This is a genomic window from Tritonibacter mobilis (assembly GCF_001681715.1).
GTDB classification, from domain to species: Bacteria; Pseudomonadota; Alphaproteobacteria; order Rhodobacterales; family Rhodobacteraceae; genus Epibacterium; species Epibacterium mobile.
On sequence record NZ_LNWY01000015.1, the window covers coordinates 1 to 56,689 of the forward strand.

A 56,689-nucleotide genomic window follows, 5' to 3' on the forward strand; every position below is an offset into this window, starting at 1 on the left:
TGCGCAGCGGAATATCGAGCTGGGGATGATCGTAGAGATCCTCGAACCAGATCGTGCCGGTCTTACCCTGACGCGTGACGGAAACCTGCGCAATCTCAGGTTCGATCGCAACACCACCCGCCTGTGCCAGCATCGTGGCGAGCGTCCGGGTGGGGCGCTCAATCGGGTAGACGCCTTGCGCGCCGACCGCACCGGTGAGGCTCACAGTGGCCCCATCGCCCGCCATACGGCGCACCTGTACTTGCGGATCGGGGGTCTGATCTTCGAGCTTTTTGGTGATGGCTTCACGCAGCTGCTCGGGCGTGTTGCCGGAGGCGCGCACGCGGCCCGCGTAGGGCACAAAGATATAGCCCGCACCATCGACCTGCACTTCTTCCAGCAGGGTGGCATTGGCCCCTGCGCTGGCCAGCAGCCCGTCATCGACGTTTTCCCAGATGGTCAGGCCGAGGATATCGCCGGGGCGGATGATGTCGGATGTCAGAACCGAGGCTTTGGTGAATTGGTCGGAAAAGCCAAGTGCGGGCACCACAGCGGTGGCGCGCGCAACGCGGTCATTCACGGATACCACAAAGGCGTCGCCCTGTTTCTGGACGGACCCTGCAAAGATCTGACGTTTATTCGGGCCCACCTTGGGCAGCCCGCATGATGCTGCGAGGGCGACCGCAGCCAGCAAGGCCACGGGGCGCGCCCATCGTAAAGTCATGGGTTTCACTGCTCGGTCTCCTCGACCTATGTTTATTTTGCCTCAAGTTTTGCGTCCAAATTAGCGAACTGTCACGTAAAAATCCAGTCGCGCTTGTATTTGGAGTCAGCTCACAACCCGCAAGTGTTGCCTTGGTGCTGCTGTCCCGCGCAGGAGCGCATCATAGGGATCATCGGCAGAGAGCATCATATCCACCACCTGCCGCAGCAATTGCCGCCGCCCGGAGCGGGAATAAAACCCGCCGGGAAACTGCGAGGTTTCCAACAGATAGCGGCGATATTGCTTGTAGGCGCGGCCATCGGGGCGGGCAGGGGTGGCAAAGAACTCTGCAAGGCTTTGAGTCGAGGAAAATTCAGGCTTGTCATAGACCGCGCGGCCAAAGACCTTGAGCGGCAAGCCGCGCCAGAGCACCTGTTGACCGGCGGTGGAGTTGACGGTGACGGCGGTGCGGGCCTCGTTCAGAAGGCCTGCGAGCTTGCCTCCGCGCACATAGTGGACCCGCCCCTCGACGCCATGTTCGGCCGCAAGCCGTTTGAGCGCGCGACGGATCGGGGCGCGGCCATCCTCAAGCGGATGCGCCTTGAACACCAGATGATGGTGGCGCGGCGCGCCCTCGGCAAAGCCAGCGACCACCACCTCAAGGAATTCGGTGATGGTCGAAAAGGGCGAATGGGCCTGAAAGGCGCTGTCATGCTCCAGCTGCAACAGCGCCAGATGATAGGGAAAACCACCGCGCTTGATGCGGGCGGTGGCAAGGCGGCGGTGCAGCGCATGCAGCGGCATCATCAGCAGGCGGTTGAGATAGAGCTGGAATTCCTTGGTCACCGGCAGCGCGCGGTGGGGGCGGAAATTGCGGTAGCCCTGGTTCCAGAACATGACGAACCAGTGATAGAGCGCGCCGTAAATCACATGCTGGCGGGTGTCGCCCCAATGCGCAGGTGGCATCGGCATTTCCAAATCACTCTGCGCCAGTGCTCGCTCCATCTCGGCAACGGGCATCTGCATCAGCCGAGAGTTGCCATTGGTGCCATCACGTTCATAAGTGACCCAATAGGGGCGCAGGTAGCCCTCTTCGAAGGTGTGAACCGTGACGCCCCGTGTGCGTGCAATTTCAACCGCATGGGCGTGAATGGGGCGGGTGTCGCCATAAAGCACGATATCGGTGACGGCGTGGTCCTCAAGCAAGGCCGAAAAGCGCGCAGGCCATGCCTCTAAGGTGTCGCGAAAGGCGATGTAGTTTGACTTATCCGGCCAAAACATCCGGTCGCCCGTGTTAAAGCCAACCCGGCGCACCTCGCAACCGGCAGCCCGGAGCATGCGCGCCAAGGCCCCAAAGAACGGCCCATGCGGGCCTTGCAAAAACAAGAAGCTACGGGTTTCAGTCGATCCGTGTGTCGATCTCTTTGGCATCTGTGCTCGATCCGATAGTCACATGGGTCGGGCGTGGCCATTCTGATGCGGCCTGTCGAGAGGGTGTTTGATCTCGCCCGTGTTCACGCGTTCTGGTTTGTTTTACGGTGTCTTTGCTGAAAACCTAATCTTGGTAAAGTCTGTTAAACCTAAACTAGAGCAAAAGTATGACCAATTGCCTTATGGGGCACAGAGAGCCTCTTGAGCCGGAGGCGGGCAGGGGCTAGCTCTGGTGGGAAGGCGTCCGCAAGACAGGGGCGCGGCACTCTCAAGCGGCACTATCAAGGAGTTCGCCCATGTTTACCGGGATCATCACCGATGTGGGAACCATCACCGAGCTGGAACAGACCGGCGACCTGCGCGCCCGCATCCAGACGGCCTATGACACCGGCAGCATCGACATGGGGGCGTCAATCGCCTCGGATGGGGTGTGCCTGACCGTGGTGGCGCTGGGGCCGGATTGGTATGACGTGCAGATCTCGGCTGAGACTATTTCAAAAACCAACATTGATGGACGTGGCAATCACAAGGGCTGGTTTGTCGGCAAGCGGGTCAATCTGGAACGCGCGCTGAAGGTCGGCGACGAGCTGGGCGGCCATATCGTGTCGGGTCATGTGGATGGCGTGGCCGAAGTGGTCGAGATGCGCGATGAGGGCGACAGCACCCGCGTCACGCTGCGCGCGCCCAAGGATCTGGCGCGCTTTATTGCGCCCAAAGGCTCGGTTGCGCTCAATGGCACCTCGCTGACGGTGAATGAGGTGGAGGGCTGTGATTTTGGTATCAATTTCATCCCACATACCAAAGAGGTCACCACTTGGGGGGATGTCAGCGTCGGGGATCTGATCAACCTCGAGATCGACACGCTGGCCCGTTATGTGGCGCGCCTGCAGGAGAGCCTGTGATGTCGCGGGGCTCAGAACAGGGCACAGGGTCGATGCCGGGGCTGGGGCACAACGGTGGCCCCAGCATGGAGCCGGGCGTGCTGTGGCGCACCCATGCGTGGCGCTCGGCGCAAAAGAAACTGATGCCCAACACCATCCCCAAGCTGGTGCTGCAAATGCGCCTGAAACGGGCCGCCGAGCTGGGTATGGACTATCAGACCTATGCAAAGGTGCGCCAGACCTCCGGTCAGGATGTGCTGGGGCTGTTGTTTTCTGCCAATGCGCTGCGTCTGTTGCGCGACCCGCACCTGCCGGACCTTGAGCGCGCCGCACTGGCGCGCGTCGAACACGCAGGGCGCCTGGCGCTGATCTATCGCCCGCTCGCTCCGGAGGTGGTGGAGGCGGCCAATCCGGAGATTGATATCGCAGGGTCGGCTCCTGTCTTTACCGAAGGCTGGGGCGCGATGCGCGACAAGGTACAGAGTGTGATGCGTCAGCGTGGCTTGTCCGGGGCATCGGTCGTGGTGATCGGGGATGCGCCGCTGGAACGGGAATGGACCACAGCAGGCCGCGCCGCCGCCTACCTGAGCGCGGCGGAGTATTTTAAGAACGGCGCACACAACTAAGACCGGGGCGACCTCGTCTTGGCGCTCCGTTTGGTGGGTCATTTCATAATGTGCGACCTGTTGGCAGGCGTTCAAAGTAAAAGGGACGGCGCCGCCACAAAGGCGGAAATGGCCGGGGGTATCCCCCCGCGTGCTCAACGTTATCTCTGCACTGCTCCCCCGAAAGGGAAGCCGGCTCCTGGTGATGCCGAAGGTTTTAAATCCGGCGGATGATCGCGATCCCCGCCAATATACTGTTGTTTCCCTTAAGGCTGATAACCACTGCGTGCGCTTGGGGCGCAACGGGGATGCGAGGCGCTGCCTCGCGCTCCGGGATATTTGGGGTTAGAAGAAAGATCCGGCCCTCATATTCTTCTAACGACAAATATCCTGGGGTGAATTGGCCAAAGGCCAAGAGGGGCAAAGCCCCTGTGAGTGGTGCCGGTTGCGCACCCGCATGTGCCGCTTGCAGGGCTGGTATTTGCGCCGCGTGTGAGCTATCCCGACGGGGACAATCGTGGCGCGGACAGGTCATCCGACCCTGCGCCCCATCAGTGAAAGGCCAGTTGCAGATGAGCTATGAGACGCCCGGCCCTGTCGAGTCTGAGTTGCGCGACGCCATCAGCCCCATCGAGGAGATCATCGCCGCCGCCCGTGCGGGGAAGATGTATATCCTGGTGGATCATGAGGACCGCGAAAACGAGGGTGATCTGATCATCGCGGCGGAGTTTGCCGATGCGGATGCGATCAACTTCATGGCCACCCACGGGCGCGGGCTTATTTGTCTGCCGATGACCGCCGAGCGGATCGACCGGCTGGGGTTGCCGATGATGGCGGTGAATAATTCCTCGCGCCATGAGACGGCATTCACCGTGTCGATCGAGGCGCGTGAGGGGGTGGATACCGGGATCTCGGCTGCGGATCGGGCGCTGACCGTGGCCACCGCCATTAATGAGCAAAATACCATGGCTGCGATTGCCACGCCGGGCCATGTGTTCCCCTTGCGGGCCAAGCGGGGCGGCGTGCTGGTCCGCGCTGGCCATACCGAAGCCTCGGTTGATATTTCGCGCATTGCGGGGCTGGATCCTTCGGCCGTGATCTGCGAGATCATGAAAGACGATGGCACCATGGCGCGGCTGCCGGATCTGGTGGAGTTTGCCAAAACCCACGACATGAAGATCGGCACGATTTCCGATCTGATCGCCTATCGTGCCAAGAATGACAATCTGGTGGATGAGACCGCGCGCAAGACCGTGACCTCGGAATATGGCGGCGCGTGGGAAATGCGGATCTTTACTGACCAGACCCATGATGTGGAACACGTCGTGCTGATCAAGGGCGACATCTCCACGCCCGAGCCTGTGCTCACACGGACCCATGCGCTGCATGAGGCCTCTGACCTGTTGGGGCTGGGGCCAAAACCGGCGGGCGAGTTGCCCAAGGCGATGCAGCTGGTGGCCGAAGAGGGGCGCGGGGTGGTGTGCCTGTTCCGCCAGCCGCGCAATGCGCTCTATGCCTCGGATGAGGACGGGGTGCGCACGATCAAGCAAACCGGTCTTGGCGCGCAAATTCTCAATAAACTCGGCATTGAAGAGCTGATCCTGCTCACCGACTCGCCGGAAACCAAATATGTTGGGCTGGATGCCTATGGGCTGTCGATCGTCGGCACCCGTCCCATCCTGTCCAGTGACAGCTAAAGGAGGCCTGCGTCATGGCCGGACAAGAAAGCCACTACATCCTGCCGCGCCCGGAATTCGACAAACCGGTGAAGCTGCTGATCGTGGTGTCGCCCTATTACAAGGACATCGCCGACAATATGGTTGCCGGTGCGGTGGCCGAGATCGAGGCCGTGGGCGGCTCTTATGAGGTGGTCGAGGTCCCCGGCGCGCTGGAAGTGCCCACAGCCATTGGCATTTCGGACCGGGCGTCGAACTTTGACGGCTATGTGGCGCTGGGCTGTGTGATCCGTGGCGAGACCACCCATTACGACACGGTTTGTAATGACAGCTCGCGCGCCTTGCAGCTCTTGGGTCTTCAGGGGCTGTGCATCGGCAATGGCATCCTGACGGTCGAGAACCGCCAGCAGGCTGAGGTGCGTGCCGATCCCAAGGATCAAAACAAGGGGGGCGGCGCGGCGGCTGCGGCCTTGCATCTGATCGCGCTCGCGCGTAAGTGGGGCGCCCAGACCAAGGGTGTAGGATTCAAACCTGCCTCCGACTCTTACCGGCTCGCCTGATTTTAACAACGGATCCCTCGCTCATGACCTCCAAAGACGCCCCGAAACCGGGCCAGAAACCGGGAAAAAACAAGACGCAGGCGCGCTCTGCTGCCCGTCTTTATGCGGTGCAGGCGCTGTTTCAGATGGAGCAGAGCGACCAGAGCACCAATAAGGTGATCGTGGAGTTTGAGGATCATCGTTTCGGCGCGACCTATGAGGGCGATGAATATGCCGAGGGCGACACCAAGCTGTTTCGCAAGCTGGTGAACGATGCGGTGAATTATCAGGCAAAGATCGACCAGATGACCGATCGCGCGCTGGTGGCGAAATGGCCGATTGCCCGCATCGACCCAACCCTGCGGGCGCTGTTTCGTGCAGCGGGCGCGGAGTTTGTCGAGAGCGATACGCCGGTCAAAGTGGTGATCAACGAATACGTCGATATTGCGCGCGCCTTCTTCCCGGAAGGGCGCGAGGCGAGCTTTGTCAACGCAGTGCTGGACCATATGGCACGCGAAGCAAAGCCCGAGGCGTTCTGACAGTCAGCCTGTCAGACAGGGCGAAGAAACGACGCAAAACAGTTCTAATGAGGCGCATGACGATGGGTCCTGCGCCTTTTTTCATTGAAACCTGAGAGCTTAGCGCCAGTTCATAGTCCGATTGGCGCGGATTGCATGCTTTTTAATCAGCAATTTGCGTTGGCAGCAAAAAGCTGCCAGCTTGCAAGTACTGGACACCTCTGCCCGTCACAGGGCTGAGGCGGTCCTGCCCGGAAACGAAAACGCCCCAAAAGGGCTGCCAGAAACAGGAGGGGACATGTTTCACAAAGTAGTCGTGCCAGTGGACCTGGCGCATGAAGCCGCATTGCAGAAAGCTCTGCAAGTGGCTGCAACAATGGCAAAAACCCATGCCGCAGAGGTGTGTTATGTGGGGGTGGCCTCGGCCAGTCCCAGTGCACTTGCCCGCAGCCCTGCGGAATACAAGGCAAAGCTGGAGAGTTTTGCCCAGAGCCAAGCAGCGCAATATGCGATCAAGGCCAGCGCCCATGCCATCATGAGCCACGACCCGGCAACCGATCTCAATAAGGCGCTGGAGGCTGCCATTGCGGATCTGCAGGCGGATCTGGTGGTGATGGCGACCCATGTGCCGAATATCTCGGATTACATCTGGGCCGGTCACGGCGCCCATGTTGCAGCGCACAGCACCGCATCGGTGCTCTTGGTGCGTGATTGACTGACATAGAATTGAAACTCCGAAACGAAAGGCGGTACCTATGACCGACCAAACGACGGAAACGTCCGACGGCATTCCAAGCCCGGACGGCGCAGCACATATCATTGATACGGAATATGAAATCGGGCAAGACAACCTTGAGGGGTCTGTCGGTCCTTTCGGGTTTGACATCCACAACCCGGTGTTTGCGATCTCTGGCCTCGCGATTGTGGCCTTTGTGTTCTACACGCTTGCCCTGCCCGAACAGGCGGGGTCGCTGTTCTCCTGGCTGTTCAGCACAGTCACCAAGGGCTTTGATTGGTTCTTCCTCGGTGCCGCGAATATCTTCGTGATCTTCTGTCTGTTCCTGATCGTGACGCCCTTTGGCAACGTCAGGCTGGGCGGCACTGAAGCAGAGCCCGACTATAGCTATATCGGCTGGTTTGCGATGCTTTTCGCGGCCGGTATGGGCATCGGTCTGATGTTCTACGGGGTCTCGGAACCGCTGAGCCACTTTGCCTCTTCTATGGGCGGCACCGCCGCTGAGAATGGCGCGCGCACCGACTGGGCCCCCTTGGGCGGCGCGGCTGGAAATGAAGCGGAAGCCGTGCGTCTGGGCATGGCCGCGACGATCTTTCACTGGGGTCTGCACCCTTGGGCGATCTATGCGGTGGTGGCGCTGGCGCTGGCTTTGTTCAGCTATAACAAGGGCTTGCCGCTGACCATCCGCTCTGCCTTCTATCCGATCTTTGGCGATGCGGTCTGGGGCTGGGTCGGTCATGTGATCGACATTCTGGCGGTATTTGCGACGCTCTTTGGTCTGGCGACCTCGCTCGGCTTTGGCGCAACGCAGGCCAATGCGGGCCTCAATGAGCTGTTCGGCATTGCGGTTGGTCCGACCACCGAGGTGATCCTGATTTCGGCGATTACCGCAGTGGCGCTGGTGTCGGTGATGCGTGGTCTTGATGGCGGGGTGAAAATCCTGTCGGAAATCAACATGGGTCTGGCGTTCCTGCTGCTGATTTTTGTGCTGCTGGTGGGGCCGACCGTGTTCCTGCTGTCGCTGTTTTGGGATTCGCTGGTGGCCTATGTGCAGTTCCTGCCCGCGCTGTCGAACCCGGTGGGGCGTGAGGACGTCAACTTCATGCAGGGCTGGACTTCGTTCTACTGGGCGTGGTGGATTTCCTGGTCGCCGTTTGTGGGCATGTTCATCGCCCGCGTGAGCCGGGGCCGCACCGTGCGCGAGTTCATCATCTGCGTGCTGTTGATCCCGTCGATGGTCTGCGTGTTGTGGATGAGCGTCTTTGGCGGCACCGCGATCTATCAGGTGATCACCGACGGCTACACCGTCGCCCAAGAGGCAACGCTGGAGCTGAAGCTCTTTAAGATGCTGGACGTGATGCCGCTTGCGGGGATCACTTCGCTGGTGGGCATCGTGCTGGTTATCGTGTTCTTCGTGACCTCCTCGGACTCCGGGTCGCTGGTGATCGATACCATCACCGCCGGGGGCAAGGTCGACGCGCCGGTGCCGCAGCGTGCCTTTTGGTGCATCTTTGAAGGGGCGGTTGCGATCGTGCTCTTGCTGAGTGCGGGCGGTCTGCAATCCTTGCAGTCGATGGTGATCTCCACCGGTCTGCCCTTCACGGTGGTGCTGCTGATCATGTGCTACGCGATCCTGCGCGGCCTAATGAGCGAGCGCAAAAACACCTGAGCGACCCTGCACTGACAGACATGAGAGACGGCGCCCTTTGCGGGGCGCCGTTTTTTTATGCGTCGCGTCGTGCGGTTTGGGGAAATAGTCAAACCCGACGCGGCCAAATCGTCGCATCATCTTCTGTGCGCTGGACCGGGGGGCCGCTGCGCCCTAGATTTAAAGGGTAGCCGCAAGGAGAGTGTCATGCCTGAACTGATTAAGCTCTATATCAGAAGCGCCCTTTGGGGGCTGGTGCTGGCCGCGATTTTTGTAGGCATCCTGTTGTGGTTCAACATCGCCAATCTTGGTGCGCTGGTCTTTGGATCTGACGCGGGCGTCGTCGCAGTGCTGGCGCTGTGGATTTCCAATGCGGTGGTCTTTGGCGGCGTTCAGTTCGGCTTTAAGATCATGGCCATGGCGGAACGTGAGGACCCCCCGCGCGGTGGCACCTGGGTTGGGCCAGAGTTGCAAGCGGTGCCGGTCCCGGCCAAAGCTGCACAGGCCGGTCGCCCCACCAAACGCTGAGGGCTGGCTCCTCTGGGATTGGCTGAACACAGGCCGCGCAATGTCTTGCGCGGCTTTTTGTTTGCAGGCGTTAGCGTGGGAAAAGCGGCGGGAACCACCAGTCAACCGTGCGGCGTTGATTCCCGAGGACCTGTATGTACAGGTGGGCGCCAGGTAAACGGACCAGGATCCGGACAGAGCCAGCTCCCTCGGAATTGCTTAAGGCCACTGGAATGCTGCCTGTCACGAGAAGGGGAGAACCCGCCTTCGCAATAGGTAGTGCGGCGCGCGCCCGTGCACAAGGGGGCGCGTGGGGATGTGGGGCTTGATTTTTGTTCATGAATTGTTCACTTTTGGCGCATGGCAAATCAGCACCTCGATCAAGATGAGTTCGACACCCCCACACGGGAGGCGGTCCCGCCTGAGGGCGATGAGGCGACACTGGCCCTGCTGCAGCCGGGACAGCGTCTGGCGCGTGGGGTCGGCCGCTATCTGCGCTCGATGGGATTTGCCTCGGTTGAGGAATTCGTCCCCGCGCGCGGGCTGCGGGTGGATGTGATGGCACTGGGGCCAAAGGGCGAATTATGGGTGATCGAGTGCAAATCCAGCCGCGCCGATTTTCAGAGCGATTGCAAATGGCAGGGCTATCTGGAGTGGTGCGACCGGTACTTCTGGGCGGTTGACGTGGATTTTCCCACCGACCTGCTGCCCGAGGGCACCGGGCTGATCCTCGCCGATGCCTATGATGGCGAAGTGGTGCGTATGGCCCCAGAGCAGAAACTGCCCCCGGCGCGGCGCAAAAAGATGATCCAGAAATTCGCCATGGATGCCGCCCGCCGCCTGCAGCGGCTCAGAGATCCAAGACCCGGACGGGATGGGCTGCTGTTGTCTCCAAGCGAGGGAGAATGACCTGAGGATGGCCCAAGAGACCCGAACACGGCCTACAGATCAGGCCGTGAGGTCGATGGCGGCTTTGGCCGGGGGGACGATGTAGATGATGTCATTGTGCCCATCGAGTTGCAGGGCGAGCATCTGCCGTTGTTCCTGCGCCTCGGCGGCCTCTCGCTGGGGATTGCGCTCATAAGGTTCTGCGGCTGCGATCAGCGGATCGCTGGGCGGCGTGCGCAGCTCCGCGCCCTGAGTGGGGGCAGCGTCCGCCGTCAACACCCGTGGCACAGGGGCGCGGTCCGGGCGATCCAGCGCGGCGGCGCTGCCCGGTGCCTCAGACAAGGCTCCGGTCAGGCCGACACCCTCATCCGAGATCAACTCTGCAGATTGCGATGTGCGCGATTGGGTCTGATAGGCGTAGGCCTTCTGGGCGAGGGCAATCAGATCCGCACTGGCCCGTCTTTGGTCTTCTGTCAGGGGGAGGCTGATCACGGTGTTGGAGGTCATGCTCTCTCCTGATTGCGAAGGTTGTGGGGCCTCGCTGGGGGCCGGGGGGACGGTACGATCCGCGGCGGCGTTGGGCTGTGGGGCATCGGCTGGGGGCAGGCCGATGATGAAGACCCCGTCATCCATCACATAGATCACCCGTGGAGGACGCGCGGCAGCGCTGGTTTCTGCTGTGGCATCCGTGGGCGCGGCCGCAGGTGTTGCGTTAAGGTCCGCCGGGGCTTCTGCCGCCGACGGGAGACCGTCCGGCATCCTGCCGGACTGCTGCATTGCGACGCCGGAAGGATACACCGCAAGGGCGTCCTTGTCCGTCACCGGGGTCGCAGGCAAGCGGGAAACCTGAGTGCGCAGAAAGTTCAGCACTTTCTCCATGTGATCGACCGTATCCGAGATCTGGTTCATCGCGGATTTCCAGCCCGGCTCGGGCGGTTTGGTCACCTGATCGATCATTTTCTCGCGGGCGCGCCGGGCCTGAGAGACCTGATTTTGCAATTGGTTGGCGGTCAGCTTGTCTGAATTCGAAATGGAAAACGCGGCGGCCCGCGGACCATTCGCAGAGGCGATGGCGCTCGGTAGGGTCACAGCTGGTCCCAACGGCGGGGTTGTAAAATGGTACATCACACACGCTCCAAGTAGAAACTTGACGTTCATTAATCATTTGGAGGTAGAGGTTAACACGGCCCTAACTTCCGTAAACGGAACCCGTCAAATTCGATGGATTTTGCCGCTCTGGCAGACCGTCGCGCGCAGTTAGGCACGCACTTGCGGTAATTTAATGGGCGATTGTTGGATGTTATGATGTCGACAGCGGTGTTTTGGGCACAAAAAAGCCGGGCGCAAAGCCCGGCGATCCTGTCGAAAAAAGACGCGCTATTCAGGAGCTGACAGCACGCGCGGCCTGTGCCGCTGCACGGATTTCATCAGCGATTTCTTCGGCTTCCTCGGGGTCGAAGTCCATCGGGATCTCAAGCCCATCGGCTTCGATGAAAATGCGCACCATCCCGGCATCGGTCGGGCCGATCTGCATGTTCGCCTCAATGTCGCGTTCGGTATTGATCCCCATGTGCAGCTCCTTCGGGTTGCGGATCGCGGTAGGAACTCCTGCTAGCCTGCAAGCCCTTAAAAAGCAAGATGTCGCCTCTTGCCCACGCACGGCGCGCCCTTTGATTGGGAAAACAGGGGGTGAGAGGGAATCACTGCGGCCTCAAACGGGCTATTTCCGGACATCTGAACGGGCGCAGATCTATGCGGACAGGGGGAGGACAGAAGAATTTGCCCTTGCGCAAAAAAGTGCAAAAAACTTGTGACATGAGCTCTTGCACTCTGATTTTCTGTGTTGTAAATCGCCCCCAGTGCCGCCTTAGCTCAGTTGGTTAGAGCGCTTGATTGTGGATCAAGAGGTCCCTGGTTCGAGACCAGGAGGTGGTACCATCCCCTTAACATCATGTCATGAAACGGTTTTGCGCCTGTTGGCGACCGATACGGCCATTCGTAGCGACGCGTGGCCGTGCAGCCTGTGGATAGGGCTGCGACTTGGCTAGTCGATCTGAATGCTCTGGCGCAGCGCACCGGTTTCGCTGTCGAGGATCAGGATTTGATCGTCGGTGGTCACCACCGCCAGCCAGCCGGTGCCAAAGGTTACGGCCCGCGCCGTTGCGCCATCTGGCAGGGTAATGTCTGCCGGAAGCCGGGGAGCGGAGGTGTCATCAGACAAACGGATGACAAGCAGCGCAATTACCACTAGAACCCCGCCCACCATGATCACCGTGAGCGTGGTCACGAGGCGGCGCAGGAAACGCAGCTGCGCCGGTTCGGTAATGTTTTCAGGTTCGGAAGGATGAGTCATGGCCAGCCGCCGCATTGAATTTGTGATCGCGGACAACCCGCCCAAGCGGCTTGATAAAGCGATTGCGCGCGATGTGCCAGAGGAAGCGAACCTGTCGCGCACCCGTCTGGCCCGTCTGATCGAAAGCGGTGGCGTTGAGGTGGACGGGGCAGTGGCCAGTGACGCCAAGGCCCGCGCCCCTGAGGGCGCGCAGATCATCATCACGGTCGAGGACGCCGAGGAGAGCCACATCGGCCCCGAGGATATCGCGCTCGATGTGATCTATGAGGACGCCGACCTTATCGTCATCAACAAACCGGCAGGCATGGTGGTGCATCCGGCCCCCGGCAGCCCGTCGGGGACGCTGGTCAATGCGCTTTTGCATCATTGCGGCGCGGATCTCTCCGGTGTGGGCGGGGTAAAGCGCCCCGGCATCGTGCACCGGATCGACAAGGAGACCTCGGGTCTCTTGGTGGTGGCGAAATCGGACGCCGCGCATCAGGGGCTGGCGGCGCAGTTTGAGCGTCACAGCGTCGAGCGCTATTATCAGGCGGTCTGCTACGGGGTGCCCGACGCCAATGACCCGCGTCTGCGCGGTGTGCGCGGTGCGAGTTTTGAGCCGGGCAATATCCTCAAGCTCACCACCCAGCTTGCACGCCACAAGACCGACCGCCAACGGCAAGCGGTGTTGTTTGAAGGCGGCCGCCACGCGGTGACCCGCGCCCGCATCATCGAGGCTTTTGGTGCCCCTGCGACAGCCTCCTTGGTGGAGTGCTGGCTGGAAACCGGGCGCACCCATCAGATCCGGGTGCATATGGCGCATGCGGGCCATGGTCTGCTGGGCGATCCCACCTATGGCGGCAAGCGCAAGATCTCTCCCAAGGCGCTGAGCGCGGCGGGGCTTGTGGCCATTAACAATTTTCAAAGGCAAGCCCTGCACGCCGCCGTTCTGGGCTTTAAGCACCCGGTGAGCGGCGAGATGATGCGCTTTGAGGCCCCGCTGCCCGAAGACATGCAGGCCTTGATCGCAGCCCTTCGGATGCCGGTTGCGATTTAGGGGGAGGGGTACCCACGCTCTGAAGTTTGGAGGTGTGCGGCGAATGTCTTAAGCGGGGCATCTGTAAACGATGCTGCAATCCAAACGAATGGCCGCATTGAGCCCGAACTTGTTTATTTCAACACGGCACACGAATGGCAATGATTACGGTTAGGCACAAAACCTATGAAGGCAATCGCGCTTTGAGCAACGCTTTGAGCAGTCTAAAAGCAGTATCGATAATTTTTGGTTTTGTGAAATGACCAAAGACGAAGAGGGACTTGCCTTTTCCACGGAAGAATTGTCGAAGGCTTTGGAAATCTGCACGCATTCAAGTAGGAGTTCATTGACCGCAAGCGGCCAAAATCCGGGATACTTGTTCTGGCGCTCCCAACGTTGGATTGATGTTAGTGAGCATTTCGGTGACAGAAAGTCTAAGATGCTATTGGAGGCACTCGAAGTCATCTCTGACGACTTTCGCAACCTAGAGAGAGCTTTTTTGCTGAAAGCGCAGAACAAGGGTGACACGCGGCCTGCGTTTGATTGGCGCAAGCAGATAGTAATGGCTTTTGGAAATAAGTTCCCCGATACGCCGTCAAAGGTTCTGTCGTGTCTGGAGGCAGACTTTGCACATAGGCACAGATAGCCCCCATCGAATATAAACTAAACAACCAAGCCAACGCTTGACTAAGTGACTACCTAAAGCAGTCGTCGGCGTAGCCGCAGCGAAATGGTGCTTTGTCCCGCATTCCACTACTCCACCACGACTGATGGCGCGCTCCGGTCCCCACTGTTCCCGGCGCTTCGCACCTCACCCCGGTGGCTTGCCGCGGTATTTCACGGTTAGCTCGGCGGGGACGTCTTCGGGTTCATAGACCCCGAGCAGAATGCCTTTGCCGCGGGAGGCGCCGCGTCCTGCAATGATCTGCGCGTCTGAGCGGGTGATGCGTTGTGACATGCGCCGACCCCATTGGCCGAGGCGCGCATACATCATGTCGATCACCTCGCGATGTGTGGCGCTGCGGCCAAGGTCGTTAAACTCTTGCGGGTCGTTCTCCAGATCAAACAGCATTGGCGGCAGGCCGCCCTCGGCGTGCATGAACTTCCAGCGCGTGTCTGTCACCATAAAGAGCCGCGCATCGCGGGGGGCGATGCCGAGCTTCACACTCATCGGTGTGCCGGAATAGTCGTATTCGCTGATTGCGTAATCCCGCCACGCCTCGGGCGTCTGGCCATGCAACCATGGTGTGAGCGCGCGACCCTCCAGGATGTGATCTGCGACCTCGCCGCCGGCGGCCTCCACAAAGGTCGGGAGCAGGTCGATGTTTTCCACCAGCGCGTCGCAGGTGGTGCCTCGGGTGGCGTTGGCCTCGGGGCGGGGATCATAGATGATCATCGGCACTTTGACGGAGGGCTCGTGAAAGAGATCCTTCTCGCCCAGCCAGTGATCGCCCAGATAGTCGCCGTGGTCAGAGGTGATCACGATCATCGTGTCATCCATCCGGCCGGTGTCCTCAAGGTATTGAAACAGCCGCCCCATCTGGTCGTCGCATTGCTTGATGAGGCCCATATAGGTGGGGATGGCGGCCTGCCGGACTTCTTCGCGCGAGAAGGCCTGACCGATGGCATTGCCCATGAAGGCACCGTAAACGGGGTGGGGATCGTCGCGCTCTGCGGGGTCTTTGACGGCGGGCAGCACATGGTCCGGCCCGTACATGTCGTGATAGGGCGCGGGCACGATATAGGGCCAATGGGGTTTGATGTAGCTCACATGCGCGCACCACGGCCCCTCGGCTTGCTCAATGAACTCGATGGTCTTGGTGGTGAGCCACGGGGTTTCGCTGTCTTCCTCGGCAATATTCGCGGCCTTCTGCGCATTGGCCATGAACCAGCCGGAGGCCATCTCGTCGCCCTCAAGCCCCGCATTGGCAAAGTCGTGCCAAGGGTTGTGTCCTGCGTAGCCCTTTGATTTGAGGTATTCATTATAGGGGCTGCGTTTTTGGTCATAAAACCCGTCCGGCCCCTCGGCCCAGAGGCCATCGTCGCGGATCCAGACGTCAAAGCCGCATTCGGCTTGTCGTGCGCCAATCACGCTGTCGGGGCTGAGACCGAGGCGGGCCATGCCTTCGCTGTCGGCATTCATGTGGGTCTTGCCAATGAGCCAGCAGCCCATGCCTGCCTTGCGCAGGTGATCCCCCATGGTCCATTCGCCCACTCGCAGCGGCGAGTTGTTCCATTGCGCCCCGTGGCTGGAGACATAGCGCCCGGTGTAGCAGCTCATCCTTGCGGCGCCGCAGATGGGCGATTGCACATAGGCGTTGGTGAACCGCACGCCGCGCTCGGCCAGCCGGTCGATATGGGGCGTTTTCAGATGCGGATGACCGGCGCAGCTTAGGTAGTCAAACCGCAGTTGGTCGAACATGATAAAGAGGATATTCATAGCGCAGGCCCCACTGGTGTTTCACCAAAGAGGATAGGCCAGTGAAAGATGCGCAAAAACCCTTTGTCAAAACATGCCGCTCAGTGGCATGACGGGACATGTTGAAAGAAAACCGCTCTCTTGATCGTGGCATCGAAATTCTGGAGACCCTTGCGCGCGAGGGGGCGATGTCGCTTGCGGATTTGCACCGCGCCACGGGGCTGCCCAAGAGCACCATCCGGCGGCTGTTGCAGACTTTGATCGCGCGTAAGATCGTGCGCCGCTCGCTGGCGGACCAGCTGTACCGAACTTTGGTGGTGTTTCCCGATATTTCCGGCGAGGTGATGCCCAAGGGGATGTTGCATATGGCCGATGCGGCGATCCCACGCGCACTGGCGCTCACGAAGGCCATTGGCTGGCCTTCGGATATCCATATCCGCGAGGCGCGCGCGATGCGGATTATCGACAATACCCGTCAGGCCAGCACGTTTCACGTTCAGCGGGGCCAGATCAATCAGCGGGTGAGCCTGTTTGGATCGGCGGCCGGGGTGGCCTGTCTGGCCGAGATGACAGATGCAGAAATTGCCAAGACCTATGAGGCGCTGAAGCCCGATTTGCATTGGGGACCGGTGCGGTTCGGTATGGATCTGGCGGCATTGATGAAGCGGATCGAGCGGGCGCGCCGGCTGGGATATGCGGAGCGGTCGACGGCGCAGATCAGCGATCATGACTGGGATACCGACCTGCGTGCCATTGCGGTCCCGATCAAGGCGGGCGGGCAGGTGCTGGGCGGGCTCTCGGTTCTGTGGCTCAGGACCTATAAACCGGTCGAGGAGTTTGCAGCGCTGCATCTGCCTGCGCTGCAAGAGGCGGCCGCCGGGATCAATGCGGCCCTTGATGAGGTCTGGGAGGGCGGGGCGCTCTGAGGCGCACCCGACGCATGTCACAGCAGGCTTTCGGCTGCCTGTTTGGCGAGAAAGGCGCTGCGGTACAGCTGGGTTTTCACCGCGCGCCCCCGGTCGGGTTTCAGGTCGGTGATCGGCAGCGGCAGGCTGTCCTCTGACGCGCCGGAGAACAGATCCGCCAGCGCCCGGCCAAACATCGTGCCGGTGGTGATGCCGCGTCCATTATAGCCCACCGGGGAATAGAGCCCTTCGTCCAGCCGGTGAATGCGGAACAGGTGATCGGGGGTGAAGGCGATCTGCCCGTGCCATGCGTCCGCGAACTCCAGCGCGCCGAGGTCGGGGAACAGGCGGCGCAGCTTGCGCTCTGCCCAGCGGCGGGTGAGGCCCTCGGTGCCGCCCACCACCGACCCCATGGAGCCGATAATCAGACGCCCCGCCTGATCGCGGCGCAGCGAGAACATGATCTTGCCGGTGTCCCACAGGCCCTGACCCTCGGGCAGGATTGAACCGGCCTCGGCACCAAGGGGCTGGGTGGCCATCTGGAAGAAATGGATCGGCGTGAAACTCTGCGCCAGCCCCGGCCACAGGTCATTGCTATAGGCGTTGGTGGCGATGACAACGCGCCCGGCGGTGATCACACCGCGGTCTGTCTCCACCTTCCAGTCTGCGCCGTCTTTCTTCAGCGCACGTACCTTGGTCCCGGTGGAAATGTCTGCCCCGGCAGCCCGTGCGGCACGGGCCAATCCGCGTGCATAGCCCATCGGATTGATGGTGCCTGCGCGCGCATCCAAGAGCCCGCCGTGAAATTTTGCGGTGCCGGTCTTTTCGGCGGTCTCGCCCGCGCTCAGCAGGCGCACCGGCGCACCAAGCGCTTGCCAGCCTGCGGCGCGGGCCTCAAGATCGCGCAGCCCCGATGCGGCATGTGCGGCGTGGATGGTGCCTGCGCGGGTGGCCTCGCAGCGGATCTGATATTGCTCGATCAGCGAGAAGACATAGTCGGGCATACCGCCCAGCTCGCGCACCAATGCACCGCCATGCACCTTGCCCAGCATCTGCTCCACCTGTTGCGGTGGCAGCCACAGACCGGCATTGACCAGCCCCACGTTGCGCCCGGAGCCACCATGGCCGATCTCGGCGGCCTCCAGCACGTGACACGACAGCCCCTTGAGCGCGCCGTGTAGCGCGGTCGACAGCCCCGTGTAGCCGCCGCCCACGATGGCCACATCGACGCGGGCGTCCTGTGTCAGGGGATTGGCATAGGTGGGTTCCTCGGATGAGCGGTCCCACAGAGAAATCGGTTCGGAACGCGGCTGACCGGCGGATTGGGAAAGGGACGTGTCTGTGGTCACGCTGATCTCCTCGCATGTTCGGGGGCAGGGTCGGCGCATCAATGTACCGGGCCTGCGGGCGACACTGGGGCAGGGCAGGGCGGCTGTCAATTGCTGTGATCACGCACCCCGCCGCCGGGGCTGGCGTGGGCGCAAAGCTGCCCCTAGAGTGTTGGAAACACACGCCGCAGGAGGTCCGGATGGCACAGCTCAAGACAACATCGGCGCAGATGGTCGCCGCAGCCCGCGCCCGCATCGAGGAAATCACTGCGGCAGAGGCGATTGCCCTGCATGGCACGCCGGAAGTGGTGTTTGTCGACCTGCGCGATGTACGGGAACGCCAGCGCGTGGGGTTTATCCCCGGCAGTTTTCATTGTCCGCGCGGCATGCTGGAATTCTGGGTCGATCCCGACAGCCCCTATTTCAAAGAGATCTTTGCCGAAGAAAAACGCTTTGTCTTTCATTGCGCCTCGGGATGGCGGTCGGCCCTGTCGGTGGCGATGTTGCAGGACATGGGGTTTGAGGCCGCGCACATCAGCGACGGGTTTTCCGGCTGGCTCAAGGCAGGCGGCCCGGTGGTGGCTCCGGTCGACGAGGGCTAGCGTCCCGCCCTGACAGCAGGCCAAGGGGTTCATATCGCGACAAAAACGCGGCATTTCCGGGGCGCGCGTGATGGTCTTTGCGGGGTGCTGTGGCCCGGCTGCACTAGTGGCGCGATTAAGTGTTGGTTAACCAGAGAGGGCCTAGAGACACCAATAACCCACCAGCAGGTATTCAGATGATCCGATCCTTCGCGCTGGCGCTTTGCGCCGCGATTGCGCTTCCTTTGGCCAGCACTGTGCAGGTGGCGGAGGCGGCCCCGTCAGAGGCGCTGAAACGTCACCGGATCGGCTATGGCCACCTGATCGACAATGATCTGATCGGCGATGGCAAGGATCGCTGGCGCACCGGGTCTGTCGCCTCGTCGCGGATTTACGGCTACGGCTGGGACGGGCAGGCCCCTGCGACCTTCGGAGAGCTGCTGGAGCTGCGCTTTCTGGGCCAGATCATCGCCCCAGACAATCTGCGCAATCCGGCTGCGGGTGATCGGCCTTGGGCGGGGGCCCTGTCGCTGGGGCTGCACACGCATATGCAGCGCGGGTCACTGGAGATCTCGCTTGGCGGCGATCTGGTCTTTATCGGCCCGCAAACCGGGCTCGACGGGTTTCAGGACGCGCTGCATGATCTGGCCAACACCACGCGCCCGTCGGATGCGGTGCGCGATGCGCAGATCCTCAACACGATACGCCCCACGTTCGTCGGCGAGCTGGGCAAAACCATCACGCTGGGCCCGCGCAGCCGTCTGCGCCCCTTTGTCGAGGCGCGCGCCGGGGATGAGACATTGGTGCGAATCGGCGCGGATCTGACCCTGGGCACAGCCGGGCAGGGCGAACTCCTGGTGCGCGATCCGGTGACGGGCCAGCGCTACCGGACGATGTATGATACCCGTGGCCTGAGTTTCACGCTGGGGGGCGATGTGGCGCATGTGGCACAGTCGGTCTACCTGCCGGAAGGGCGCGGATACGCGCTGAATTCACGTCGCGACCGCCTGCGCGCAGGGTTGCACTGGCAAGGCGACGGGCGCGATTTCTTTTATGGAATTACCTATCTGGGCAAGGAGTTCTCTGGTCAGGACACAGGCCAGATCGTCGGCTCCCTGCGACTGCGCTGGACATTTTGACGTGGTTTTTACGCCACGGTCTCCGGGTCAAAAGCAAACCGGCACCGGGGATTAAGTCTTCCACCTAGGGGCCTGATTTGTTAACGCTTCATTAATAATTGAGATGAACTCAACTGAGGCAGGCTAGAGCGGATGAAGACGGGCTTTTGCGGCACGTTTGTCATCTCTTGGACGCAAACGGAAATTGATGGTCTCGAGGCGGCACCTGTTGCCGCACTTGAGGTGGGCGCTGCGTGGTCATGGCATGGGGACGCCGTGCGCGTGGACGGGCCATCAGAGCTGTTGCGTCTGGATATGGCAGATGGGGAACAGGACCTTCGGCGTCGTGCGGCGCGCACGGTGCGCCGCCTCGTGGGCGCCGCCGTGCAGAACCGCAGTGATATTCATGCGATTGATATCGATGACCCGGTGACGGACAGCAGCTTCATCGTGACCAACGGCGTACAAAGCTATACCGTCACCGTGATCGAAGCGGGCCGTGGGCGGCCTGCGCTGTTGATGTTTGTGGATGAAATCCCGCCGCGCAACACCGATCTCTGGGTGGTGCATCATGCGCTGGGATATCTCGGTGCGGATCAGGCTCCACGCGACCCCGGCGTGATTTGCTTTACCCCGGGGACACGTATTGCCACGCCCGATGGGCCAAAACCCGTGGAAACCCTGCGTGAAGGCGATCGGGTGCAAACCCGCGACAACGGCGCACAGGTGGTGCAATGGATCGGCGCCCGCCGGATGAGCGGAGCGCGGTTGTTTGTCATGCCGGGGCTGCGTCCGATACGCATCCGTGCCGGAGCGCTGGGTATCGATCGCCCGGAACGCGAACTCTTGGTGTCACCAGAGCATCGCATGCTGGTGCGCGGCCGCGCGGCGCGGGCACTCTTTAATGAGCCGGAGGTGCTGGTGGCCGCACGCGACCTGATCAATGGTCGCACCATCGAGGTCGACAGCTCCGTGCGCGAAGTGACTTATGTTCACCTGCTGCTGGAACATCATCAGGTGATCTGGGCCAATGGGGTAGAGACCGAGAGCTTCCACCCTGCTCATGCCGCCCTCTCTGCGCTGGATGACAGTGACCGCAAGCGCCTGCTGCGCCGTTTACCGGGGATTGAGCATGACCCCGCCAGCTATGGCGCTTTTGCGCGGCGCAACCTCTCGGCGTCTGAGGCCGCTATCTTGATGCACAACGCGGCCTGAGCGTAACCTGGCGGAGCGCCTGCGGCGCACAGGTTTGTTGAGATGCGAGGCGTTGCCTCGCGCTCCGGGATATTTCGGGTTAGAAGAAGAAGCCCGGCCCCCAACTCTTCTAACGCCAAATATCCTGGGGTGAATTGGCCGCAGGCCAAGAGGGGCAACGCCCCTTTGGGTGGTTTCGGGCAAAGCTGCCGCTTCTCACTTGACACGGCCAAGCGATCCTGTAGAAGCGCGGCTTCATTGGTGTTGGTGGCCCCCGCAAGGGGATGCCTGTCAAGGTCGAGGATCATCAGATCCAAACCCAAGAGGACAACGCCCTTTATCGCCGTGGCGAGCCTGATCTGGTTCTGACGGTTGTGTGTCGCGCGCGTCCGCAACCTGAAAAGTGGGAACCGGTTTTCGGAGCGAGTTGCGGAGCCAAATGTAAAGGAGATCAGCCGTGACAAAACGCACGTCTGCCAAGTACAAAATTGACCGCCGCATGGGCGAAAACATCTGGGGCCGTCCGAAGTCCCCGGTGAACCGTCGTGAATATGGCCCCGGCCAGCACGGTCAGCGCCGTAAAGGCAAACTGTCCGACTTCGGTATTCAGCTGCGCGCCAAGCAGAAGCTGAAAGGCTACTACGGTGACCTGACCGAGAAACAATTCCGTCGCATCTACGGCGAAGCCGAGCGTGTGAAAGGCGACACCGGTGAAAACCTCATCGGTCTGCTGGAGCGTCGTCTGGACGCTGTTGTCTACCGCGCCAAATTCGTGCCGACCGTCTTTGCGGCCCGTCAGTTCGTGAACCACGGCCATGTGCTGGTGAACGGCAAGCGCGTCAACATCCCCTCCTACCGCGTCAAAGAAGGCGACGTGATCGAGGTGCGTGAAAAGTCCAAGCAGAACGTAGCTGTTCTGGAGGCCGTTCAGCTCGCAGAGCGTGACGTTCCGGATTACATCGAAGTTGACCACTCCAAGCTGACCGCCACTTTCGTGCGCGCGCCTGGTTTGGCCGATGTGCCGTACCCGGTGATGATGGAACCGAACCTCGTGGTCGAATTCTACGCCAAAAACTAATGCTGGTGCGCCCAATGGGGCGCGTCTGCTACCAGTTGGAAAAGCCGCTCCGTTTTGGGGCGGCTTTTTTCATGTCGTCGTTTTTGGAGAGGTGCAATATGAGGAAGGGCTTGGGTTTGAGAGGAATTGCCGGGTAGGGTGGAGATAAAACCGGGTCTTTGTGGTTGCACCTGCGGTCCGGATAAATTGGAGAGACCACCATGCCAAAGATTTCCGCCTTGTGTCGGGCGTTGACCTGCGGGGCTGCGCTGACAGTCGGTTTGACGGTTGCGGCGCTGGCTGCACCCGTAAAGCTCACCCCGGCCAACCCGCAGCCATCAGGGCTGAAGCCGGGGTTGTCTGTGCGCTATGCGTATCCTTCTGATGTGAAGAGCCTTGCTGCCGCGCGCAGTGCGCTCAAATACAAGGTTGAACAAGGGGCGCCGCTCAAGGGGCTGGATTACCGCGACACCGAGCTGGGGCAGAATGTGCTCACCGCCAAACGCGCTGAGCGGGTGGTGGCCGATATTCGCGGTTACGTGCGCTTTGATGCGCCGGGCATCTACACGATCGATTTTCTGACCAATGATGGCCTGCATGCGGTGGTCGGCGGTCAGGTGGTGGGCGAGTTTGATGGCCGCCAGCCCTGCGAGGAGACCTTTGCGGTTGAGGTCGAGGTGCCAGAGGCCGGATGGTATCCGCTCAAGGCGCTGTGGTTCCAGCGCACCAATACCGCCTGTTTGCACATGCGGGCGGGGCCTGCGGGCAAACGTCCCAAATGGATGCCGAATGCGGCGTTTGGGCACTGATATCGAAAGGGAGCAGGGCGGGTTTGCCGCGACCTGTGCCCCTCATTTTTCACGTAAACCATTGGAATACATATGATAGACATTCGTCCGGCCGTGTCAGCGGACGCCGAAGACATTGCCGTCGTGCTGGAGGCCCTGCGTCAGGCGGGCCGGCGCAAGACCGCAGGAGACGCGGCATTTGTGCGCGAGACTTACATTGAGAATGACAATCGCATCGCCTGTTCGGTCGCGGTTGATGCGGCGGGGCGGCTGTTGGGGTTTCAGTCCTTGCAGATCGCGCCGGAGGGCAATCCCTATGGCGCGCCGGTGGGCTGGGGCGTGATCGGCACGCATCTGCATCCCGATGCCAGCGGGCAGGGGATTGGGCGCGCCTTGTTTGCGGTGACGCGCGCGGCGGCTGAGGATGCGCGTTTGCCCGCGATCGAAGCCCTGATCGGTGCTGATAACGCACAAGGTTTGGGCTATTACAGTGCCATGGGATTTGTCGACTATCGCGAGACGCCCAAGGCGGTGGGCAAGAAGCTGGTTCTCACCACCTGAGGTCATGCGTTGTGATCCCGCGTTGTGATTACTTGGTGTCTGCCCATCAAACCGGCAGCGGGCGACCTTCGGCAATGGCTTCCATGGCGAAATAGGAGGTCACGCTGTCCAGTTCGACACCCGCGATCAGGCGTTGATAGACCTTGTCATAACTCGCCATGTCGCGGGTCACGACCTTGAGCTGATAGTCGTAATCGCCACCGATGCGGTGAAAATCCACCACCTCCGGGATCGTCAGCACATGGCGGCGAAACTGCGCCAGCCACTCGGCCGAGTGATGCCGGGTGCGCAGCATCACAAAGACCACCAGACCGAGATCGAGCTGGCTGCGATCCACTTCGGCGCGGGTGCCGCGCAGGATGCCCTTGTCCTGCAAGGCCCTGAGCCGCCGCCAGCAGGCGTTTTGCGACAGGCCGACTCGTTCGGCGAGATCGCGTTGCGACAGGCTGCCATCCCGTTGCAGGGCACGTAAAAGGTCGCGGTCAATTTGATCGATGTTTTTCGACATATGCGGATCATATGATATGCATATTAGGCTGTCACCTGTGTAAGTATGTGAAAATGACCAATCACTGGTGGTCTATCATTGCTGAAATGGCAATGAGGGCGCGACAATGATCCTTGAACAGTTCAAAACGGCGATCAAACACACAGCGGATGCGGGGGAGCTTGCTCAGGCGCTGATCGGCGAGGGGGTGATGATCCCCGGTCTCAACGGCGATGTGCCGCTGGTCTATGCGGATTACGTGGCCTCGGGGCGTGCGATGCGCCCGGTCGAAGCGTTCATTTCCGAAAAACTGCTGCCGTTTTATGCCAATTCCCACACCGAGGCCTCCTATTGCGGTCAGTATGTCACCCGCCTGCGCCGCGAAGCCCGGGCCGAGATTGCGCGGCTGACGGGTGCGGCGGACGACTGCGAGGTGATCTTTGCAGGCTCCGGTGCCACCGCGGGTTTGAACCGGTTGGTGAAGCTTTTGGGGATCGAGGAGGCGACGCGCCCGGTGGTGTTCATCGGCCCCTATGAGCATCACTCCAATATTCTGCCGTGGCGCGAGAGTCGCGCCGAGGTGGTGGAAATTCCCGAAGGCACCGAGGGCGGGGTCGATCTGGTGGCGCTTGAGGCGGCCTTGGTTGCGCATGCGGATGCAGATCTGAAAATCGGCAGTTTCTCGGCGGCCTCAAATGTGACCGGGATTATCACCGATCCCGATCCGGTGACCCGGCTGTTGCGCACGCACGGCGCACTTGCGGTTTGGGACTATGCCGGTGGCGGGCCTTATCTGCCCATCGACATGGGCGCGCATGGGGCGGAGCCAAAGGACGCCGTTGTGGTCTCGCCGCATAAGTTTCCGGGCGGGCCGGGGGCGTCGGGCGTGCTGGTGCTGCGCCGGGATGCGGTACGCGCGCGAAACCCTTCGTGGCCCGGGGGCGGCACGGTGAGTTTCGTGTCGCCGTGGTCGCATCGCTATGCGGACAGTCTGGCCGCGCGCGAGGAGGCGGGCACTCCGAATGTGGTGGGTGACATCCGCGCGGCGCTTGCGTTCCTGGTCAAGGAGGCCGTGGGGCAGGACCACATTGAGGCGCGCGAAGCCCGCTATGCGGCCAAGGCACGGGCGGCTTGGGCGAATGTGCCGGGGCTGACGCTTCTGGGGCATGAGAGCGCCCATCGCTTGCCGATCTTTTCCTTCACCGTGGACGGGGCATCCGGCGCGCCGGTGCATCAGCAGTTGTTTACGCGCATGTTGAGCGATGTCTACGGCATTCAGGCGCGCGGCGGTTGTGCTTGCGCGGGGCCTTATGCGCACCGCCTGCTGGAGATCGACCAGCCACAATCCGAGGCTCTGCTTGGCGATCTTCTGGCCGGGCGGGAGTTGCAAAAACCCGGTTGGGTGCGGCTCAACTTCTCTTATCTGATGGAGGAGGCGACCGTGGACTATGTGATCGAGAGCGTTGCAAAGCTGGTGGCAGAGGCCGAAGAAATCGCTGCCGCCTATGATGCCGACCCGAGCACCGCACGCTTCCAGCCGCGTGCGGCTTGATCCCTCAGTATAATCTATGAACGGACGTTGTGATTGAGGTGTTTCGCCTCGGGCTTTGCCCGAGGCGACCCGCGCCGCGTGCCCTTTGGGCACGCGGCGCGGCCCGGCCCAACGGGAGGATGTGCTCTGCTGCGGTGGATCTGCCAGATCCGGGACAGGCGCAAAAATGGGGGTCATGTGTGGCGTGGACGTGGCCAAAGGGGCACGGACGACGGGCGGGAGCCTCCCCGGGCGAGCGAGGTGTGCGTGCTCTGGCAGCGACAGGCGGCCCCATAGGTGTGTTGATGAAGCATTGAGGACAGTTGCGGCTTTTCCCATCGCGCCGAGGGCGCTATGACGAACAGGTTCGCGAAGGAGCTCAACGATATGACCCAAATCACACCGCAACCCGGTATCATGGACATCGCCCTCTATCAGGGTGGCGCAGCCCATGTGGACGGGGTGAGCAATGTGACCAAGCTCTCCTCCAATGAGAACCCGCTGGGCGCAAGCCCCAGGGCGGTGGAGGCGATGGCGCAGGCTGTCACCAGCATGCATCGGTATCCGAGCTCCGACCATATCGCCCTGCGCACCGCCATTGCCGAAACCCACGGGCTGGATGCTGAACGCATCATCTGCGGGGCGGGCAGCGATGAGATCATCGCTTTTCTGTGTCAGTGCTATGCCGGGCCGGGGGATGAGGTGCTTTATACCGAGCACGGGTTTGCCATGTATCGCATTTCCGCCCTTGCCGCCGGGGCCACCCCGGTCGAAGTGAAGGAGCGCGAGCGCGTCACCGATGTGGATGCGCTGCTGGCAGGCTGCACGCCGCAGACCAAGCTGGTGTTCATCGCCAACCCCAACAACCCCACTGGCACCATGATTTCCGAGGCCGAGGTGGCGCGCCTTGCCGATGGTATCCCGGAGGATGCGATCCTCGTGCTGGATGGGGCCTACGCTGAGTATGTCGAGGGCTTTGACGCCGGTGCAAGCCTCATCGAGGCGCGTGAAAACGTGGTGATGACCCGCACGTTCTCCAAGATCTACGGACTGGGGGGCGCGCGTGTGGGCTGGGGCTATGGGCCAAAGCCGATCATCGACGTACTCAATCGTGTACGCGGGCCGTTCAATGTCTCGGTGACGGCGCTTGCCGGGGCCGAGGCCGCGGTGCGGGATCGTGCGTATGTCGAAACCTGCCGCGTCGAGAACGCCAAATGGCGCGGCTGGCTGGCGGATCAACTGGCCGGGCTGGGCGTGCCGTCGGACACATCCTGTACCAACTTCATTCTGGCGCGCTTTGCCTCCCAAGCGGAAGCGGAAGCCTGTGACGATTTCCTGAAACAACGCGGCCTGATCGTGCGCCGGGTGGCGGGGTATAACCTGCCCACCGCCTTGCGGATCACTGTCGGAGACGAGACCGCATGCCGTGCGGTTGCAAGCGCGGTCAAGGACTTCAAGGCCGGGGCGGCACAATGAGCGAGATGTCAGTCAAACCCGTCTACAACCGCGTGGCATTGATCGGTCTTGGGCTGATTGCATCCTCGATGTTCTGGGCCATCAAACGCGCGGGGCTTGCGGGGGAAGTCACCGGCTATGCCCGCAGCCCGGAGACCCGCGACACCGCGCGCCGGATTGGTCTGTGTGATCGGGTCTGCGACACCGCAAGTGCGGCGGTTGAGGGCGCGGATCTCGTGGTGCTCTGCGTGCCGGTTGGGGCGATGGGCGCGGTTGCGGCCGAGATTGCACCGGCGTTGATGCCCGGCGCGACGGTCTCCGATGTGGGATCGGTCAAGCGCCATGTGATCGAGGATGTGGCGCCGCATATTCCAGATGGCGTGCATTTTGTGCCCTCACACCCGCTTGCGGGGACCGAGCATTCCGGTCCCGAGTCGGGCTTTGCAGAGCTGTTTGACAACCGCTGGTGCCTGTTGGTGCCAGTGGAGGGCAGCGCCCCGGAGGCGGTGGCGCAGCTGCGCGCCCTCTGGGAAGGGATGGGCGCGCATGTGGATGAGATGGACGCCGATCACCATGATCTGGTGCTGGCGGTGACCAGCCACACGCCGCATTTGATCGCCTATACAATGGTGGGGGTGGCAGATGATCTGCGCCGCGTGACCGATAGCGAAGTGATCAAATATTCTGCGGCGGGGTTTCGCGACTTCACCCGGATTGCGGCCTCGGACCCGACCATGTGGCGCGATGTGTTCCTGACCAACAAGGACGCCACGCTGGAAATCTTGGGCCGGTTCACCGAGGAGCTCTTTGCCCTGCAACGGGCGATCCGCACCGGGGATGGCGCGCATCTGCACGACTATTTCACCCGCACCCGCGCCATCCGGCGGGGCATTATCGAGGCTGGTCAGGACACTGCCGCGCCGGACTTTGGTCGCGGGCCGAAAAAATGAGGGCGCGCGCGGGGGCACGGCTGGCTGGCGTTGCCATGGTGCTGATCCATGCTGGCTGCGGGCTGGTTGCTGCCGCGCCTGAAACCACCCCGCGCCCGCCGCTGGAACGCGGGGCAGAGCTGGCGCTGACGGAGGTCACTGAGGTCTCTGCTGTGGCGGCGACACGGACGGTGCCAGCGCCACAGATGCGCCCACACATCCGACCAGTGTCTGCACAGATCATCGCAGCCGCCGCCCGTCCGGTGGATCTGGCTCCGGTGGCACCGGGGGAAACCCTGCGCCCGATGATGCGCACGCCGGAGTTCGAGCAGCAGGTGCTCTTTGGGCGTGCCAAACGGCGGCGCGGCTCTGTTTGCGGCGATATCGACATCCAGGGTGAAGAGGCGGGGGATATTCCCGGCAAGCTCCGTGGGTGCGGCGCGCGTGATGCGGTGCGGGTGCGGTCGGTGTCGGGGGTGACGCTGAGCAGGCCTGCGCTGATGACTTGCGAGACGGCAAAGGCGCTGAATAAATGGGTGTCGCGCGACGTGGAGACGGCGTTTGGTCGCTCTAACCGAGTGGTTCAGCTCAGGGTGGCAGCCGGGTATAGCTGCCGGACGCGCAACAACCGTCCGGGGGCGAAAATCTCTGAACACGGGCGGGGTCGGGCAATTGATATTTCCGGCTTTACGCTTGAGAGCGGGACCACAGTAAGCGTGTTGAAGGGCTGGCGTGATCGCTCGACGCGCAAAGCCCTGCAACGCCTGTGGAAAGCGGCCTGCGGGCCGTTTCGCACCGTGTTGGGGCCAGATGCGGATATCTATCACCGCGATCACTTTCACCTTGATGTGGCCCGCCATCGCAGCGGGCGTTACTGCCGTTAAGCGCCGCATTCGTGTTCCGGTGGCTCTCCCGCCCCCGCAGGGGCGCGACCGCGCAAGGCACACCCATATCAGCACGATCAGCGCGTGGGCCTAAGTCGCATATCATTTCACAGTTGCGCGCGCCCCTTGGCGGGGTTGAGCCGGGCAGCCAGTCCCGTACCGGGACTGGCTGCGGCGCCGGGCCGAATGGCCCGGCGCTATGCCCAACGCGGGGCGATGTGCCCTGCAAGGGCGCAGCGGCAAGGGGCGGGAGGGCCACCGGCGCGGGGCGCTAACGCAGGATCAGGCGCGGTGCGGGACCAAGCGGGATCGGGCCGATGGTGATATAGCCGCTGCGAAAGCCCAGCGTGATATCCAGATCCTCCGGGTTGCCACTGGCCCGCGCCAGCACCGCGATCACCCGGCTGGCCTGTTCGCGTGCGGTGGCGGACATCAGCCCGGTGTCTTCTGCCATTTCCAGAAACTCCGCCCAGGCCTCAACCTGCAAGGCCAGTTCTCCGGTGGGAATGCCTGTGGCATCCACCTCAAGCGTGCCTGCGCTTTTGATGCGCATATCCCCCCACTTTGCCTCCAGCAGGTCGATGTCGATCATGCGGGGTTGCGGGCGGCGTTGCTCCAGTGCGTTGCGATCCCATACGGTATCGAAGGTTACATCCGCCACCAGAGTGAGTGTCTCAAAGGTCTGTGGCAACTCAGGTGCGGCGCGCAGCAGGCGGCGCAGGTCCGTGCCGGGGCGAAAGGCATGTGCTTCTGCGGTGATCTGATAGTTTTCGGCCGGATCGCTTTGGACCACGCGCAGGTTCAGATCGCCGGCGCTGAGGACGCTGTTTTGCCCGTCGCCAATGCTCCACGCGCCGGAGGTCAGCCCCAACTCCTCCAACTCCAGCGCCAAGCCGGGTGCAAGAAACAGATCCGCCTGCAACCCTTCGGTCGTAATCACCGCTGTTTGATCATAATAGGACAGGCGCTGATCGCCGTCAGAGAAGCGCAGGCTCTGATGTCCGGGCCAAATCGCAGGGCTTTGCAACTCCAGCCAATCGGTGCGCCAGGCCGCTCCGGTGCCGGGATCGGCCAGTGTAGGTCTGTCGATGCGGGTCACATGCCGCCATGGAAAACCGCCCAGCGTGCCAGCGGGGGCAATCTCGCCCACCTCCACCTGCCAGCCGCGCGTCGCCTGCATTTGAAACCAGCCCTGAACGCTCTGGCGCAGACCCCAGGCGGCCACGGCCCAGTAGAGCCCCCAGATCACACAGAGCCCCAGAAGGATCTTCAGACCGCGTTTCATGCCGCACTGCCCCTTTTGTTTCCGCCCGTTTTGCTGTTTACAGGCGCTCGCAATAAAGGACCAGTAACATGACGATGTGGGTATTTGGATACGGCTCTCTTCTGTGGAACCCGGAGTTCCCGATCGCGCAAAGCGAAGTGGCAACGCTGCATGGTTTTGCCCGCTCGTTCTGCATGCGCTCGATCCACCACCGCGGCAGCGAAGAGATCCCCGGACTGGTGCTGGCGCTGGATGCGCAAGAAGATGCCCATTGCAAGGGGCTGGCCCTGCGGGTCGAACCCGGCCACGAGGAGGCAACGCTGGCTGCGCTGCGCGAACGTGAGTTGATTTCCTCGGCCTATGTGGAGCGCTTTCTCGATGTGGAACTGGCCAGCGGTGAGGTGGTGAATGCGGTGGTCTATGTAATCGACCCGCATCACGTCCAATATTGCCATCTGGAGCTGGAAGAGCAGGCGCGGATCATCGCCCATGCGGTAGGCGGACGGGGGCCGAACAGCGAATATCTGTTCAATACCGCAGGGCATCTGGATGAAATCGGCCTGAGCGATCCTGACCTCAGCTGGCTGACAGAGCGGGTCCGGCAGATTTTGTCATAAATCCTTGGCGACCATGGGACTTTCAGTCTAGGCTGCAGGCGCAGAACCAAGACAAAGCCTATCGGGAGCCGCAAGGAAATGGCGCATCACGAACGCGAAGGCCGGCCACAATTTTCACAGCCGGTGCGCCAGGTTGTCATGATGCTGATTGCATTGGGACTGGCAGGCGCGGGGGCCTTTATGGCGTTGCCTCGGGTGATGCCGGTCTTTGAGGCGAACCCCTATCTCAACGGGTTTATCGCCTTTGTGTTTGTGATCGGGGTGTTGGCGACCTTCTGGCAGGTGGTGCAGCTGATCAATTCGGTGCGCTGGATCGAACGCTTTGCCGCCGGGATCACCACGGATGATGATCGTGCGCCCTCGATGCTGGCGCCATTGGCGGCGCTGTTGCGCTCTCGGGGCGCGCGGATGCAACTTGGGTCTGCCTCGACACGCTCCATTCTGGATTCCGTGGCAGAACGCATTGACGAGGAGCGCGAGATCACGCGCTACATCGTCAACCTTTTGATTTTCCTTGGCCTTCTTGGCACGTTTTACGGGTTGGCGACCACGGTTCCGGCGGTGGTCGACACCATCCGCAGCCTAGCACCGCAGGATGGCGAAGAGGGGGTTGCGATCTTCAACCGGCTGATGACCGGCCTTGAATCGCAGTTGGGCGGCATGGGCGTGGCCTTTGCCTCCTCGCTTCTTGGTCTTGCGGGCTCATTGATCGTGGGCTTGCTGGAGCTGTTTGCGGGCCATGGTCAGAACCGGTTTTACCGCGAGCTCGAAGAATGGCTGTCGTCTTTCACCCGTGTCAGTTTTTCCTCGGGCGAGGAGGGCGGCACTGGCGACAGCAACCTTGTGGCTGGTGTGCTCGATACGATGGCCGAGCAGATGGACGCGCTGCAGGCGATGTTTGTTCAAACCGCCGAGGGGCGCGCGGAGGTTGAGGGCAAGCTCTCGCGTCTGATCGACACCATCGAAGAGATGAACCGTCGTCAGGATGATGTGGCGTCGATTTCCGGCGCATTGGAGCGCGTGGCCGTCGGCCAAGAGACCATTGCCGAGCTGATGCGCGCGCATGGGGATGTGGGCATTGATGCCGAAAGCCGCATGCGGCTGCGCTCGATTGATGTGCAGATGCTGCGCATTCTGGAAGAAATCTCCGCCGGGCGGCAGGAGAGCCTTGCGGAGTTGCGCAAGGATATCGACCTCTTGGTCAAAGCCTTTGCAGGCCCGCGTGGCATGGACCGTGCAGCGCGAATGGCGGCGCGGAAAGAGAGCTGATCCATGGCCCTGAAGCGCCGTACCGGTCAACGTTTCCAAGGGTCCATCTGGCCCGGCTTTGTGGATGCGATGACCGGGCTTTTGCTGGTTCTGATGTTTGTGCTGACCATTTTTATGGTGGTGCAATTTGTCCTGCGCGAGACGATCTCCGGTCAGGAAACCGAACTGGATGAGCTCTCGACCGAGGTGCGGGCGTTGGCGCGGGCGCTTGGCGTCAAAGAGCGCGAGGCCAGCCAGTTGCAGGCCCGTTTGGGGGCGCTTGGGGCGACACTGAATTCGGCCCGTTCCGATCTGGACGCAGCGCAGGATCAGATCACGGCCCAACAAGCCCGCATCAGCGCGCTGACGCAGGAACGGGACGCGGCGACCTCGGATCTTGCGGCGGCACGCACGCAGATTTCCGATTTTGAGGCACAGGTGACCGCATTGATTGCCGGGCGCGACAGTGCCGAGGCGCAGATCGCCGATCTCACGGCAGAGCGCGACGCGCTGGATGCCGCACGCGGTGAACTCTTGTCGGAACAAGAGGCGCTGAACCTCGCATTGGCGCAATTGCGCGATGAGGTCGACGCAGAGGCGGAGGCCGCACGTCTGGCGGCGGCACGCACCGAAGCTCTGCAAGCGCTGGTCGCGGATCTGCGCAAGGAGGGCGAGGCGCAATCCGCCCGCGTGGCAGAACTGGAAGAGACGCTCTCTGAAGAAGAGGCCAATCGTCTGACTGAGGCTGCAGCGGCTGAAGCCTTGCGCGCGCGGCTGGAGAATGCCGATGCTGAACTCACGGCGATGACGCTGTCGCTGGAGGCAGAGCGCAAGAAAGCCGAAGATACGCTGACATTGCTGGCCGCTGCCGAAAGCGCCCGAAATAAGCTGAATTCCGAACTGGAAGACGCGCTCTCGGCCATTGAAGAGGCCAAGGCGCAGGCAAATGACCGCGATGAGCTGGCAGAGCGCCTGACGCGGGTGCTGGCCCAGATGGAAGTCACCGAGAGCACTGCATCGGCGCGCGTTTTGGCCCTCGAGGCAGAGCTGGACCGGGTGCGGACCGAGAGTGCCGCGACCCGCGCCCGACTCACCGGCGAGTTGGAGACCGCCCGTCAACAGGCCGCAGACACCCGTGGGCAGCTTGAGGCTGAACTGACCCGGCAACAGGCGGCCACGGTCGAAACCGAGAGCCAATATCAGGCCCAGTTGCGCGATGTGCAGAGCGCTTTTGACAAGGAACGCCGCCTTCTGGAGGATCGCCTTGCCAGCCTGCAAGCGGAGGCGGAAACCACACGGCGCGACCTGCAGGATCAGCTTGCGACCCTGCGTGGTCAGGCCCAGGAAACCCGCAGCGGTCTGGAGACCCGTCTTGCGCGTGCCGAGGCAGATCTGGCTGCAGCACGCGCGGCGGCAAGCTCCACCGCAGAGGAACGGGCTTCGGTCGAGCAGCGCTTGTTGGTCGCGCTGGAGGCGCTGGAACGGGCGCAGGCGGCGGCCACGGATCAGGAGGTTTTGCAAAGCCGCCTTCTGGCCGCCCTCGCGGAGAAGGATGATTTTGCGCAAAACCTCACCGAGCAGAAAACCCTTGCGGAACAGCGCGCGGATCTGCTGGCACAGGCGCGCAGTGCCTTGGCCGAGGAAAAGCAGGTCTCGGAAGAGGCGCGCCGCGAGACGGCGCTTTTGAATCAGCAGGTGGCGGCGTTGCGCGAACAGCTTGGCGGTTTGCAGGCCCTCTTGGGTGATTTCAAGGAACGCGACGCTGCGCAGGGCATCCAGTTGCAAAGCCTCGGTCAGGATCTGAACACTGCGCTGGCACGCGCAGCCGCCGAAGAGCGCCGCCGCCGGATACTGGAAGAGCAGGAACGCAAGCGGCTGGAGGCGGAGCGGGAGCGGCTCGCCAATGAAGCCAAGGATCTGGAACAGTACCGTTCGGAGTTTTTTGGCCAGTTGCGCAGCCTTCTGGGCGATCAGGAAGGGGTGCGGATTGAGGGGGACCGGTTTGTCTTTGCCTCGGAGGTGTTGTTTGCACTGGGAAGCGCCGAACTCTCTGAGGCGGGAAAGACCGAAATCGCCAAAGTCGCGCGCATCTTGCAAAACGTGGCTGCCGCGATTCCCGATGACATCAACTGGATCATTCGCGTCGATGGGCACACGGACAATCAGCGGTTTTCGGGCACTGGCAAATACGCCGATAACTGGGAACTCAGTCAGGGCAGGGCGCTGTCGGTGGTGCGCTACATGATGGATGAGCTGGGCATTCCCCCCGGACGGCTGGCCGCAAATGGATTTGGCGAATTTCAGCCGGTTAATCCGGCCGACACCCCCGAAGCGCGGGCGCAAAACCGCCGAATCGAATTGAAGCTTACGGAACGCTGACAGCGCGTGGCGCGTATTTGGTAAAACTACAATTAAATAAGGCTCCGGCGGTGTTTCAACCGCCAGAGCCTGCGTTCTAAAATAGGACTTTTGAAAACAGGACGGCACCACCACTCACGGCTTATTGGATTCGTCCGGGTTCTTTTTATCATAGTTTGCCCGTTTTTCCAATAAATTATCACCCATGAGAGTTTTTTGTGCTATACTCTTCAGTACAAATTCGATTTACCGCCGCCATGTCTGTGAGCATCGTTTCAGGAGGGGCATTTTTGGACAGATTACGCGCCATATTCGAACTGCGTGACATGTTGCGTCAAATGGAGCGCGACATCGGTCTGGAGGATCTAAGCCCAGCCGAAAAAGACGTCTTTCAAGCCGCTCATCGTCTGACGGATGCGCCGGGGCAGTTGGTCTTGTCCGATCAGATCCGTCAGCACCCGCTGACCAGCGGCATCGCACAGGCCACATTTCACCGCGCGTTGCGGTCACTGCTGGAACTCGGCTTTCTGGAGCGGCCCGAGGGCGCGCGGGCCAAACATTACATGGTGCGTAAGGACCTGCTGCACGACTAAACCCCGCACCAGTTTCTGACAATTTATTGCATAACGTCACGTTGAGACCGGTTTCCGGCAGGTCTGGCGCGAGATGAATTGCCTTGTCGCTCTTTCGCGTCTAAAGCTTGCGTATGAGAGCAGCTGATAGTTTTTCACCCGGCGTGGGTGGCTTTGTGATGATCGCTCTGACGTATATCATATGTCATGGCATCACGATCTGGGTGATTGCCCCTGCGCAGCGTTTCTTTCTCGATGATGTTTCTGTCCTCGCCAGCTTGGCGTATCTGCCGCATGGGGTCCGGGTTCTCAGCATTTGGCTGGTAGGTTGGCGGGCGCTGCTGCCGCTGGTTGTCGGCGCGATACTTGCCAATCTGATTTTCACCAGCGCGGATATCCTAGACCTGATGCACGATAAGATGTGGCTGTCGCTCGCGATGAGTGTGCTTTCGGCCTATTTTGCTTTTGAACTGCTGCGTGCCTCTGGCATATCGGCCTATGCGGGGGGCGGGCGCAGGGTCAATTGGCGCAAGCTTCTGTTGGCCGGGCTGTTGGCGTCGGTGTTCAATTCCATCAGTCAGACTTTGATTTTCTCAGGTATACTCGCGCCGAGCGGTAAGCTGACAGAGCTCGCTTCCTTTGCAATCGGTGACCTGCTGGGTCAGGTCGTGTTGATGTTTGGCCTGATGATGATTTTCCGCGCCCTGCGTAGCCCCACGGCCAGCGCCTGATCTTCGGGCTGAGTGCCTTGATACGGGTGAGGATTGGGCTCGCGAACATCAGAACCGTTATCCGCAGGCCGTTAATTTCATGCGACGTTAAACTCATGCGACAGGGTTTAAGGTTCTGGACCCAGACACGCCAAAACGCCCGCCTCAGTTATCCGAGGCGGGCGTTTTTAATTTACATCAGGCGCTTGCACCTTTGGCGCGTTGCTTATTCAGCGGTGAGCAGGGGCGGCTTGTTGCCGCTAAGGCGCGGCTTGCCGGGGCCTTCGATGCGCAGATCAAGCTTGCCATCCTTGATGCCGACCTGAACCACGCCCCCTTTGGAAAGCTTGCCGAACAGCAACTCCTCCGCCAGCGGTTTCTTGATGTGTTCCTGGATCACGCGGCCAAGGGGACGGGCGCCCATCTTGTCGTCATAGCCTTTGTCGGCGAGCCATTCGGCGGCCTTGCGGGTCAGTTCGATGGAGACATTGCGGTCCATCAATTGAGCCTCAAGCTGCAGGACGAACTTCTCGACCACCTGCAGGATGACCTCCTTGGGCAGCGGGCCAAAGGAAATGGTGGCATCCAGACGGTTGCGGAACTCGGGGCTGAAGGTGCGCTCGATGGCGGCGGTGTCTTCACCCTCGCGACGGTCACGGCCAAAGCCGATGGCGGATTTCGCCAGCTCCGACGCGCCCGCGTTTGAGGTCATGATCAACACCACGTTGCGGAAGTTGACCGTGCGACCGTTGTGGTCGGTGAGCTGGCCGTTGTCCATCACCTGCAACAGGATGTTGAACACATCCGGATGCGCCTTCTCGATCTCGTCGAGCAGCAGCACACAGTGCGGATGCTGGTCGACACCGTCGGTCAGCAGGCCGCCCTGATCAAAACCCACATAGCCCGGAGGCGCACCGATCAGGCGAGAGACCGCGTGTTTCTCCATGTATTCCGACATGTCAAAGCGCAGCAGTTCTACACCAAGCGTGTCGGCGAGCTGTTTGGCCACCTCGGTTTTGCCGACGCCGGTGGGGCCTGCAAAGAGGTAATTGCCGATGGGTTTTTCCGGCTCGCGCAGGCCCGCACGGGCCAGTTTGATCGCCGAGGACAGCGCATCAATGGCGGCATCCTGACCAAAGACCACGCGTTTCAGCGAGGCTTCAAGGTCCTTCAGCACCTCGGCATCGTCCTTGGAGACGTTTTTCGGCGGGATACGGGCGATCTTGGCCACCACGGCCTCGATCTCCTTAACGCCGATGGTCTTGCGCCGCTTGCTCTCGACGACCAGATGCTGCGCGGCCCCGGCCTCATCGATTACGTCGATGGCCTTGTCGGGGAGCTTGCGGTCATTGATGTAGCGCGCCGAGAGTTCGACCGCGGATTTGATGGCATCCGAGGTGAACTTGATCGAGTGATGCTCCTCGAAATAGGGTTTCAGCCCTTTGAGAATCTCGATGGAATCCTCGACCGAAGGCTCGCTGACGTCGATTTTCTGGAACCGACGCGACAGCGCGCGGTCTTTCTCGAAATGCTGACGGAACTCCTTATAGGTGGTGGAGCCCATGGTGCGCAGCTTGCCGCCCTGCAAGGCAGGTTTCAGCAGGTTGGAGGCATCCATCGCGCCGCCAGAGGTGGCGCCCGCGCCGATCACGGTGTGGATCTCGTCAATGAACAGCACCGCGTCGGGGTGTTCTTCGAGTTCGGTGACCACGGCTTTGAGGCGTTCCTCAAAATCACCGCGATAGCGGGTGCCCGCCAAAAGCGCGCCCATATCGAGCGAGTAGATGGTGGTTTCCGACAGTACCTCAGGCACTTCGTTTTGTACAACCTTGCGGGCCAGACCCTCCGCGATGGCGGTTTTACCGACACCGGGATCGCCGACCAGCAGCGGGTTGTTCTTGCGGCGGCGGCACAGCACCTGAATGCAGCGCTCTACCTCGCTGTCGCGACCGATAAGGGGATCGATATCGCCTTCGCGGGATTTGGCGTTGAGATCGACACAGTATTTCGACAGCGCCGATTCTTTCTGTTCGCCTTCCGCGCCTCCGACGGTGGGGCCACCCCCGATTTCATCCTCGGCGTCCGTCGCGCCGGTCACGGGACGGTTTTCGCCGTAAGCAGGGTCTTTGGCCACGCCATGGGCGATGAAATTCACCGCATCATAGCGCGTCATATCCTGATCCTGCAGGAAGAAGGCGGCATCGCTTTCGCGTTCGGCAAAGATCGCAACCAGCACATTGGCGCCGGTAACTTCAGTGCGACCAGAGGACTGTACGTGGATGGCAGCGCGCTGGATCACGCGCTGGAATGCAGCGGTTGGCACCGCTTCAGAGCCGTCGATGTCGGTGACAAGGTTCGCAAGATCCTCGTCCACGAATTCAAGTAAGGTTGATCGCAACTCATCAAGGTTCACGTTGCAGGCCTGCATGACGCGGGCCGCGTCTGGTTCCTCGATCAGGGCCAGCAGCAGGTGCTCCAGGGTTGCGAATTCATGACGCCGTTCATTCGCCAGCGCCAGCGCCGCGTGAATGGCTTGTTCCAATGTGCTCGAGAATGAAGGCACGGGCGTGCTCCTCTGTCTTGGGTCATGGGGATCGGTCGCCACCGGGCGGGCCGGTCCTGTCCCATAACCATGTCCTCATACTGTTAGAGTTTGGTTGATAGAACGTAAGCTTCAAGGGCTTTTTGCGTGATTGTGGTCACAATTCCCGACATTGTGCTCACATATCTTGTGCGAAATTGATGGGGAGGCCGGAAAACGACATCAGAATCTGTCTTTCGCAGCCCTGATATGGGCAAAGACCTCCGCATCTTCAACCCCCTCCAATCCCAGAGATTTCTTTAGATCCGCATCCCCTGCGCGCAAAAACGGATTGGTGGCTTTTTCCAGCTCCAGCCGTGCGGGAACGGTGGGAAGATCACTTTTACGCGCCTGAGAAATTTCACGGGCTCTTTTTTGCAGCGCCGCATTATCGGGGTCGATGCTGAGCGCAAAGCGGGCGTTACTTTCTGTATATTCGTGGCCCGAGAAGACCAAAGTGTCGTCGGGCAGGGCGGCGAGGGTGGTCATGGTGTGCCACATCATGGCGGGCATGCCCTCAAAGAGGCGGCCGCATCCCATCACCATCAGGCTGTCGGCACTAAACAGGGCAGGGCCTTCGGGATAATAAAAGGCGATATGGCCGAGGGTATGGCCGGGCACCGCGATCACCTGACAGCGTCCCGCGCCGGTGCCGCCCTCAAAACCGGGTTCCAGCTCCATATCAAGGGGAGCGCCCTGCGCCGCGATTTTATCGGCCTCGGCCTTGGGGCCCATCACGGGGCAGCCATACTTGTCGCGCAACGCGTTGATCGCGCCCACATGGTCATGGTGGTGATGGGTGATCATGATGACGCCGAGGTTCCAGCCGCGCGCCTCAAGCGCGGCAATGATCGGTGCGGCCTCGGGGGCGTCGATCACCGCGACCCCGTCGGGGCCGTTGACCAGATAGGCGTAGTTGTCCGCAAGACACGGTACTGTGACGATTTCGAGGCCATTTGCCACGGTGGTGGGGAAAGAGGTCTGATCGGGCATGGTCATTCGCTTTCACATTGCTAGACTGCCCCCAGAGTGACCGAAGCAATGGGCGTCTGCAATGCATCTGGATGTGCAGGATCTGAGGAATTTCTACTACCGCAGCACCTTGGGGCGCGCGGCGCAGGCCTCGATCCGAGGGCAATTGTTGCGGATGTGGCCCGACGCCACCGGCGAGACGATTGCGGGATTTGGCTTTGCGGCCCCGTTGTTGCGGCCCTACCTGAGTGAGGCGCGCCGGGTCATGGCCTTGATGCCGGGGCCACAGGGGGTGATGCAATGGCCGGCAGGGCAGCCCAATGTGTCGGTGTTGTGCGAGGAGACCTCTTGGCCGGTGGAGACGGGGCGCGTCGACCGGCTGGTTCTGTTGCATGGTCTTGAAACCTCGGAACAGCCCTCAGCCCTGCTGGATGAATGCTGGCGGGTGATGGCGCCGCGGGGCAGGGCGATCTTTATTGTGCCCAATCGTGGCGGGCTTTGGGTGCGCTCGGATGCGACGCCCTTTGGCTATGGTCGGCCCTATACGCTGACACAGCTGGAAAACCAGCTGCGCGGGCATCAGTTCACCATCGAGCAGCACGCGGCCGCCCTCTATCGCCTGCCCAGCCCGCGCCGCTTCTGGCTGAAGTCGGGCGCGATGATCGAGCGGGTGGGGCGCAGGCTTCCGGCGATGATGGCGGCGGGTGTGTTTCTGGTGGAGGTTTCCAAGCAGACCCATCCGCAAAAGGGCCATATGATCCGCACGCGCCGCACCAATCCGATCCGGGTGCTGGAAGGGCTGTCCAACCCGATTGCGGAGCCAGCATAAAGCGCAAGTTTGAGATGCAAGTGCATGGCTGTTTGATGGGCACGATTGCCGGGTGATCGTTGTCGACGCTTCATGGGCGAGATTCGACATTGTGTACGCTTGTGTACCGAAATGACGCAATATGACGCAATTTGCGCCTCTGGAATCGCATCCCCGCAGCTGGGGGGCGTAATTTTTTTACCATTAGAGCTGCGTCAAACCACCGTAGTTTTGTTAAGTCATTGAAAAGGCGTGGAATCGGATTTCGCGGCTTCGGACAGAGGGAGTTGCTAGGTCGCAAAGGCTCTGCTACATCCACGCTGATTTCGATGCCCGGCCAAAAATCGGGCGACCTCACGCCCCCGGATGCTACCTGCCAGGACGCATATAAACCGGGGCCAAAATAATATCGGAAGGGTGGACGTGTCCGAACCAGCTTCGATTTCCGCAGGCATTGCCGACCGCTATGCCACAGCGATCTTTGATATCGCTGCCGAGAGCAATGCTCTCGATAACCTCGAGACAAGCATCAATGATCTGGCAGCCGCTTTGGCTGACAGCGAAGACCTGCGCACTCTCATCACTTCACCGCTGGTGTCGCGTGACGAACAAGCAGCCGCCATCTCTGCCGTGGCAGACAAGATGGGGCTTGTTGAAGTTCTGCGCAACTCCCTCGCGCTGATGGCGGCCAAACGCCGCCTGTTTGTGGTTCCAGCCCTGATCGACGCCCTGCGTGCTCGCATTGCCGAAGCCCGCGGCGAGGTCACAGCCGACGTTGTTTCCGCTAAGGCACTGACCAAGACCCAGAGCGATAAACTGGCCAAAACCCTCGCAGAGCGCGTGGGCAAAAAGGTCACCATCAATGCCACCGTCGATGCAAGCATCATCGGCGGTCTCGTCGTAAAAGTGGGCTCGAAGATGATCGACAGCTCGATCCGCTCCAAGCTCAACTCCCTACAGAATGCAATGAAAGAGGTCGGATAAATGGGTATCCAAGCAGCGGAAATTTCCGCGATCCTTAAAGACCAGATCAAGAATTTTGGTCAAGAAGCCGAAGTGGCCGAGATCGGCCGCGTTCTCTCCGTCGGTGACGGTATCGCCCGTGTCTACGGCCTCGACAACGTCCAGGCGGGCGAAATGGTCGAGTTCCCCGGCGGCATCATGGGCATGGCGCTGAACCTCGAATCCGACAACGTCGGTGTGGTTATCTTCGGCTCCGACCGCGACATTAAAGAAGGCGACACCGTCAAGCGCACCAACTCCATCGTGGACGTGCCTGCTGGTCCCGAGCTTCTGGGTCGCGTTGTCGATGGCCTCGGCAACCCGCTGGACGGCAAAGGTCCGATCGAAGCCAAAGAGCGTAAAGTTGCAGACGTGAAAGCGCCGGGCATCATCCCGCGTAAATCCGTGCACGAGCCGATGGCCACTGGCCTCAAGTCCGTGGACGCGATGATCCCCGTTGGCCGTGGCCAGCGTGAGCTGATCATTGGTGACCGTCAGACCGGTAAAACCGCGATTGCTCTGGACACCATCCTGAACCAGAAATCCTACAACGACGCTGCAGGCGACGACGAGAGCAAGAAGCTCTACTGCGTCTATGTCGCTGTCGGTCAGAAGCGCTCCACCGTGGCGCAGCTGGTGAAGAAACTGGAAGAGTCCGGCGCGATGGCATACTCCATCGTTGTGGCCGCGACCGCGTCCGACCCGGCGCCGATGCAGTTCCTCGCACCCTATGCAGCAACCGCGATGGCCGAATACTTCCGCGACAGCGGCAAGCACGCGCTCATCATCTATGATGACCTCTCCAAGCAAGCTGTTGCTTACCGTCAGATGTCCCTGCTGCTGCGCCGCCCGCCGGGCCGTGAAGCCTATCCGGGTGACGTTTTCTACCTCCACTCCCGTCTGCTGGAGCGTTCGGCAAAGCTGAACGAAGACTTCGGTGCAGGCTCGCTGACCGCGCTGCCGATCATCGAAACCCAAGGTGGCGACGTGTCCGCGTTTATTCCGACCAACGTGATCTCCATCACCGACGGTCAGATCTTCCTTGAGACCGAACTGTTCTACCAGGGCATCCGCCCCGCCGTGAACACCGGTCTGTCGGTTTCGCGTGTGGGCTCCTCGGCACAGACCGATGCGATGTCCTCCGTTGCGGGCCCTGTGAAACTGTCCCTCGCTCAGTATCGCGAGATGGCAGCCTTTGCTCAGTTCGGTTCCGACCTCGACGCCGCAACCCAGCAGCTGCTGGCCCGTGGCGCGCGTCTCACTGAGCTGATGAAACAGCCGCAGTATTCGCCGCTCACCAACTCTGAAATCGTCTGCATCATCTTCGCGGGCACCAACGGCTACCTCGACAAAGTCGACGTCAAGGAAGTGGGTCGTTTCGAAGCCGAGCTTCTGACCTTCCTGCGCTCCAAGAAGGCCGACTTCCTGCAGTGGATCACCGACGAGGATCCCAAGTTCAAGAAGGGTGAACCGGTCGAGAAGATGAAGGCTGTTCTGGACGAATTCGCAGCAGACTTCGCGTAAGGAGAGAGACAGCACATGCCTTCTCTCAAGGACCTAAAAAACCGGATCTCGAGTGTGAAAAACACTCGTAAGATCACCAAAGCCATGCAGATGGTCGCGGCGGCGAAACTTCGCCGCGCCCAAGAAGCGGCTGAGGATGCACGCCCCTATGCCGAGCGGTTCAATGCCGTGATGGCGGGGCTGGCAGCTTCTGTCGGTCAAAGCGATACCGCGCCCAAGCTCCTTGCGGGTACGGGTTCGGATCAGGTTCAGCTCTTGGTGGTCATGACCGCCGAGCGCGGCCTGTGCGGTGGCTTTAACGCCAATATCGCGAAACTGGCGCGTCAGAAGGTCCTCGGCCTTCAGGCGGCTGGCAAGACCGTGAAGATCCTCACCGTGGGCAAGAAGGGCCGTGATGTCCTGAAGCGTGAGTTCAAAGATCTCTTCGTTGGTCACGTGGACCTGACCGAAGTCAAGCGCGTGGGCTATGTCGACGCGCAGGGCATCGCCAAGGACATCCTTGCACGCTTTGACGCGGGCGAGTTCGACGTTGCAACGATCTTCTACTCGAAGTTCCAGAACGTCGTGACCCAGATCCCGACTGCTCAGCAGATCATCCCGGCGGAATTCGATGCCGAGGGCGCCGAGGCGACCTCCGGTGTGGTGGATTACGAGCCCAGCGAAGAGGCGATCCTTGCGGATCTTCTGCCGCGCGGTGTCGCCACCCAGATCTTTGCGGGTCTGCTGGAGAACGGGGCGTCCGAACAGGGTGCCCGGATGAGCGCGATGGACAACGCTACGCGGAACGCGGGCGAAATGATCGACAAACTGACCATCGAGTACAACCGCTCGCGTCAGGCCGTCATCACCAACGAGCTTATTGAAATCATTTCGGGCGCCGAGGCGCTCTAAGAGACAACCGGAGACGAAACATGGCAAATGCAAAAGGCAAGGTGACTCAGATCATCGGCGCCGTTGTGGACGTTCAGTTCGACGGCGAGCTGCCGGCGATTCTGAACTCCCTCACCACCGACAACAACGGCAAGAAGCTCGTTCTTGAGGTTGCTCAGCACCTCGGCGAGAACTCTGTCCGTACCATCGCGATGGACGCGACCGAAGGTCTCGTTCGTGGTCAGGAAGTCACCGACACCGGTGCGCCGATCACCATCCCGGTCGGTAACGCAACTCTGGGCCGCATCCTGAACGTTGTGGGTGAGCCCGTGGACGAAGGTGAGCCGATCGTCGCGAAAGAGACCCGCGCGATCCACCAGCCTGCGCCCGAGTTCAACGAACAGTCCACCGAATCCGAAGTGCTGGAAACCGGCATCAAGGTGATCGACCTGCTCGCGCCTTATGCGAAGGGTGGTAAGATCGGTCTGTTCGGCGGTGCCGGCGTTGGTAAAACCGTTCTCATCATGGAACTGATCAACAACATCGCAAAAGTGCACTCGGGCTACTCCGTGTTCGCGGGTGTTGGTGAGCGGACTCGTGAAGGCAACGACCTTTACCACGAGATGATCGAATCCAACGTGATTAAGCCCGACAACCTCGAAGAGTCGCAGGTTGCTCTGGTTTACGGCCAGATGAACGAGCCTCCGGGTGCGCGTGCCCGCGTTGCTCTGACCGGTCTGACCCTCGCCGAACAGTTCCGTGACCAGTCCGGCACCGACGTTCTGTTCTTCGTGGACAACATCTTCCGCTTCACGCAGGCCGGTTCCGAGGTGTCCGCACTTCTGGGTCGTATCCCCTCCGCTGTGGGCTACCAGCCGACGCTGGCGACCGACATGGGTGCGATGCAGGAGCGTATTACCTCCACCAAGAACGGCTCGATCACCTCGATCCAGGCTGTGTATGTTCCCGCGGACGACCTTACCGACCCGGCACCTGCAACAACCTTTGCCCACTTGGACGCGACCACCGTTCTCAACCGTGCGATCTCCGAGCTTGGCATCTACCCCGCTGTGGACCCGCTCGATTCCTCGTCGCGCCTGATGGACCCGCAGATCGTTGGCGAAGAGCACTACAAAGTGGCCTCCGACGTTCAGCAGATCCTCCAGCGCTACAAGTCGCTGCAGGACATCATCGCGATCCTCGGCATGGACGAACTCTCCGAAGAGGACAAGCTGACCGTTGCGCGTGCGCGTAAGATCCAGCGTTTCCTGTCGCAGCCGTTCGACGTTGCAAAGGTCTTCACCGGTTCCGATGGTGTGCAGGTTTCCCTTGAGGACACCATCGCGTCGTTCAAAGCCGTTGTGGCCGGCGAATACGATCACCTGCCCGAAGGCGCCTTCTACATGGTTGGCGGCATCGACGAAGTGATCGCAAAAGCCGAGAAAATGGCTGCTGACGCGGCCTAAGGAGGGCCCTGATGGCTGATACGATGCAATTCGATCTCGTGAGCCCGGAGCGTAGCCTTGCTTCGCTTCAGGCCCGCGCGGTCCAGATCCCCGGCTCCGAGGGTGACATGACGGCGATGCCCTTGCACGCGCCGACACTCACCACCCTGCGTCCGGGCATCCTGAAGGTGGAAGCACCGGAAGGCACCACGGAGTATCTCGTCACCGGCGGGTTTGCCCAGATCACTGCCGAGGGCCTGTCGGTTCTCGCAGAGCGGGCAATCCCCATGGATGAGATGACCCGCGCCCATCTGGACGAGCTCATCGAGGAAGCCCGCGCCATGTACAAGACCGCCAAGGATGATGAGTCCGCACACGGTCTGGTGGAAGACGCGGCCAAGCTGCTTGCAGATATGGAAGCGCTCGGGACCCACATGAGCCTCTGACACCACTGTCAGAACCTAAGAGACAAGAAACCGGCCTGCGCCCTGCAGGCCGGTTTCTTTTTGGTAAGGGTTGGACGATACTTTCAATTTGTTGATTGTTTGAAGGTTGAGGTTCCAAATGCCTACAGTGCGTCTGTGGAGTTCCCGCACCGGCATCGCGCAGGGTGATGTGGAGGTGTTCTCAGAGTTCGACTCGGGCGGCACCATGTGGACGGGCGAGGGGGAGCGTGAACGCCGTCTGCATCTGCGCTTTGACGATGCCTTTGCCGCACCGCCTGCCGTGCATGTGACAGCGTCGCTGATGGATATGGACCACACCGCCGCCTATCGCGCGGAATTGGTGGCCGAAGAGGTCACCACCGAGGGCTTTGACATCGTTTTCCGCACCTGGTCCGACAGCCGGGTCGCCCGCGTCCGCGCCGCGTGGATGGCCATTGGCGATATGCCGTTTGAGGACGACTGGGTGGTGGACTAGGGGCGGTATCACGTCGTGCATGTGCCACGACTTGGATCAAGGCAGCGTTGGGGGCTCGGTCAAACGCCCCCAGATGAGAATATCCCAGTGCTACTCGTAGGCGAGCACCATTTGGCCGGAGGCGCTTCTTCGGATGAACAGTTCCACCAAAGCCAAATTTATCGGGAAGCAGAGCATATGCGCCAGCGCATAGCCGCGTTCGGCTTCAACGCCGAGCAGAGCAAAAAACGCGACCAGCAGATAAACAGTGAGAATTGCCAGTAATACCGCGTAGCTTCTCAGCATCCACTGCCCGTGTTGCAGGTATTGCTTCTTCCAGATGTGATAAAAGGCAATCCCCACAAAGGAGATACCCAAGATGCCCCCAAGGATGTTGGAAATGATCGTGTTTGTGCCGCCAATCATTGGAAGCGAAAAGGAAATATAGGCCCCGAGCCCCAGACCAAGCGTCGCGGTAAACGCATAAAAATACCCGCTTGCCCGGTGCAGTAGGGGCGCTTTTTGTCGAACAACAGGAAGGAACTGGATGATCCCTGCTATCAGCGCCACCGATGCCGCAGTGATATGACCGACAACGGCAAATTCGCTTGATTGATAAAGCGGCTGCTGTCGCACAGAGAATTCATGCCAGAAGCTACTCTGCTGCCCGGAGAGATACTCCAGCATCGCATCTGTTTCAGCGAGTGCCAAAACGGATGCGGCACCACCGAATAGATACCGAAGCGAATAGAGCGCGATCATTAACGTGAGGGCGATACCAACATATAAAACGACGTGTCTTGCGATTTTCAACATAACGGTCCTTGGTCGGCCATCCTGCACCTCTCCATCAGAGAAGGGGCAATTGCGCCTGCTGAGTTTGTAATTGACCATGGTCATATTTAAATAAATGACCGAGGTCAATTAAATGATTGCAAGATCACTGTCGCGTGGGGCGCGTTCCCGATTGGCGCAGACCAGCCAATGACGTCCAAAACCGGTGTGTAAAAAATCTCATATTGCCTCTTGAGCTTCCAGTGACAGGAACCCCTACATGGAAGACAATAGGCAATAACGGAGTCGTTCCATGACCCAACCGATCACCGCCCGCCTCTCGATTGAGGGTATGACCTGCGCTGGATGCGTGGGGCGTGTTGACCGCACCTTGGCGGCACTGCCGGGGCTTAGTGATGTCTCGGTGAACCTCGCCAATGAGACCGCGCAGATCACCGCAGCCAACCGCGAGGCGCTGGAGCACGCCGACAGCGCCCTGCGCGATCTTGGCAAACCGGCGCGCCATCAGATGGTGCAGTTGTCCATCGCGGGTATGACTTGCGGCGGCTGCGTCGGCCGGGTGGAGCGCGCGATCAAGGCGCTGCCCGGTGTGGTCTCGGCCAATGTGAACCTCGCCGCCGAGAGCGCGCAGGTGGAGATCCTGCAAGGGGTGGTGACGCCCTCGCAAGTGGCGGCAGCCAGCACCGAAGCGGGCTATCGCGCCCGCCCGGCAGAGGCGCGCGACAGCGAGGACCGCAGCGCCCGTAAGGACCGTGAGGCGCGTGATCTGCGTCGTCAGGTCTGGATCGCCGCCATGCTGACCCTGCCGGTGTTTTTGTTGGAAATGGGCGGCCACATGGTCCCGGCGGTGCATCACTGGATCGCGCAGACCATCGGCATGCAGACCTCATGGGTGATCCAGGCCGTGCTGACCACGGCGGTGCTGTTCCTTCCCGGTCGGGCCTTTTTCACGCTGGGGCTGCCCGCTTTGCGCAAGGGCGCGCCTGATATGAACAGCCTTGTGGCGCTCGGGGCAGGGGCCGCGTGGATCTACTCTCTGGTGGCGACTTTTGTCCCTTCTCTGCTGCCTGCCGATGTGCGTGCGGTTTATTTCGAGGCGGCAGCGATGATCGTGACCCTGATCCTGATTGGCCGTTGGCTGGAGGCCCGCGCCAAGGGCCGCACGGGGGCCGCCATTCAGGCGCTGGTGGGCTTGCAGGCCCGCCATGCCCGCCGACTGACCAAGGATGGCCAGCCCGAGGATGTGGATGTGGATGATCTTGCCCCCGGTGATCGCATCCTTGTGCGTCCCGGCGAACGCATCCCCACCGATGGCGAGGTGCTGGAGGGCAGCGCCCATGTGGATGAGAGCATGATCTCGGGCGAGCCGATCCCGGTGGAGAAATCCGCAGGCGCTGCGGTCACCGGCGGGACTGTGAATGGCGAGGGCAGTCTCACCGTCAGCGTGACCCGCACCGGGGCCGAGACCACGCTGGCGCAGATCATCCGCATGGTCGAGGACGCGCAGGGTGCCAAACTGCCGATCCAGAGCCTCGTGGATAAGGTCACCCTGCGCTTTGTGCCGGTGGTGATGGGGCTGGCGCTGCTGACGGTGGCCGTATGGCTGATGGTAGGGCCGGAGCCCACATTGACCAACGCCCTGGTGGCCGGGGTGTCGGTGCTGATCATCGCCTGTCCCTGCGCCATGGGTCTGGCGACGCCGACCTCGATCATGGTCGGGACGGGGCGCGCGGCAGAGCTTGGTGTGTTGTTTCGTAAGGGCGACGCGCTACAATCCCTCAACGAGGTCGATATTATCGCCTTTGACAAGACCGGCACCCTGACAGAGGGCCGCCCGTCACTGGTGGCGCTGCACCCGACCGCAGGGTTTGACCGCGCCGAGGTATTGGGTGCAGTGGCGGCGGTAGAGGCACGTTCCGAGCATCCCATCGCCCGCGCGCTGGTGACAGCCGCGCAGGACGAGGGCCTGACTCTCGCGGAGGTCAGTGATTTTCAGAGCCACACAGCGCGCGGTGTCACCGCCAAGGTTGCCGGGCGCGTGATCCATATCGGCAGCGCGCGATTGATGTCAGAGGCTGGCATCAGCGTTGATGCGCTGGCGGCAGAGGCGCTCGAGCGCGCCAACCGGGGTGAAAGCGTGCTCTACACCGCCATCGACGGCCAGCTTGCGGCGCTGCTGGCGGTGGCAGACCCGATCAAACCGACCAGTGCCGCAGCAATCAAAGCGCTGCGGGCGATGGGCAAGGATGTGGCGATGATCTCTGGCGATGCTCCGGCCACCGCAGAGGCCATTGCCCGCGATCTGGGCATCTCCCATGTGGTTGCAGGTGTTGCCCCTGAGGGCAAAGTGGCCGCGCTCAAGGATCTTGCCTCACGCGGGCGCAAGCTGGGCTTTGTCGGCGATGGCATCAACGACGCACCGGCCTTGGCGCAGGCGGATGTGGGGATTGCGATTGGCACCGGCACCGATGTGGCGATTGAGGCCGGCGATGTGGTGCTGATGTCGGGCGATCTCGGCGGCGTGGTGACGGCGATCAATATCTCGCACAGGACGTTGGTGAACATCCGCCAGAACCTCGGCTGGGCCTTTGTCTACAACGCCGCGCTGATCCCGCTGGCGGCGGGCGCGCTCTATCCGGCATTCGGCATATTGCTCTCGCCAGTGTTTGCCGCCGGGGCGATGGCGCTGTCGTCGGTGTCGGTGCTGACCAATGCGCTGCGGCTGCGGCGGGCCTAACGGTCCTGCGCTGTCACCGGCGGACAATGCCAGTCGCGAGTGGAGGGGGAAATTCATTGAAATTTCCCCCTCCGCATGTACGCTCTCCATATTCGACATGTAATATATGAGTTGGAGAGTTTTCTATGAAAGTCATTTCAGCGCTCGCGACCGCAGTGGTCGCCGCAACCAGCTTGCCGGATATTGCGCGTGCCACGGACATGGCTGTCGTCGCCTCTGATGGGTGCATTTTGACCATCGGGCGCGATGTCGACACAAGCCCCGGCTTTGCACTGCCAGTTAAATTCATCGACATAGATCGTGCGCCCCCCGCAACGGTGGACAAGAGCGCTCTTACGCCCATCGCAACGGCGCTTGCGGTGAAGCTTGTGGAGACGGCTTTTGAATCCGGTGTGAGCTATCTGAACAAGAAAGCGAACCCGGAACCGGAGACAGCGGAGCGGACCCTTGCAGTTGACCTGTTTCGGGTGGCGCAGGATATGAAAGTGCCTGCGCCAACAGATAAAGAGCCCGCCAAGGAAAAGATAGTCCGACCCGTGTTCTTGAATCCAGCGCTGAAGTGCCTGACAATTGTCACGGCATCTGCTCCGATCCGGACTGAGGCAGGGGTGATCAGCACTGCTGATCTGCTCCAAAAGATCGCGCAGGATGAAGAAAATGTGGAGCCATGGACGGACTACACAGAGACGAATGGCCTATCTGATGAAACGGCGGGATATCGTTTGGCAAAAGCGGGGATTGCTTTGTTTGACGGTGGCACTTTGGGGTCGATCTTGGAGCTTCGGTTGGAGCTATCCGCCGATGGTAGCGCGTTTCGCTATGTGCCGGTCTATTTCGACGTGATGAATTTCGCGACCAAGGGCAAAGAAAAACGCGACATCGGTTTCACCATCAAACTCGCAAGCCTCGGCCAGACGGCAGAGAACAATATCGCATTGGCGAGTTTTCACGCCAATCAGCTCGCTGTTGTCAAAGGTGACGGCGACAACGCCGGTTTGAGCGTGCAATCGAGCAAAGCCTTCGGTGGTTTTGGCCCGGCAACAGTTCAGGCGGTGATGGGGCGGGGGGCATGGTCCAAGTTCGTGATGCCAGATGCGGCGCTGCCACAGAATATCGTGGAACTTTTGAATTTTAGCGCGTTGCCGACGCTCGAGAATATTCCTGAATTTGCGGATTTCATCAGCGAAGCAAAACGCTTGCAGGGTGGTCCATTCACCTACAAACCGATGAATATTTCCGTTTCATTTGAAGAGAGCACCGAAGCCTCACAGATCGTCACCTTCCTGAATGACTTTGTAAAAGAAAATGATGCGCTCAAGGATCAGTTGAAACAGTCGACGATCAAGGCGCTAGGGCTGCAATCCGATGCGGCTGATCTGGCGGAGCTTACGGCTCTCAAGCAAAAAGAAATCGACGCAGCCAAGGCGTATCTTGCGGTTTTTGAGGCTGACCCCAATCACCTTCTGCCGGAAAAAGCAGACTGGTTCAAAAAGCAAGTGAAGGATCGCAAGGAGCAAATCGCAAAGATGGAGGCCGAGCTTGCTGCATTGAAATTTGGTGAGGACCCCTATGCGCCCACGCAGGGACTAGACAATCCTGAACCAGAAATCGAAGGGTAGGGCGGTTCTGCCGAAAGAGACTGCGGAAACTGGTCTGCGGGGCGTTCACATTGATCGCCGGGGCGGTGAGGCGATGCCTCTGCCGCCCCTATTTTGCCGCCAACACCGGAGCATGGCTGCGTTGATGGACCACCAGTGAGCCAAAGCCCGACAATACGATCAGCGCCAATCCGCAGAGCGAGATGACATCCGGCCAATCGCCAAAGACCACAACGCCCAGCACGGTTGCCGAAATTAGCTGACTGTAGACCAGTGGCGCAATGAGCGAGGCTTCGGCGGTTTTGCTGGCAACCACCAGAATGTAGTTCCCGACCGCCGACCCAAGCGCGCTGATGGCGAGCAGCGCCATGATCGGCCAGCTTAGCGCAGGCAGATCCGCGCTGATCCCGACAGGCGTCAGCAAAAGCGACCCGATCAGCAGTTGCGACATCAGCAACAGGCGCGGGCGGTAGCTGCCTGCAACGGTGCGCGTCACGGCCAGATAAGTCCCGTAGCAGCCCCCGGCGGCCAGCGCATAAAGCAGACCAAAGCTCGCGCCGAAACCGGGTTTTACGACCAGCATCACACCGATGAACCCCAACCCCAGCAGCAAGCTGCGTTGGAGCGAAGGACGTTCACCCAAAAACAGCACCGCAATGACATAAGACACGATGGGCCCGACGAAAAATGCGCCAAACACATTGGCGATCGGCTCTGTCTTGAGCGCGGTGAGAATGCAGGAGATGCCACCGGTGACCAACCCGGCGCGCAGCCAGACCCGCCAGTCGCGGGCGATGTAGAGCTCGCTCAGACGCATTCCGCTGAGCGGCAGCAGCACCAATGCCCCAAGCGCAAAGCGCGACCATGCCACCACCACCGGATCAACTCCGCGCGCCGTCAGCAGCTTTCCGGCGGTGTCGCCCATGACCACACAGGTAACGGCAGTGAATACAAGAGCGGCAAGGCGCAGCAGGTCGGTGGTTCTCATGAGGGCAACTTTATGCAGGGGCGGATGAGAAGGGCCTATCAGGTGCTGCGGGCGCTTCAAAGCGCTCTCTGAGCAATGTTGTGGAGTGTGAGTACGGAGTTGATGAGGCCGGCCCAAAGGCGCAAACACTCTCGGACCCAGATGAGGCGATTTGATAGCGGATCAGGTAGGTGTCCTGCGCATGAAGGTCAATCGGGTTGTCCGGGAGAATATCAGACCGGCCCGGCATGTGCGGCGGAGAGATGCCTCAATGCGGAGACAGGCGTTGGCAGCAGGCTCGCACTAAGCTGACCGTCAGCTGTGCGGGACAAACCTGCCGTTCTAAATTTCGGTATAGCCGCTTTGAACAAGACGTTTGACCGTTGGATACCTAAGCCGCAGATAGGCTAAAATGCCGCTTAGTTCGTTCTCAATGTCGATATCATCGGGACACTGCAAAATGCTCACTTCTGAGGCGTCGTCCATATAGCTTCGCGCTGTAACCTGTGTGCCCGTGTGTTCGAAGGTGTACTGCAAGTAATTGTAAAAGTAGGAGCATTCCCCCGACCGTGGATCAAGGTCGGTATCAACGAGATGCTCGACTTTGCTTGGCAACTGTTCGCTGAGGCCATTCACGGTAAGTGCTCTTTTTTCTCGATACCCGAAGGTGTTGCTGACGATGTTTGGATGGTCAACATATGCCATTTCGCTGCGTTCGCATCAATCAAGCATCATGGTAGGTATGGGCTCAAAAGCCGCTTTTAGAACGCCCAACGAACAGCCGCACGAATGGCGGGTTACATTTGAGGGCCGTCCACAAAAAAACACCCCACAACATCTCGCGGGGTGTTTTGATGAGATCTGAGGGATCTTAGCTCTGGCTGTTGTAGAGCGACTCGTAGATCGGGATCAGGGTCTTGTCCTCAAACAGCGAGGACACAGAAGTGCCATGCCAGATGTTCAGGATCGCTTGGGTAAACAGCGGTGCGGTCGGCAGGATGCGGATGTTGGGTGCATTCAGAACCGCCTCGGAAGGCTGAATGGAATCGGTCAGGACCAGCGATTTCATCACCGAATTGGTCACGCGCTCCACGGCAGGGCCGGACATGACGCCGTGGCTGATGTAGGCGTGGACCTCTTTGGCTCCGTTATCCAAAAGCACCTGAGCCGCCTTGCATAGCGTACCAGCCGTGTCGCACATGTCGTCGACGATTAGGCAGATCTTGCCGGTGACATCGCCGATCACGGTCATCTCGGCAATTTCACCGGGTTTTTCGCGGCGTTTGTCGACGATGGAGAGCGGCGCATTGATGCGTTTGGCCAACTCGCGGGCGCGGGCCACGCCGCCCACGTCGGGAGAGACCACCATCAGGTCGTCCATGCTGTCCTTGAACTGGGCCTTCACGTCCAGCGCGAAGATCGGGCTGGCATAGAGGTTGTCCACCGGAATGTCGAAAAAGCCCTGAATTTGCGCGGCGTGCAGATCGAGGGTCAGAACCCGCTCAATGCCTGCACCGGTCAGCATGTTGGCGACCAGCTTTGCCGAGATCGGCGTGCGGGCCTTGGTGCGGCGATCCTGACGGGCATAGCCGAAGTATGGAATAACCGCTGTAATGCGCTGTGCCGAGGAGCGGCGCAGCGCATCGGCGATGATCAGCAGCTCCATCAGATTGTCGTTGGCCGGGTTCGACGTCGGCTGGATGATGAACATATCCTCGCCGCGCACGTTCTCGTAGACTTCGACAAAGATTTCGCCGTCGTTAAAGCGCTCGACACGGGCGCTGACGAGCTCTTGGTCGACGCCGCGATGCATGCTCATGCGGCGCGAGATTGATTTGGCGAGCGGAAGATTGGCGTTCCCAGCGATGAGCTTGGGTTCGTTCAAGGTCGGCATTGGCTGATTATCCCCAGGCAGCAATGTGACAGATTCGTGATATTGAACCCCGCTTAACACGCACATAGTCTCGGGCCTAGTTCTAAGCACGAGGAATTCTCGCCATGACCGCCTCCGCCCCCTCAATCGACTACTATTTTTCCACACTGTCGCCTTTCAGCTACCTTGCCGGGCAACGTCTGGAAGAAATTGCCGCCCGCCATAGCGCGGCGGTAACCTATAAGCCGTTTGACATTATGGCGCTGTTTGCGCGCACCGAGGGCACACCGCCCAAGGACCGTCACCCGGCGCGGCAAGACTACCGGCTGATCGAAATTGAGCGTCAGTCCAAACGCACCGGTCTGCCGCTCAACCTGAAGCCAGCGCATTGGCCCACCAATGCGGCGCCCTCCTCCTATGCGATCATTGCGGCGCAAAAGGCCGGTGGCGGTGATCTTGGGGCATTGGTGCATGCCACGTTGCGTGCGATCTGGTCCGAGGAGCGCGATATCGCGCAGGATGATGTGGTGAAATCTCTGTTGCAGAGCGCCGGTTTCGACCCCGCGCTGGCGGATAGCGGTTTGCTGACCGGCGCGGAGATCTATGCGCAAAACCTCGAGGATGCGGTGAACGCAGGTGTCTTTGGCGCGCCTTTCTACGTGACGGCAGACGGGGCGAAATTCTGGGGGCAGGACCGGCTGGAGGATCTCGACTGGCATCTTGGGGGGCAGGGCGCGTGAGTCTGGATATGACCTCCCTGCCGCAAGAGGTATACCATCGCAGCTTTGGCACGGGCGCACGCGCGGTTCTGGCAGTGCATTGCTCGCTGGCGCACTCGGGTGCCTGGCGGGGGCTGGTGGCGGCGCTGGGCGAAGATCAGGTGAGGTTCGAGGCCTTTGACATGCTCTCGCACGGCAAGAGCCCTGATTGGGACGGGCAGGGGCTTCTGCAACAGCGCAATGCCGAGGCCGGCTTGCTCCTTCTGGAGGCTTTGGTTGCGCGCGCGGGTGGTCCTGTGGATCTGGTCGGGCATTCTTTTGGTGCCACGGTGGCGCTGGCGATGGCCGAGATGCGCCCGGAGCTGGTGCGCAGCCTTGTGATGATCGAGCCGGTCCTGTTTGCCGCGGCCCAAGTGCAATACCCCGAGGCACTGGTCCAGATGCGGGCCGATCATCAGGCGGTGCGCGCGCCTTATGAGGCGGGCGATGTGGAACATGCCACCCGGCTTTTTAACCGTGCATGGGGGACGGGCTATCCCAAATGGCCGGACCTGCCGGAGCGCGCCCGCGCGGCGATGGTGCGGTCTTTTCCGGCGGTGATGGACTGTGACAGTCAGGTCTATGATGACGCGGTGGGGCTGCTGGCACCCGGCGCGCTGGAAGCGCTGCCGATGCCGGTGCTGGTGATGCAGGGGGGCGCGACCCAGCCGATCATGTCTGCGGTGACTGAGGCGCTGTCAGCGCGGATGCCGGAGGCGCAGGTCGCGGTCATCGAGGGCGCGGGCCACATGGTGCCGGTGACACATCCCGAGGCGGTGGCCGAGGTGATCGGAAATTTCTGGCCCGAGGGATGAGCCTCTGCTGATCGGCGTTTGGGCCGGTCAGCCCCTTAGACCGGTTCCTCGATAATGTAGTCTTCCCATTCCTCCAGCGGCGTGTCGAATTCCGACACGGTCATGCCGCGCACAGAGACCCCGGCGCGATGCACGCTGTCCGGATCGCCCGTCACCAGCGGGTGCCAGTCGGGCAGGGGGTTGCCCTCCCACAGACGGCGATAGGCGCAGGTCTGCGGCATCCAATAGGCGTGGGTGTCGAGGTTTTCGGGCTTCAGCACGATGCATTCGGGGATGAAACTGTGCCGGGTCTCGTAATGGGCGCATTGGCAGGACTGATCGTCCAGCAGGCGGCAGGCCACGCGCGTCAGCGCCACCTCACCGGTGTCTTCGTCTTCCAGCTTGTTGAGGCAGCATTTGCCGCAGCCGTCACACAGCGCTTCCCATTCGCGCGGCGAGAGTTTCTTGAGCGGTTTCTTTTCCCAGAACTTGGGCGCAAGCCCGTCCCGGTCGATCTGATTGGTCATGTCGGCCCTCTCAGAGCGTTTGGAGGATGGCGCGGGCCTGATCGCAATCGGCCTGCATCTGGGCGATGAAGGGCTCCAGCCCGTCAAAAGTCATCTCCGGGCGCAGGTAGTCCACCAGCCCGACGGACAGATGCGCGCCATAAAGGTTGCCCTTGAAATCAAAGAGATAGGTCTCGATGTTGGGCTGTTCGCCGTCAAACATCGGCCGCACCCCGACGGAGGCGGCACCGTGGTAGCTGCCCTTATGGGGGCCGTCGAGCACATCCACCAGCACCGCATAGACGCCAAAGGCAGGCGGGTGCAACCCGTCGATGGACTGGTTCGCGGTGGGAAAGCCAAGCTCGCGGCCACGCTGCTCGCCGCCGATCACCTCGCCCTCGATGCGGTGCCAATGGCCCAGCATGGCGGCGGCGTCGCGGGGGCGGCCTTCGCTCAGGGCGGTGCGGATCGCGGTGGAGGACACCGTGTGTTTGGAATATTCCATCAAAGGCGCGATGGTGACGCCAAAGCCCATCTCCTGTCCGAAGCGCTGGAGATCCTCGACGGTGCCCGCGCGGCCCTTGCCAAAGCAGAAATCGGCACCCACCACCACATGCGCCAGCCCCAGGCCTTCAAAGATCACCTTGCGGGCAAACTCCTCAGGCGTCAGCGACGAGAGCGCTTGGTTGAAATTCAGCTGATAGAGCTTTTCAACGCCGATCTTTTCCAGCCGATGCGCGCGCGCCTCTGCCGACATCAGGCGAAAGGGCGGGGCATTGGGGGCAAAGAACTCGCGCGGGTGCGGCTCAAAGGTCATGACACCCAAGGGCGCTTCTGGTGCGGCCTGCCGCGCCAGATCAATGACCGAGCGATGGCCGCGGTGGACGCCATCGAAATTGCCGATCGCGACGGTGGCCCCGCGATCTTGGTCGTCAACAAATTGATAATCACGGATGATGCGCATGGCGTTTCCCTAGCTCTGAGTGGGGGATGGCGCAAGGGTGCTGTGCCCGAGTGACGTTCAGTGAAGGGGATGATGTGGAATTTAGGTATTTGTAAAAAGATGAAGCCCTG

The 56,689-nt window shown here is 61.0% G+C and carries 55 protein-coding genes and 1 tRNA gene; 39 read left to right on the plus strand and 17 right to left on the minus strand.

Annotation, left to right across the window (positions count from 1 at the left end):
• Positions 1-703, minus strand: a 703-nt coding sequence (locus UB90_RS15140) for a polysaccharide biosynthesis/export family protein (protein ID WP_211267735.1), incomplete at its 3' end; no start/stop codon positions are given.
• A gap of 105 nt (positions 704-808) precedes the next feature.
• Positions 809-2,113 carry a capsule biosynthesis protein gene (locus tag UB90_RS15145; protein WP_065326487.1) on the minus strand — a complete coding sequence of 435 codons (1,305 nt, stop codon included), beginning with the start codon at positions 2,111-2,113 and terminating at the stop codon, positions 809-811.
• A 296-nt stretch (positions 2,114-2,409) separates the two neighbouring features.
• On the opposite strand from UB90_RS15145, the gene UB90_RS15150 reads away from it, so the two are divergent.
• The 9 genes from UB90_RS15150 to UB90_RS15190 all read left to right on the plus strand — a co-directional run bounded on the left by UB90_RS15150 (position 2,410) and on the right by UB90_RS15190 (position 10,132).
• Complete coding sequence (locus UB90_RS15150; RefSeq protein ID WP_009176978.1) at positions 2,410-3,015, plus strand: riboflavin synthase; 606 nt, start codon at positions 2,410-2,412, stop codon at positions 3,013-3,015.
• Positions 3,015-3,620: a hypothetical protein gene (locus UB90_RS15155; RefSeq protein WP_065326488.1), complete on the plus strand. Its 606-nt coding sequence runs from the start codon at positions 3,015-3,017 to the stop codon at positions 3,618-3,620. The genes UB90_RS15150 and UB90_RS15155 overlap by 1 nt, the downstream gene beginning before the upstream one ends.
• Before the next feature lie 551 nt (positions 3,621-4,171).
• A complete protein-coding gene (ribB, locus tag UB90_RS15160) occupies positions 4,172-5,296 on the plus strand; it encodes a 3,4-dihydroxy-2-butanone-4-phosphate synthase (protein ID WP_065326489.1) in 1,125 nt (374 codons plus the stop codon).
• Positions 5,297-5,310: 14 nt separating this feature from the next.
• The gene (locus UB90_RS15165) at positions 5,311-5,835 is read left to right on the plus strand and encodes a 6,7-dimethyl-8-ribityllumazine synthase (RefSeq protein ID WP_065322784.1); all 525 of its coding nucleotides are present in this window, start codon (positions 5,311-5,313) and stop codon (positions 5,833-5,835) included.
• A gap of 23 nt (positions 5,836-5,858) precedes the next feature.
• Complete coding sequence (gene nusB, locus UB90_RS15170; RefSeq protein WP_005649465.1) at positions 5,859-6,353, plus strand: transcription antitermination factor NusB; 495 nt, start codon at positions 5,859-5,861, stop codon at positions 6,351-6,353.
• 277 nt (positions 6,354-6,630) lie between these two features.
• The gene (locus tag UB90_RS15175; protein WP_009176756.1) at positions 6,631-7,047 is read left to right on the plus strand and encodes a universal stress protein; all 417 of its coding nucleotides are present in this window, start codon (positions 6,631-6,633) and stop codon (positions 7,045-7,047) included.
• A 40-nt stretch (positions 7,048-7,087) separates the two neighbouring features.
• Entirely contained in the window at positions 7,088-8,737 is a 1,650-nt protein-coding gene (locus tag UB90_RS15180; RefSeq protein WP_065326490.1) for a BCCT family transporter, read from the plus strand.
• Between the two features lie 186 nt (positions 8,738-8,923).
• The gene (locus UB90_RS15185) at positions 8,924-9,244 is read left to right on the plus strand and encodes a hypothetical protein (protein ID WP_009176897.1); all 321 of its coding nucleotides are present in this window, start codon (positions 8,924-8,926) and stop codon (positions 9,242-9,244) included.
• Between the two features lie 339 nt (positions 9,245-9,583).
• Positions 9,584-10,132, plus strand: a complete 549-nt coding sequence (locus UB90_RS15190; RefSeq protein ID WP_227512139.1) for an MmcB family DNA repair protein — start codon at positions 9,584-9,586, stop codon at positions 10,130-10,132.
• Positions 10,133-10,171: 39 nt separating this feature from the next.
• On the opposite strand, the gene UB90_RS15195 is transcribed toward UB90_RS15190, so the two are convergent.
• Positions 10,172-11,236: a chemotaxis protein CheA gene (locus UB90_RS15195; protein ID WP_065326491.1), complete on the minus strand. Its 1,065-nt coding sequence runs from the start codon at positions 11,234-11,236 to the stop codon at positions 10,172-10,174.
• 256 nt (positions 11,237-11,492) lie between these two features.
• A complete protein-coding gene (locus UB90_RS15200) occupies positions 11,493-11,681 on the minus strand; it encodes a DUF6324 family protein (RefSeq protein ID WP_005642687.1) in 189 nt (62 codons plus the stop codon).
• 291 nt (positions 11,682-11,972) lie between these two features.
• On the opposite strand from UB90_RS15200, the gene UB90_RS15205 reads away from it, so the two are divergent.
• Positions 11,973-12,049 (plus strand) — tRNA-His (locus UB90_RS15205).
• 106 nt (positions 12,050-12,155) lie between these two features.
• Here the strand turns inward: UB90_RS15205 and UB90_RS15210 are convergent.
• On the minus strand, positions 12,156-12,464 hold the full coding sequence (locus UB90_RS15210) for a DUF6476 family protein (protein ID WP_065326543.1): 309 nt from the start codon (positions 12,462-12,464) through the stop codon (positions 12,156-12,158).
• On the opposite strand from UB90_RS15210, the gene UB90_RS15215 reads away from it, so the two are divergent.
• Both UB90_RS15215 and UB90_RS15220 read left to right on the plus strand, forming a co-directional pair.
• On the plus strand, positions 12,463-13,500 hold the full coding sequence (locus UB90_RS15215; RefSeq protein ID WP_065326492.1) for an RluA family pseudouridine synthase: 1,038 nt from the start codon (positions 12,463-12,465) through the stop codon (positions 13,498-13,500). The genes UB90_RS15210 and UB90_RS15215 overlap by 2 nt on opposite strands.
• A gap of 238 nt (positions 13,501-13,738) precedes the next feature.
• Positions 13,739-14,125 (plus strand): hypothetical protein, encoded by a 387-nt coding sequence (locus tag UB90_RS15220; RefSeq protein WP_065326493.1) that lies wholly within the window; start codon positions 13,739-13,741, stop codon positions 14,123-14,125.
• Positions 14,126-14,290: 165 nt separating this feature from the next.
• On the opposite strand, the gene UB90_RS15225 is transcribed toward UB90_RS15220, so the two are convergent.
• On the minus strand, positions 14,291-15,919 hold the full coding sequence (locus UB90_RS15225) for a sulfatase-like hydrolase/transferase (RefSeq protein ID WP_065326494.1): 1,629 nt from the start codon (positions 15,917-15,919) through the stop codon (positions 14,291-14,293).
• 98 nt (positions 15,920-16,017) lie between these two features.
• Between UB90_RS15225 and UB90_RS15230 the strand changes: the two genes are divergently transcribed.
• Positions 16,018-16,824 (plus strand): IclR family transcriptional regulator, encoded by an 807-nt coding sequence (locus UB90_RS15230; protein ID WP_065326495.1) that lies wholly within the window; start codon positions 16,018-16,020, stop codon positions 16,822-16,824.
• Between the two features lie 17 nt (positions 16,825-16,841).
• Here UB90_RS15230 and UB90_RS15235 read toward each other — a convergent pair whose 3' ends face one another.
• Entirely contained in the window at positions 16,842-18,152 is a 1,311-nt protein-coding gene (locus UB90_RS15235; RefSeq protein WP_065326496.1) for an NAD(P)/FAD-dependent oxidoreductase, read from the minus strand.
• A gap of 179 nt (positions 18,153-18,331) precedes the next feature.
• On the opposite strand from UB90_RS15235, the gene UB90_RS15240 reads away from it, so the two are divergent.
• The 6 genes from UB90_RS15240 to UB90_RS15265 all read left to right on the plus strand — a co-directional run bounded on the left by UB90_RS15240 (position 18,332) and on the right by UB90_RS15265 (position 23,430).
• Positions 18,332-18,733, plus strand: a complete 402-nt coding sequence (locus tag UB90_RS15240) for a rhodanese-like domain-containing protein (RefSeq protein WP_009176636.1) — start codon at positions 18,332-18,334, stop codon at positions 18,731-18,733.
• Between the two features lie 176 nt (positions 18,734-18,909).
• Entirely contained in the window at positions 18,910-19,851 is a 942-nt protein-coding gene (locus UB90_RS15245; RefSeq protein WP_065326497.1) for a lipid A-modifier LpxR family protein, read from the plus strand.
• A 132-nt stretch (positions 19,852-19,983) separates the two neighbouring features.
• Entirely contained in the window at positions 19,984-21,045 is a 1,062-nt protein-coding gene (locus tag UB90_RS15250; RefSeq protein WP_065326498.1) for a Hint domain-containing protein, read from the plus strand.
• A 436-nt stretch (positions 21,046-21,481) separates the two neighbouring features.
• Positions 21,482-22,102, plus strand: a complete 621-nt coding sequence (rpsD, locus tag UB90_RS15255; RefSeq protein WP_005641099.1) for a 30S ribosomal protein S4 — start codon at positions 21,482-21,484, stop codon at positions 22,100-22,102.
• Between the two features lie 200 nt (positions 22,103-22,302).
• A complete protein-coding gene (locus UB90_RS15260) occupies positions 22,303-22,890 on the plus strand; it encodes a PA14 domain-containing protein (RefSeq protein WP_065326499.1) in 588 nt (195 codons plus the stop codon).
• Positions 22,891-22,962: 72 nt separating this feature from the next.
• Complete coding sequence (locus UB90_RS15265; RefSeq protein ID WP_065326500.1) at positions 22,963-23,430, plus strand: GNAT family N-acetyltransferase; 468 nt, start codon at positions 22,963-22,965, stop codon at positions 23,428-23,430.
• A gap of 46 nt (positions 23,431-23,476) precedes the next feature.
• Here the strand turns inward: UB90_RS15265 and UB90_RS15270 are convergent, their stop codons facing one another.
• Positions 23,477-23,938 carry an Lrp/AsnC family transcriptional regulator gene (locus tag UB90_RS15270; protein WP_065326501.1) on the minus strand — a complete coding sequence of 154 codons (462 nt, stop codon included), beginning with the start codon at positions 23,936-23,938 and terminating at the stop codon, positions 23,477-23,479.
• 106 nt (positions 23,939-24,044) lie between these two features.
• Here UB90_RS15270 and UB90_RS15275 point away from each other — a divergent pair, with 106 nt between their 5' ends.
• The 4 genes from UB90_RS15275 to UB90_RS15290 all read left to right on the plus strand — a co-directional run bounded on the left by UB90_RS15275 (position 24,045) and on the right by UB90_RS15290 (position 28,716).
• A complete protein-coding gene (locus UB90_RS15275) occupies positions 24,045-25,469 on the plus strand; it encodes an aminotransferase class V-fold PLP-dependent enzyme (protein WP_065326502.1) in 1,425 nt (474 codons plus the stop codon).
• 366 nt (positions 25,470-25,835) lie between these two features.
• Positions 25,836-26,924, plus strand: a complete 1,089-nt coding sequence (hisC, locus tag UB90_RS15280) for a histidinol-phosphate transaminase (protein ID WP_065326503.1) — start codon at positions 25,836-25,838, stop codon at positions 26,922-26,924.
• The gene (locus tag UB90_RS15285) at positions 26,921-27,853 is read left to right on the plus strand and encodes a prephenate/arogenate dehydrogenase family protein (RefSeq protein ID WP_110613684.1); all 933 of its coding nucleotides are present in this window, start codon (positions 26,921-26,923) and stop codon (positions 27,851-27,853) included. Before hisC ends, UB90_RS15285 begins: the two co-directional genes overlap by 4 nt.
• Entirely contained in the window at positions 27,850-28,716 is an 867-nt protein-coding gene (locus UB90_RS15290; RefSeq protein ID WP_065326504.1) for an extensin-like domain-containing protein, read from the plus strand. The genes UB90_RS15285 and UB90_RS15290 overlap by 4 nt, the downstream gene beginning before the upstream one ends.
• Positions 28,717-28,987: 271 nt before the next feature.
• Here the strand turns inward: UB90_RS15290 and UB90_RS15295 are convergent, their stop codons facing one another.
• Entirely contained in the window at positions 28,988-30,001 is a 1,014-nt protein-coding gene (locus UB90_RS15295; protein ID WP_065326505.1) for a DUF2125 domain-containing protein, read from the minus strand.
• Positions 30,002-30,069: 68 nt separating this feature from the next.
• Here UB90_RS15295 and UB90_RS15300 point away from each other — a divergent pair, with 68 nt between their 5' ends.
• From UB90_RS15300 to UB90_RS15320, 5 genes are all read left to right on the plus strand, one after another.
• Positions 30,070-30,597 carry a gamma-glutamylcyclotransferase gene (locus UB90_RS15300; RefSeq protein ID WP_065326506.1) on the plus strand — a complete coding sequence of 176 codons (528 nt, stop codon included), beginning with the start codon at positions 30,070-30,072 and terminating at the stop codon, positions 30,595-30,597.
• 78 nt (positions 30,598-30,675) lie between these two features.
• Positions 30,676-31,866: a hypothetical protein gene (locus UB90_RS15305; protein ID WP_009177233.1), complete on the plus strand. Its 1,191-nt coding sequence runs from the start codon at positions 30,676-30,678 to the stop codon at positions 31,864-31,866.
• Between the two features lie 3 nt (positions 31,867-31,869).
• Positions 31,870-34,224, plus strand: a complete 2,355-nt coding sequence (locus UB90_RS15310; RefSeq protein ID WP_065326507.1) for a peptidoglycan -binding protein — start codon at positions 31,870-31,872, stop codon at positions 34,222-34,224.
• A gap of 269 nt (positions 34,225-34,493) precedes the next feature.
• Positions 34,494-34,796 (plus strand): hypothetical protein, encoded by a 303-nt coding sequence (locus UB90_RS15315; RefSeq protein ID WP_009176671.1) that lies wholly within the window; start codon positions 34,494-34,496, stop codon positions 34,794-34,796.
• 113 nt (positions 34,797-34,909) lie between these two features.
• Positions 34,910-35,506, plus strand: a complete 597-nt coding sequence (locus UB90_RS15320; protein WP_065326508.1) for a hypothetical protein — start codon at positions 34,910-34,912, stop codon at positions 35,504-35,506.
• A gap of 205 nt (positions 35,507-35,711) precedes the next feature.
• On the opposite strand, the gene clpA is transcribed toward UB90_RS15320, so the two are convergent.
• Entirely contained in the window at positions 35,712-38,048 is a 2,337-nt protein-coding gene (clpA, locus tag UB90_RS15325) for an ATP-dependent Clp protease ATP-binding subunit ClpA (protein ID WP_065326509.1), read from the minus strand.
• A gap of 201 nt (positions 38,049-38,249) precedes the next feature.
• Positions 38,250-39,065 (minus strand): hydroxyacylglutathione hydrolase, encoded by an 816-nt coding sequence (gene gloB, locus UB90_RS15330; RefSeq protein WP_065326510.1) that lies wholly within the window; start codon positions 39,063-39,065, stop codon positions 38,250-38,252.
• 55 nt (positions 39,066-39,120) lie between these two features.
• Between gloB and UB90_RS15335 the strand changes: the two genes are divergently transcribed.
• From UB90_RS15335 to UB90_RS15365, 7 genes are all read left to right on the plus strand, one after another.
• Positions 39,121-39,867 (plus strand): methyltransferase domain-containing protein, encoded by a 747-nt coding sequence (locus UB90_RS15335; protein ID WP_046002439.1) that lies wholly within the window; start codon positions 39,121-39,123, stop codon positions 39,865-39,867.
• A gap of 402 nt (positions 39,868-40,269) precedes the next feature.
• The gene (locus tag UB90_RS15340) at positions 40,270-40,830 is read left to right on the plus strand and encodes a F0F1 ATP synthase subunit delta (RefSeq protein ID WP_065322763.1); all 561 of its coding nucleotides are present in this window, start codon (positions 40,270-40,272) and stop codon (positions 40,828-40,830) included.
• Positions 40,831-42,372 carry a F0F1 ATP synthase subunit alpha gene (gene atpA, locus UB90_RS15345; RefSeq protein WP_009176178.1) on the plus strand — a complete coding sequence of 514 codons (1,542 nt, stop codon included), beginning with the start codon at positions 40,831-40,833 and terminating at the stop codon, positions 42,370-42,372. It abuts the gene before it with no gap.
• A 15-nt stretch (positions 42,373-42,387) separates the two neighbouring features.
• Entirely contained in the window at positions 42,388-43,263 is an 876-nt protein-coding gene (locus UB90_RS15350) for a F0F1 ATP synthase subunit gamma (protein WP_065326511.1), read from the plus strand.
• Positions 43,264-43,283: 20 nt separating this feature from the next.
• Positions 43,284-44,708, plus strand: a complete 1,425-nt coding sequence (gene atpD / locus UB90_RS15355) for a F0F1 ATP synthase subunit beta (protein WP_005620552.1) — start codon at positions 43,284-43,286, stop codon at positions 44,706-44,708.
• A gap of 11 nt (positions 44,709-44,719) precedes the next feature.
• On the plus strand, positions 44,720-45,133 hold the full coding sequence (locus UB90_RS15360) for a F0F1 ATP synthase subunit epsilon (protein ID WP_005620550.1): 414 nt from the start codon (positions 44,720-44,722) through the stop codon (positions 45,131-45,133).
• A 118-nt stretch (positions 45,134-45,251) separates the two neighbouring features.
• Entirely contained in the window at positions 45,252-45,608 is a 357-nt protein-coding gene (locus tag UB90_RS15365; protein ID WP_065326512.1) for an H-type lectin domain-containing protein, read from the plus strand.
• A 90-nt stretch (positions 45,609-45,698) separates the two neighbouring features.
• On the opposite strand, the gene UB90_RS15370 is transcribed toward UB90_RS15365, so the two are convergent.
• Positions 45,699-46,403, minus strand: a complete 705-nt coding sequence (locus UB90_RS15370; protein ID WP_065326513.1) for a DUF2306 domain-containing protein — start codon at positions 46,401-46,403, stop codon at positions 45,699-45,701.
• Between the two features lie 271 nt (positions 46,404-46,674).
• Between UB90_RS15370 and UB90_RS15375 the strand changes: the two genes are divergently transcribed.
• Both UB90_RS15375 and UB90_RS15380 read left to right on the plus strand, forming a co-directional pair.
• Positions 46,675-49,119, plus strand: a complete 2,445-nt coding sequence (locus UB90_RS15375) for a heavy metal translocating P-type ATPase (RefSeq protein ID WP_065326514.1) — start codon at positions 46,675-46,677, stop codon at positions 49,117-49,119.
• Between the two features lie 125 nt (positions 49,120-49,244).
• Positions 49,245-50,738 carry a hypothetical protein gene (locus UB90_RS15380; RefSeq protein WP_065326515.1) on the plus strand — a complete coding sequence of 498 codons (1,494 nt, stop codon included), beginning with the start codon at positions 49,245-49,247 and terminating at the stop codon, positions 50,736-50,738.
• 88 nt (positions 50,739-50,826) lie between these two features.
• Here UB90_RS15380 and UB90_RS15385 read toward each other — a convergent pair whose 3' ends face one another.
• The 3 genes from UB90_RS15385 to UB90_RS15395 form a co-directional block, all read right to left on the minus strand.
• Positions 50,827-51,705 (minus strand): DMT family transporter, encoded by an 879-nt coding sequence (locus tag UB90_RS15385; RefSeq protein WP_065326516.1) that lies wholly within the window; start codon positions 51,703-51,705, stop codon positions 50,827-50,829.
• A 321-nt stretch (positions 51,706-52,026) separates the two neighbouring features.
• Positions 52,027-52,389: a hypothetical protein gene (locus UB90_RS15390; RefSeq protein ID WP_065326517.1), complete on the minus strand. Its 363-nt coding sequence runs from the start codon at positions 52,387-52,389 to the stop codon at positions 52,027-52,029.
• Positions 52,390-52,555: 166 nt separating this feature from the next.
• Entirely contained in the window at positions 52,556-53,578 is a 1,023-nt protein-coding gene (locus UB90_RS15395; protein WP_065326518.1) for a ribose-phosphate pyrophosphokinase, read from the minus strand.
• A gap of 104 nt (positions 53,579-53,682) precedes the next feature.
• Here UB90_RS15395 and UB90_RS15400 point away from each other — a divergent pair, with 104 nt between their 5' ends.
• Together UB90_RS15400 and UB90_RS15405 are read left to right on the plus strand one after the other, a co-directional pair.
• Entirely contained in the window at positions 53,683-54,297 is a 615-nt protein-coding gene (locus tag UB90_RS15400) for a 2-hydroxychromene-2-carboxylate isomerase (RefSeq protein ID WP_065332038.1), read from the plus strand.
• Entirely contained in the window at positions 54,294-55,130 is an 837-nt protein-coding gene (locus UB90_RS15405; RefSeq protein ID WP_081285598.1) for an alpha/beta fold hydrolase, read from the plus strand. The genes UB90_RS15400 and UB90_RS15405 overlap by 4 nt, the downstream gene beginning before the upstream one ends.
• 35 nt (positions 55,131-55,165) lie before the next feature.
• On the opposite strand, the gene UB90_RS15410 is transcribed toward UB90_RS15405, so the two are convergent.
• Together UB90_RS15410 and UB90_RS15415 are read right to left on the minus strand one after the other, a co-directional pair.
• Entirely contained in the window at positions 55,166-55,636 is a 471-nt protein-coding gene (locus tag UB90_RS15410) for a YcgN family cysteine cluster protein (RefSeq protein WP_065326520.1), read from the minus strand.
• 10 nt (positions 55,637-55,646) lie between these two features.
• On the minus strand, positions 55,647-56,579 hold the full coding sequence (locus tag UB90_RS15415; RefSeq protein WP_065326521.1) for a bifunctional riboflavin kinase/FAD synthetase: 933 nt from the start codon (positions 56,577-56,579) through the stop codon (positions 55,647-55,649).
• Positions 56,580-56,689 lie beyond the last annotated feature (110 nt).

Coding starts and splice junctions, on each gene's coding strand:
- UB90_RS15145 (WP_065326487.1), bottom strand. CDS start 2,113: ATGCCAAAGAGATCGACACACGGATCGACTGAAACCCGTAGCTTCTTG.
- UB90_RS15150 (WP_009176978.1), top strand. CDS start 2,410: ATGTTTACCGGGATCATCACCGATGTGGGAACCATCACCGAGCTGGAA.
- UB90_RS15155 (WP_065326488.1), top strand. CDS start 3,015: ATGTCGCGGGGCTCAGAACAGGGCACAGGGTCGATGCCGGGGCTGGGG.
- ribB (WP_065326489.1), top strand. CDS start 4,172: ATGAGCTATGAGACGCCCGGCCCTGTCGAGTCTGAGTTGCGCGACGCC.
- UB90_RS15165 (WP_065322784.1), top strand. CDS start 5,311: ATGGCCGGACAAGAAAGCCACTACATCCTGCCGCGCCCGGAATTCGAC.
- nusB (WP_005649465.1), top strand. CDS start 5,859: ATGACCTCCAAAGACGCCCCGAAACCGGGCCAGAAACCGGGAAAAAAC.
- UB90_RS15175 (WP_009176756.1), top strand. CDS start 6,631: ATGTTTCACAAAGTAGTCGTGCCAGTGGACCTGGCGCATGAAGCCGCA.
- UB90_RS15180 (WP_065326490.1), top strand. CDS start 7,088: ATGACCGACCAAACGACGGAAACGTCCGACGGCATTCCAAGCCCGGAC.
- UB90_RS15185 (WP_009176897.1), top strand. CDS start 8,924: ATGCCTGAACTGATTAAGCTCTATATCAGAAGCGCCCTTTGGGGGCTG.
- UB90_RS15190 (WP_227512139.1), top strand. CDS start 9,584: ATGGCAAATCAGCACCTCGATCAAGATGAGTTCGACACCCCCACACGG.
- UB90_RS15195 (WP_065326491.1), bottom strand. CDS start 11,236: ATGTACCATTTTACAACCCCGCCGTTGGGACCAGCTGTGACCCTACCG.
- UB90_RS15200 (WP_005642687.1), bottom strand. CDS start 11,681: ATGGGGATCAATACCGAACGCGACATTGAGGCGAACATGCAGATCGGC.
- UB90_RS15215 (WP_065326492.1), top strand. CDS start 12,463: ATGGCCAGCCGCCGCATTGAATTTGTGATCGCGGACAACCCGCCCAAG.
- UB90_RS15210 (WP_065326543.1), bottom strand. CDS start 12,464: ATGACTCATCCTTCCGAACCTGAAAACATTACCGAACCGGCGCAGCTG.
- UB90_RS15220 (WP_065326493.1), top strand. CDS start 13,739: ATGACCAAAGACGAAGAGGGACTTGCCTTTTCCACGGAAGAATTGTCG.
- UB90_RS15225 (WP_065326494.1), bottom strand. CDS start 15,919: ATGAATATCCTCTTTATCATGTTCGACCAACTGCGGTTTGACTACCTA.
- UB90_RS15230 (WP_065326495.1), top strand. CDS start 16,018: ATGTTGAAAGAAAACCGCTCTCTTGATCGTGGCATCGAAATTCTGGAG.
- UB90_RS15240 (WP_009176636.1), top strand. CDS start 18,332: ATGGCACAGCTCAAGACAACATCGGCGCAGATGGTCGCCGCAGCCCGC.
- UB90_RS15245 (WP_065326497.1), top strand. CDS start 18,910: ATGATCCGATCCTTCGCGCTGGCGCTTTGCGCCGCGATTGCGCTTCCT.
- UB90_RS15250 (WP_065326498.1), top strand. CDS start 19,984: ATGAAGACGGGCTTTTGCGGCACGTTTGTCATCTCTTGGACGCAAACG.
- UB90_RS15260 (WP_065326499.1), top strand. CDS start 22,303: ATGCCAAAGATTTCCGCCTTGTGTCGGGCGTTGACCTGCGGGGCTGCG.
- UB90_RS15265 (WP_065326500.1), top strand. CDS start 22,963: ATGATAGACATTCGTCCGGCCGTGTCAGCGGACGCCGAAGACATTGCC.
- UB90_RS15270 (WP_065326501.1), bottom strand. CDS start 23,938: ATGTCGAAAAACATCGATCAAATTGACCGCGACCTTTTACGTGCCCTG.
- UB90_RS15275 (WP_065326502.1), top strand. CDS start 24,045: ATGATCCTTGAACAGTTCAAAACGGCGATCAAACACACAGCGGATGCG.
- hisC (WP_065326503.1), top strand. CDS start 25,836: ATGACCCAAATCACACCGCAACCCGGTATCATGGACATCGCCCTCTAT.
- UB90_RS15285 (WP_110613684.1), top strand. CDS start 26,921: ATGAGCGAGATGTCAGTCAAACCCGTCTACAACCGCGTGGCATTGATC.
- UB90_RS15290 (WP_065326504.1), top strand. CDS start 27,850: ATGAGGGCGCGCGCGGGGGCACGGCTGGCTGGCGTTGCCATGGTGCTG.
- UB90_RS15295 (WP_065326505.1), bottom strand. CDS start 30,001: ATGAAACGCGGTCTGAAGATCCTTCTGGGGCTCTGTGTGATCTGGGGG.
- UB90_RS15300 (WP_065326506.1), top strand. CDS start 30,070: ATGACGATGTGGGTATTTGGATACGGCTCTCTTCTGTGGAACCCGGAG.
- UB90_RS15305 (WP_009177233.1), top strand. CDS start 30,676: ATGGCGCATCACGAACGCGAAGGCCGGCCACAATTTTCACAGCCGGTG.
- UB90_RS15310 (WP_065326507.1), top strand. CDS start 31,870: ATGGCCCTGAAGCGCCGTACCGGTCAACGTTTCCAAGGGTCCATCTGG.
- UB90_RS15320 (WP_065326508.1), top strand. CDS start 34,910: ATGAGAGCAGCTGATAGTTTTTCACCCGGCGTGGGTGGCTTTGTGATG.
- gloB (WP_065326510.1), bottom strand. CDS start 39,065: ATGACCATGCCCGATCAGACCTCTTTCCCCACCACCGTGGCAAATGGC.
- UB90_RS15335 (WP_046002439.1), top strand. CDS start 39,121: ATGCATCTGGATGTGCAGGATCTGAGGAATTTCTACTACCGCAGCACC.
- atpA (WP_009176178.1), top strand. CDS start 40,831: ATGGGTATCCAAGCAGCGGAAATTTCCGCGATCCTTAAAGACCAGATC.
- UB90_RS15350 (WP_065326511.1), top strand. CDS start 42,388: ATGCCTTCTCTCAAGGACCTAAAAAACCGGATCTCGAGTGTGAAAAAC.
- atpD (WP_005620552.1), top strand. CDS start 43,284: ATGGCAAATGCAAAAGGCAAGGTGACTCAGATCATCGGCGCCGTTGTG.
- UB90_RS15360 (WP_005620550.1), top strand. CDS start 44,720: ATGGCTGATACGATGCAATTCGATCTCGTGAGCCCGGAGCGTAGCCTT.
- UB90_RS15365 (WP_065326512.1), top strand. CDS start 45,252: ATGCCTACAGTGCGTCTGTGGAGTTCCCGCACCGGCATCGCGCAGGGT.
- UB90_RS15370 (WP_065326513.1), bottom strand. CDS start 46,403: ATGTTGAAAATCGCAAGACACGTCGTTTTATATGTTGGTATCGCCCTC.
- UB90_RS15375 (WP_065326514.1), top strand. CDS start 46,675: ATGACCCAACCGATCACCGCCCGCCTCTCGATTGAGGGTATGACCTGC.
- UB90_RS15380 (WP_065326515.1), top strand. CDS start 49,245: ATGAAAGTCATTTCAGCGCTCGCGACCGCAGTGGTCGCCGCAACCAGC.
- UB90_RS15385 (WP_065326516.1), bottom strand. CDS start 51,705: ATGAGAACCACCGACCTGCTGCGCCTTGCCGCTCTTGTATTCACTGCC.
- UB90_RS15390 (WP_065326517.1), bottom strand. CDS start 52,389: ATGGCATATGTTGACCATCCAAACATCGTCAGCAACACCTTCGGGTAT.
- UB90_RS15395 (WP_065326518.1), bottom strand. CDS start 53,578: ATGCCGACCTTGAACGAACCCAAGCTCATCGCTGGGAACGCCAATCTT.
- UB90_RS15400 (WP_065332038.1), top strand. CDS start 53,683: ATGACCGCCTCCGCCCCCTCAATCGACTACTATTTTTCCACACTGTCG.
- UB90_RS15410 (WP_065326520.1), bottom strand. CDS start 55,636: ATGACCAATCAGATCGACCGGGACGGGCTTGCGCCCAAGTTCTGGGAA.
- UB90_RS15415 (WP_065326521.1), bottom strand. CDS start 56,579: ATGCGCATCATCCGTGATTATCAATTTGTTGACGACCAAGATCGCGGG.